Annotated in this window: 53 protein-coding genes, 1 tRNA gene and 2 pseudogenes (1 of these 56 cut by a window edge); 27 read left to right on the forward strand and 29 right to left on the reverse strand. The window is 56.7% G+C overall.

The features are described 5' to 3' along the window. Window positions 1-237: 237 nt before the first annotated feature. A complete protein-coding gene (gene dkgB / locus K5R89_RS21730; RefSeq protein ID WP_217220741.1) occupies window positions 238-1,041 on the forward strand; it encodes a 2,5-didehydrogluconate reductase DkgB in 804 nt (267 codons plus the stop codon). A gap of 32 nt (window positions 1,042-1,073) precedes the next feature. Here the strand turns inward: dkgB and yafC are convergent, their stop codons facing one another. Then, window positions 1,074-1,979, reverse strand: coding sequence for a DNA-binding transcriptional regulator YafC (gene yafC / locus K5R89_RS21735; RefSeq protein WP_023288494.1), 906 nt, complete (start codon window positions 1,977-1,979; stop codon window positions 1,074-1,076). A 104-nt stretch (window positions 1,980-2,083) separates the two neighbouring features. Between yafC and K5R89_RS21740 the strand changes: the two genes are divergently transcribed. From K5R89_RS21740 to K5R89_RS21750, 3 genes are all read left to right on the forward strand, one after another. Further along, window positions 2,084-3,274 carry an MFS transporter gene (locus K5R89_RS21740; RefSeq protein ID WP_217220738.1) on the forward strand — a complete coding sequence of 397 codons (1,191 nt, stop codon included), beginning with the start codon at window positions 2,084-2,086 and terminating at the stop codon, window positions 3,272-3,274. 102 nt (window positions 3,275-3,376) lie between these two features. After that, the gene (locus K5R89_RS21745) at window positions 3,377-4,174 is read left to right on the forward strand and encodes an endonuclease/exonuclease/phosphatase family protein (RefSeq protein ID WP_072096514.1); all 798 of its coding nucleotides are present in this window, start codon (window positions 3,377-3,379) and stop codon (window positions 4,172-4,174) included. Window positions 4,175-4,263: 89 nt separating this feature from the next. Further along, entirely contained in the window at window positions 4,264-5,034 is a 771-nt protein-coding gene (locus K5R89_RS21750; RefSeq protein WP_023288497.1) for a class I SAM-dependent methyltransferase, read from the forward strand. A gap of 59 nt (window positions 5,035-5,093) precedes the next feature. On the opposite strand, the gene mltD is transcribed toward K5R89_RS21750, so the two are convergent. Continuing rightward, window positions 5,094-6,461, reverse strand: a complete 1,368-nt coding sequence (mltD, locus tag K5R89_RS21755) for a murein transglycosylase D (RefSeq protein ID WP_032453033.1) — start codon at window positions 6,459-6,461, stop codon at window positions 5,094-5,096. A 71-nt stretch (window positions 6,462-6,532) separates the two neighbouring features. Continuing rightward, entirely contained in the window at window positions 6,533-7,288 is a 756-nt protein-coding gene (gloB, locus tag K5R89_RS21760) for a hydroxyacylglutathione hydrolase (RefSeq protein ID WP_086076313.1), read from the reverse strand. Between the two features lie 32 nt (window positions 7,289-7,320). Here gloB and K5R89_RS21765 point away from each other — a divergent pair, with 32 nt between their 5' ends. Beyond that, window positions 7,321-8,043: a class I SAM-dependent methyltransferase gene (locus K5R89_RS21765; RefSeq protein ID WP_004204619.1), complete on the forward strand. Its 723-nt coding sequence runs from the start codon at window positions 7,321-7,323 to the stop codon at window positions 8,041-8,043. Here the strand turns inward: K5R89_RS21765 and rnhA are convergent. Continuing rightward, on the reverse strand, window positions 8,040-8,507 hold the full coding sequence (gene rnhA, locus K5R89_RS21770) for a ribonuclease HI (RefSeq protein WP_048334094.1): 468 nt from the start codon (window positions 8,505-8,507) through the stop codon (window positions 8,040-8,042). The two genes, K5R89_RS21765 and rnhA, sit on opposite strands and share 4 nt — an antisense overlap. Before the next feature lie 64 nt (window positions 8,508-8,571). Between rnhA and dnaQ the strand changes: the two genes are divergently transcribed. Both dnaQ and K5R89_RS21780 read left to right on the forward strand, forming a co-directional pair. Beyond that, window positions 8,572-9,303, forward strand: a complete 732-nt coding sequence (dnaQ, locus tag K5R89_RS21775) for a DNA polymerase III subunit epsilon (protein ID WP_004204621.1) — start codon at window positions 8,572-8,574, stop codon at window positions 9,301-9,303. 133 nt (window positions 9,304-9,436) lie between these two features. Further along, window positions 9,437-9,513 (forward strand) — tRNA-Asp (locus tag K5R89_RS21780). Between the two features lie 59 nt (window positions 9,514-9,572). Here K5R89_RS21780 and K5R89_RS21785 read toward each other — a convergent pair. Beyond that, window positions 9,573-10,454: a LysR family transcriptional regulator gene (locus K5R89_RS21785; protein ID WP_012968890.1), complete on the reverse strand. Its 882-nt coding sequence runs from the start codon at window positions 10,452-10,454 to the stop codon at window positions 9,573-9,575. Between the two features lie 103 nt (window positions 10,455-10,557). Between K5R89_RS21785 and eamB the strand changes: the two genes are divergently transcribed. Next, window positions 10,558-11,148: a cysteine/O-acetylserine transporter gene (eamB, locus tag K5R89_RS21790; protein WP_012968889.1), complete on the forward strand. Its 591-nt coding sequence runs from the start codon at window positions 10,558-10,560 to the stop codon at window positions 11,146-11,148. Window positions 11,149-11,176: 28 nt separating this feature from the next. On the opposite strand, the gene K5R89_RS21795 is transcribed toward eamB, so the two are convergent. The 3 genes from K5R89_RS21795 to fadE form a co-directional block, all read right to left on the reverse strand. After that, window positions 11,177-12,277 carry an AI-2E family transporter gene (locus K5R89_RS21795; protein WP_217220736.1) on the reverse strand — a complete coding sequence of 367 codons (1,101 nt, stop codon included), beginning with the start codon at window positions 12,275-12,277 and terminating at the stop codon, window positions 11,177-11,179. A 248-nt stretch (window positions 12,278-12,525) separates the two neighbouring features. Then, a complete protein-coding gene (locus K5R89_RS21800) occupies window positions 12,526-13,296 on the reverse strand; it encodes an amidohydrolase (RefSeq protein WP_023288501.1) in 771 nt (256 codons plus the stop codon). 178 nt (window positions 13,297-13,474) lie between these two features. Then, on the reverse strand, window positions 13,475-15,919 hold the full coding sequence (fadE, locus tag K5R89_RS21805) for an acyl-CoA dehydrogenase FadE (RefSeq protein WP_048296759.1): 2,445 nt from the start codon (window positions 15,917-15,919) through the stop codon (window positions 13,475-13,477). Between the two features lie 239 nt (window positions 15,920-16,158). Between fadE and lpcA the strand changes: the two genes are divergently transcribed. Next, window positions 16,159-16,740: a D-sedoheptulose 7-phosphate isomerase gene (lpcA, locus tag K5R89_RS21810; RefSeq protein WP_004145825.1), complete on the forward strand. Its 582-nt coding sequence runs from the start codon at window positions 16,159-16,161 to the stop codon at window positions 16,738-16,740. Between the two features lie 74 nt (window positions 16,741-16,814). Further along, entirely contained in the window at window positions 16,815-17,582 is a 768-nt protein-coding gene (locus K5R89_RS21815; protein WP_004204630.1) for a class II glutamine amidotransferase, read from the forward strand. Here K5R89_RS21815 and dpaA read toward each other — a convergent pair. Further along, on the reverse strand, window positions 17,553-18,293 hold the full coding sequence (gene dpaA, locus K5R89_RS21820; RefSeq protein ID WP_023288503.1) for a peptidoglycan meso-diaminopimelic acid protein amidase: 741 nt from the start codon (window positions 18,291-18,293) through the stop codon (window positions 17,553-17,555). The two genes, K5R89_RS21815 and dpaA, sit on opposite strands and share 30 nt — an antisense overlap. Window positions 18,294-18,704: 411 nt before the next feature. On the opposite strand from dpaA, the gene K5R89_RS21825 reads away from it, so the two are divergent. The 7 genes from K5R89_RS21825 to nqrM are packed head-to-tail and all read left to right on the forward strand — an operon-like array spanning window position 18,705 to window position 24,765. Beyond that, complete coding sequence (locus K5R89_RS21825; protein WP_049013284.1) at window positions 18,705-20,048, forward strand: Na(+)-translocating NADH-quinone reductase subunit A; 1,344 nt, start codon at window positions 18,705-18,707, stop codon at window positions 20,046-20,048. A 3-nt stretch (window positions 20,049-20,051) separates the two neighbouring features. Next, window positions 20,052-21,290 (forward strand): NADH:ubiquinone reductase (Na(+)-transporting) subunit B, encoded by a 1,239-nt coding sequence (locus K5R89_RS21830; RefSeq protein ID WP_087827268.1) that lies wholly within the window; start codon window positions 20,052-20,054, stop codon window positions 21,288-21,290. Beyond that, entirely contained in the window at window positions 21,283-22,077 is a 795-nt protein-coding gene (locus K5R89_RS21835; protein ID WP_032453038.1) for a Na(+)-translocating NADH-quinone reductase subunit C, read from the forward strand. The genes K5R89_RS21830 and K5R89_RS21835 overlap by 8 nt, the downstream gene beginning before the upstream one ends. Next, window positions 22,070-22,708 (forward strand): NADH:ubiquinone reductase (Na(+)-transporting) subunit D, encoded by a 639-nt coding sequence (locus K5R89_RS21840; RefSeq protein ID WP_023288507.1) that lies wholly within the window; start codon window positions 22,070-22,072, stop codon window positions 22,706-22,708. Before K5R89_RS21835 ends, K5R89_RS21840 begins: the two co-directional genes overlap by 8 nt. A 6-nt stretch (window positions 22,709-22,714) precedes the next feature. Then, window positions 22,715-23,311: an NADH:ubiquinone reductase (Na(+)-transporting) subunit E gene (nqrE, locus tag K5R89_RS21845; protein WP_004177335.1), complete on the forward strand. Its 597-nt coding sequence runs from the start codon at window positions 22,715-22,717 to the stop codon at window positions 23,309-23,311. Window positions 23,312-23,323: 12 nt separating this feature from the next. Beyond that, window positions 23,324-24,547, forward strand: coding sequence for an NADH:ubiquinone reductase (Na(+)-transporting) subunit F (gene nqrF, locus K5R89_RS21850; RefSeq protein WP_004204637.1), 1,224 nt, complete (start codon window positions 23,324-23,326; stop codon window positions 24,545-24,547). Window positions 24,548-24,549: 2 nt separating this feature from the next. Beyond that, on the forward strand, window positions 24,550-24,765 hold the full coding sequence (gene nqrM / locus K5R89_RS21855; RefSeq protein WP_004204638.1) for a (Na+)-NQR maturation NqrM: 216 nt from the start codon (window positions 24,550-24,552) through the stop codon (window positions 24,763-24,765). Window positions 24,766-25,279: 514 nt separating this feature from the next. Here nqrM and K5R89_RS21860 read toward each other — a convergent pair. Further along, on the reverse strand, window positions 25,280-26,140 hold the full coding sequence (locus tag K5R89_RS21860) for a glycerophosphodiester phosphodiesterase family protein (protein ID WP_032453039.1): 861 nt from the start codon (window positions 26,138-26,140) through the stop codon (window positions 25,280-25,282). A gap of 159 nt (window positions 26,141-26,299) precedes the next feature. On the opposite strand from K5R89_RS21860, the gene dinB reads away from it, so the two are divergent. Together dinB and K5R89_RS21870 are read left to right on the forward strand one after the other, a co-directional pair. After that, window positions 26,300-27,355 (forward strand): DNA polymerase IV, encoded by a 1,056-nt coding sequence (dinB, locus tag K5R89_RS21865; protein WP_048296767.1) that lies wholly within the window; start codon window positions 26,300-26,302, stop codon window positions 27,353-27,355. 2 nt (window positions 27,356-27,357) lie between these two features. Continuing rightward, the gene (locus K5R89_RS21870; RefSeq protein WP_060591685.1) at window positions 27,358-27,804 is read left to right on the forward strand and encodes a GNAT family N-acetyltransferase; all 447 of its coding nucleotides are present in this window, start codon (window positions 27,358-27,360) and stop codon (window positions 27,802-27,804) included. A gap of 45 nt (window positions 27,805-27,849) precedes the next feature. Here K5R89_RS21870 and pepD read toward each other — a convergent pair whose 3' ends face one another. After that, window positions 27,850-29,307 carry a cytosol nonspecific dipeptidase gene (pepD, locus tag K5R89_RS21875; protein WP_023288511.1) on the reverse strand — a complete coding sequence of 486 codons (1,458 nt, stop codon included), beginning with the start codon at window positions 29,305-29,307 and terminating at the stop codon, window positions 27,850-27,852. 257 nt (window positions 29,308-29,564) lie between these two features. On the opposite strand from pepD, the gene gpt reads away from it, so the two are divergent. The 3 genes from gpt (at window position 29,565) to crl (ending at window position 31,829) form a co-directional block, all read left to right on the forward strand. Continuing rightward, complete coding sequence (gene gpt / locus K5R89_RS21880) at window positions 29,565-30,023, forward strand: xanthine phosphoribosyltransferase (RefSeq protein ID WP_002889733.1); 459 nt, start codon at window positions 29,565-29,567, stop codon at window positions 30,021-30,023. A 105-nt stretch (window positions 30,024-30,128) separates the two neighbouring features. Next, complete coding sequence (gene frsA / locus K5R89_RS21885) at window positions 30,129-31,373, forward strand: esterase FrsA (protein WP_023288512.1); 1,245 nt, start codon at window positions 30,129-30,131, stop codon at window positions 31,371-31,373. Between the two features lie 57 nt (window positions 31,374-31,430). Beyond that, on the forward strand, window positions 31,431-31,829 hold the full coding sequence (gene crl / locus K5R89_RS21890; RefSeq protein ID WP_002889793.1) for a sigma factor-binding protein Crl: 399 nt from the start codon (window positions 31,431-31,433) through the stop codon (window positions 31,827-31,829). Window positions 31,830-31,925: 96 nt separating this feature from the next. Here crl and csiR read toward each other — a convergent pair whose 3' ends face one another. The 6 genes from csiR to glaH form a co-directional block, all read right to left on the reverse strand. Then, the gene (gene csiR / locus K5R89_RS21895; RefSeq protein WP_087827266.1) at window positions 31,926-32,618 is read right to left on the reverse strand and encodes a DNA-binding transcriptional regulator CsiR; all 693 of its coding nucleotides are present in this window, start codon (window positions 32,616-32,618) and stop codon (window positions 31,926-31,928) included. Between the two features lie 45 nt (window positions 32,619-32,663). Then, entirely contained in the window at window positions 32,664-34,064 is a 1,401-nt protein-coding gene (gene gabP, locus K5R89_RS21900; RefSeq protein ID WP_050533149.1) for a GABA permease, read from the reverse strand. A gap of 135 nt (window positions 34,065-34,199) precedes the next feature. Continuing rightward, the gene (gabT, locus tag K5R89_RS21905) at window positions 34,200-35,483 is read right to left on the reverse strand and encodes a 4-aminobutyrate--2-oxoglutarate transaminase (protein WP_032453043.1); all 1,284 of its coding nucleotides are present in this window, start codon (window positions 35,481-35,483) and stop codon (window positions 34,200-34,202) included. Between the two features lie 12 nt (window positions 35,484-35,495). Further along, entirely contained in the window at window positions 35,496-36,944 is a 1,449-nt protein-coding gene (gabD, locus tag K5R89_RS21910; protein WP_023288516.1) for an NADP-dependent succinate-semialdehyde dehydrogenase, read from the reverse strand. Between the two features lie 23 nt (window positions 36,945-36,967). Beyond that, on the reverse strand, window positions 36,968-38,236 hold the full coding sequence (gene lhgO, locus K5R89_RS21915; protein WP_087827265.1) for an L-2-hydroxyglutarate oxidase: 1,269 nt from the start codon (window positions 38,234-38,236) through the stop codon (window positions 36,968-36,970). 27 nt (window positions 38,237-38,263) lie between these two features. Then, window positions 38,264-39,241 (reverse strand): glutarate dioxygenase GlaH, encoded by a 978-nt coding sequence (gene glaH / locus K5R89_RS21920; protein WP_044521136.1) that lies wholly within the window; start codon window positions 39,239-39,241, stop codon window positions 38,264-38,266. Between the two features lie 466 nt (window positions 39,242-39,707). On the opposite strand from glaH, the gene K5R89_RS21925 reads away from it, so the two are divergent. Continuing rightward, window positions 39,708-39,965, forward strand: a complete 258-nt coding sequence (locus K5R89_RS21925; RefSeq protein ID WP_032453046.1) for a YjhX family toxin — start codon at window positions 39,708-39,710, stop codon at window positions 39,963-39,965. Between the two features lie 57 nt (window positions 39,966-40,022). Further along, window positions 40,023-40,772, forward strand: coding sequence for a cyclopropane-fatty-acyl-phospholipid synthase family protein (locus K5R89_RS21930; RefSeq protein WP_050533125.1), 750 nt, complete (start codon window positions 40,023-40,025; stop codon window positions 40,770-40,772). A gap of 40 nt (window positions 40,773-40,812) precedes the next feature. Here K5R89_RS21930 and K5R89_RS21935 read toward each other — a convergent pair whose 3' ends face one another. Further along, window positions 40,813-41,451, reverse strand: coding sequence for a glutathione S-transferase family protein (locus tag K5R89_RS21935; RefSeq protein ID WP_087827264.1), 639 nt, complete (start codon window positions 41,449-41,451; stop codon window positions 40,813-40,815). Between the two features lie 242 nt (window positions 41,452-41,693). Between K5R89_RS21935 and K5R89_RS21940 the strand changes: the two genes are divergently transcribed. The 3 genes and pseudogenes from K5R89_RS21940 to K5R89_RS27560 all read left to right on the forward strand — a co-directional run. Beyond that, window positions 41,694-44,105 (forward strand): type VI secretion system Vgr family protein, encoded by a 2,412-nt coding sequence (locus K5R89_RS21940; RefSeq protein ID WP_217259562.1) that lies wholly within the window; start codon window positions 41,694-41,696, stop codon window positions 44,103-44,105. Further along, complete coding sequence (locus K5R89_RS21945) at window positions 44,102-44,911, forward strand: hypothetical protein (protein WP_087827262.1); 810 nt, start codon at window positions 44,102-44,104, stop codon at window positions 44,909-44,911. The genes K5R89_RS21940 and K5R89_RS21945 overlap by 4 nt, the downstream gene beginning before the upstream one ends. 484 nt (window positions 44,912-45,395) lie before the next feature. Beyond that, window positions 45,396-45,536 (forward strand): annotated as a pseudogene (locus tag K5R89_RS27560) (type VI secretion system Vgr family protein); the annotation flags it as partial. Between the two features lie 41 nt (window positions 45,537-45,577). Here K5R89_RS27560 and K5R89_RS27565 read toward each other — a convergent pair. From K5R89_RS27565 to K5R89_RS22000, 11 genes and pseudogenes are all read right to left on the reverse strand, one after another. Further along, window positions 45,578-45,646: pseudogene (locus tag K5R89_RS27565) on the reverse strand (glutathione S-transferase); the annotation flags it as partial. A gap of 217 nt (window positions 45,647-45,863) precedes the next feature. Further along, window positions 45,864-47,126, reverse strand: coding sequence for a PTS galactitol transporter subunit IIC (locus K5R89_RS21955; protein ID WP_023288522.1), 1,263 nt, complete (start codon window positions 47,124-47,126; stop codon window positions 45,864-45,866). An 88-nt stretch (window positions 47,127-47,214) separates the two neighbouring features. Beyond that, window positions 47,215-48,210 carry a 2-hydroxyacid dehydrogenase gene (locus K5R89_RS21960; RefSeq protein ID WP_087827260.1) on the reverse strand — a complete coding sequence of 332 codons (996 nt, stop codon included), beginning with the start codon at window positions 48,208-48,210 and terminating at the stop codon, window positions 47,215-47,217. A gap of 16 nt (window positions 48,211-48,226) precedes the next feature. Further along, a complete protein-coding gene (locus K5R89_RS21965; protein WP_023288524.1) occupies window positions 48,227-48,988 on the reverse strand; it encodes an SDR family NAD(P)-dependent oxidoreductase in 762 nt (253 codons plus the stop codon). 11 nt (window positions 48,989-48,999) lie between these two features. Next, window positions 49,000-50,538, reverse strand: coding sequence for an FGGY-family carbohydrate kinase (locus K5R89_RS21970; protein ID WP_087827259.1), 1,539 nt, complete (start codon window positions 50,536-50,538; stop codon window positions 49,000-49,002). 20 nt (window positions 50,539-50,558) lie between these two features. Continuing rightward, window positions 50,559-51,110 carry a glycerol-3-phosphate responsive antiterminator gene (locus tag K5R89_RS21975; protein ID WP_023288526.1) on the reverse strand — a complete coding sequence of 184 codons (552 nt, stop codon included), beginning with the start codon at window positions 51,108-51,110 and terminating at the stop codon, window positions 50,559-50,561. 14 nt (window positions 51,111-51,124) lie between these two features. Further along, window positions 51,125-51,916 carry a class I fructose-bisphosphate aldolase gene (locus K5R89_RS21980; RefSeq protein WP_002889868.1) on the reverse strand — a complete coding sequence of 264 codons (792 nt, stop codon included), beginning with the start codon at window positions 51,914-51,916 and terminating at the stop codon, window positions 51,125-51,127. A 517-nt stretch (window positions 51,917-52,433) separates the two neighbouring features. Then, the gene (locus K5R89_RS21985) at window positions 52,434-52,685 is read right to left on the reverse strand and encodes a zinc ribbon domain-containing protein (RefSeq protein ID WP_023288528.1); all 252 of its coding nucleotides are present in this window, start codon (window positions 52,683-52,685) and stop codon (window positions 52,434-52,436) included. Window positions 52,686-52,862: 177 nt separating this feature from the next. Beyond that, window positions 52,863-54,260: a dihydrolipoyl dehydrogenase gene (lpdA, locus tag K5R89_RS21990; protein WP_087827258.1), complete on the reverse strand. Its 1,398-nt coding sequence runs from the start codon at window positions 54,258-54,260 to the stop codon at window positions 52,863-52,865. After that, window positions 54,250-55,785 (reverse strand): 2-oxo acid dehydrogenase subunit E2, encoded by a 1,536-nt coding sequence (locus tag K5R89_RS21995; protein ID WP_087827257.1) that lies wholly within the window; start codon window positions 55,783-55,785, stop codon window positions 54,250-54,252. The genes lpdA and K5R89_RS21995 overlap by 11 nt, the downstream gene beginning before the upstream one ends. Before the next feature lie 3 nt (window positions 55,786-55,788). Beyond that, window positions 55,789-56,665, reverse strand: the 3' portion of a protein-coding gene (locus tag K5R89_RS22000) for an alpha-ketoacid dehydrogenase subunit beta (RefSeq protein ID WP_023288531.1). The gene runs 143 nt beyond the window's last position; the window shows 877 of its 1,020 coding nt (coding positions 144-1,020); its start codon lies beyond the right edge, outside the window; it ends in the stop codon at window positions 55,789-55,791.

A 56,665-nucleotide genomic window follows, 5' to 3' on the forward strand; every position in this document is an offset into this window, starting at 1 on the left:
CGGTAGTTCAGTCGGTTAGAATACCTGCCTGTCACGCAGGGGGTCGCGGGTTCGAGTCCCGTCCGTTCCGCCACTTAATAAGAGCCCTGAGCATCTGCTCAGGGCTTTTTTGTTTTATCTGTTTCCGATTATTGCTAAATCAGCAAAAATCCTCTGCATTAATCGCTCTTTTTCCCCACCACACCATCAGCCATAATTTCATTCGTTAACCGAAATGAACAAATAACGAGGAAAAACATGGCAATCCCTGCATTTGGTCTTGGCACCTTCCGTCTGAAAGATGATGTTGTTATCGCATCTGTAAAAACCGCGCTGGAGCTGGGCTATCGTACTATCGACACCGCGCAAATCTACGACAACGAAGCCGCGGTGGGTCAGGCTCTCGTTGAGAGCGGCGTGCCGCGTGATGAGCTGTTCATCACAACCAAAATCTGGATCGAAAACCTGAGCAAAGACAAGCTGATCGCCAGCCTGCAAGAGAGCCTGCAGAAGCTACGCACTGACTATGTTGATCTGACGCTGATCCACTGGCCGTCACCGAATGATGCGGTAGCTGTTGAAGAGTTTATGGCTGCTCTGATGGAAGCGAAGGCGCTCGGCCTGACCCGTCAGATCGGTATCTCCAACTTCACTATTCCACTGATGGAGCGCGCGATTGCCGCCGTTGGCGCTGAAAACATTGCTACCAATCAGATTGAGCTTTCGCCGTATCTGCAAAACCGTAAAGTCGTCGATTGGGCGCGTGAGCACGGTATCCATATCACCTCCTACATGACCCTGGCCTACGGTAAGGCGCTGAAAGATGAGGTGATTGCCCGTATCGCGGCGAAACATAATGCGACTCCGGCGCAGGTTATCCTGGCATGGGCGATGGGCGAGGGGTACGCGGTGATCCCGTCCTCGACGAAGCGTGAGAACCTGGCCAGCAACCTGAATGCGCTGGATCTGAAGCTGGATGATGAAGATCGCCAGGCGATCGCCGCGCTGGATTGCAACGATCGGCTGGTGAGCCCGGAAGGTCTGGCGCCGCAGTGGGATTAATCTCCTGCTTCCGGTATGCCCATCAGAGGGTACTACGACAGCTCCTTCGGGAGCTGTTTTACGTGTTCGCTCAGAAAATCAATAAACGCCCTGATACGTGTGCTGACGGCTCTATCGCTGTAGTACACCGCGCTGAAGGGCATCTCCACCGGCAAACGTTTGTCGGCCAGTAGTTCAACAAACTCCCCACTGGCTATCTCTTTATCCACCATATAATCCGACAGGCAGGCAATACCGTTCCCGGTCAGACACAGTTGCTTGAGCGTTTCCCCACTGTTCGATGATACCGCCGCCTCAATCTCTAACAACTGACCATCGCAACAGGATACCGGCCAGGTGTTCAGAGAGACGGGTTCAGTGAAGCCCAGACATTGATGTTGTTTCAGATCTGACGGATGCTGCGGCACGCCGTAGCGCGAAACATACTCTGGCGAGGCGACGATCTTCCGATAGCTGGTGAACAGCGGTCGGGCGCGCAGGCTGGAATCGGTTAAGGTTCCGGCCCGAATAGCCACATCCACTTTTCGTTCAATCAGATTAATAAATGTTTCTGACGACACGAGCGACAGCGTCATTTCCGGGTAACGCTCGCGAAATGGCTTCACCAGCGGCATGAGAAAATGCAGCATCACCGGCGTCGCGGCATCCACCCGCAGCAGGCCTCGCGGCGTCGTGCGCGTTTCCAGCAGGTCGTTTTCTGCCGCCGCCATCTCCTGTAATACCACCTGCATCCGGCGAAAATAGCGCTCGCCTTCCTCTGTCAGACTGAGCTGACGGGTGGTCCGATTGAGCAGGCTAACACCAAGCTTTGACTCGAGCTTTTTGACTGCCCGGCTGACGGCAGAGTTGGCCTGACCCAGCTGTTCGGCCGCCCGGCTGAAACTCCCGCTTTCCACTACCGCCACAAAGATGGCGATCTCCTCGGATGTGGCTCTCATTATTGCACCTGTAGCAAAATTCTATTGATACTTTGATAGTTTTTGTTATTTATACAACCCTTCATACTACGTGTCATCTTAATCCTGATGCTACGGAGTAAATTATGCCACTGGCGCTATTTGCCTTAACCATCGGTGCCTTCGCAATTGGCACCACTGAATTCGTGATTGTCGGCCTGGTCCCGACGATTGCCCAACAACTCTCTATTTCGCTGCCGTCGGCAGGCCTGCTGGTTTCTATCTACGCGCTGGGCGTGGCGATCGGCGCCCCGGTGCTGACGGCGTTAACGGGGCGTATGCCGCGTAAACAGCTGCTGCTGGCGTTGATGGTCCTGTTTACGGCGGGTAATGTGCTGGCCTGGCAGGCCCCGGGATATGAAACGCTGATCCTGGCGCGCCTGCTGACCGGTCTGGCACACGGCGTGTTCTTTTCTATTGGCTCGACAATCGCCACCAGCCTGGTGGCAAAAGAGAAAGCAGCCTCGGCTATCGCCATTATGTTCGGCGGCCTGACGGTCGCGCTGGTAACCGGGGTGCCATTCGGGACTTTCATCGGTCAGCATTTTGGCTGGCGGGAAACGTTCCTCGCGGTATCGATTCTGGGGGTGATTGCGCTTATCAGCAGTCTGATTCTGGTGCCGAATAATATCCCGGGCCGCGCCAGCGCCAGCCTGCGCGATCAGCTGAAAGTCTTAACCCATCCGCGCCTGCTGATGATCTATGCCATTACCGCGCTGGGCTATGGCGGCGTGTTTACCGCCTTTACCTTCCTTGCGCCGATGATGCAGGAGCTGGCCGGCTTCAGCCCGTCAGCCGTGAGCTGGATCCTGCTGGGCTATGGCGTCTCGGTGGCTATTGGCAACGTATGGGGCGGCAAACTGGCCGATAGGCATGGCGCCGTCTCCGCGCTGAAGTTTATCTTCGCCGCGCTGGTTGTGCTGCTGCTGGTGTTCCAGCTGACCGCCAGCATTCACTATGCCGCGCTGGCAACGGTGCTGGTGATGGGCGTTTTCGCCTTCGGCAACGTGCCGGGCCTGCAGGTGTACGTGGTGCAAAAAGCAGAGCAGTACACCCCCGGGGCTGTCGACATCGCATCCGGCCTGAATATTGCCGCCTTCAACGTCGGCATCGCGCTGGGGTCGATCGTCGGCGGACAGACGGTCGCGCGGTACGGTCTGGCGCAGACGCCGTGGATTGGCGCGGTGATTGTGCTGGTCGCTTTGCTGTTGGTGGTCCTGAGCGGACGTTTAGATAAATTGCCACGCCGTTCGGCAGCGCTTTCTCCCGAAGGCTAAGGGTTTCTCGCAATTTGCATTGAAAGTGTATGGGAAAATCCCTATAACAGAATAACCAGTCGTCGTCGGGCTGGTTTCTGTTATCGAGGATTAATGCCCAAATTGCGAAAGAACACCTACGCCATGCGCTATGTCGCCGGACAACCTGCGGAGAGAATATTGCCTCCGGGGGCGTTTGCGGGCGTGAGTCCGGTTTATCCCGCCGGCACGCCGTTAAGCAGCGATGAGAAAATCCGCGTGCTGGTGTGGAATATCTTCAAACAGCAGCGCGCAGAGTGGCAGTCGGTCCTTAAGAATTTTGGCAAAGACGCGCACTTAGTCCTGTTGCAGGAGGCGCAGACGACGCCGGAGCTGGTCAGGTTCGCGACCACCAACTATCTGGCCGCCGATCAGGTGCCTGCGCTGGTGCTGCCGCAGCATCCTTCCGGCGTGATGACGCTGGCTTCCGCCCATCCTATCTATTGCTGCCCATTGCGCGAACGTGAACCTATTTTGCGTCTGCCTAAATCAGCATTAGTGACTGTCTATCCGCTGCCCGATGCGCGGCTGTTAATGGTGGTCAATATCCATGCCGTTAACTTCAGCCTTGGCGTCGACGTCTACAGCAAACAGCTGCTGCCGATTGGCGATCAGATCGCCCATCACAGCGGGCCGGTGATCATGGCCGGCGACTTCAATGCCTGGAGCCGCCCGCGGATGAACGCCCTGTACCGCTTTGCACGCGAGATGTCGCTGCGTGAAGTTCGTTTCCCGGACGATCAGCGCCGCCGCGCGTTTGGTCGCCCGCTCGATTTTGTGTTCTACCGTGGGTTAAGCGTGCACGATGCTTCCGTGCTGGTAACCCGCGCCTCCGACCACAACCCGCTACTAGTCGAATTCAGTCCCGGCAAGCCTGATTAATTTAAGGTTGGTCAGGCCTGCCATGGGGCAGGCCTGCGCATGCATGGTGCTGCCTTTTATTACTCAAAAAACCGTAAGGACAAGACAACATGACAACACGCTCTCACCATGACAACGTCGAAAAGCAGTTCGGCTCCCAGGCCAGCGCCTATCTGACCAGCGCCGTGCACGCCTCTGGTCGCGATCTGCAGCGGCTGGCGGAACGACTGGCTGATTTTCCTCAGGCGAAAGTGCTGGATATGGGCTGCGGGGCAGGGCACGCCAGCTTTACCGCGGCGGGACAGGTTGCCGAGGTGACCGCCTATGATTTATCGAGCCAGATGCTGGAGGTCGTTGCCGCTGCGGCAAAGGAGAAAGGTTTTAGCAATATCGTGACCCAGCAGGGGTATGCCGAAACGCTGCCGTTCGCTGATGCCAGCTTTGATATCGTTATCAGCCGCTATTCTGCTCATCACTGGCATGACGTTGGCCAGGCGCTGCGCGAGGTGAAACGTGTCCTCAAGCCGGGTGGGGTGATGATCGTGATGGACGTGATGTCGCCGGGCCATGTGGTGCGTGATGTCTGGCTGCAGACGGTGGAAGCCTTGCGCGATACCTCGCACGTGCGTAATTATTCCAGCGGCGAGTGGCTGACGCTGGCGACGGAGGCGGGGCTGGTGATTAATCAGCTGTTGACCGATCGCCTGCCGCTGGAGTTCAGTTCGTGGGTGGCGCGGATGCGTACCCCTGAGCCGCTGGTGGAGGCGATTCGTTTATACCAGCAGAGCGCCTCGGCGGAGGTGAAAGCCTACTTTGAGTTACAACAGGATGGTTCCTTTACCAGCGATACCATCATGTTTGAAGCGCATAAAGCGGTTTAATACGGACAACAAAAAAGGCACCGGGGGAAGTCGGTGCCTTTTTATCGAACCCTGACGTATCAGGACTCTGGTCGATCGCTGTTTTTCACAAACAGCGTTAGCTGATCGCCAGGCCGCAGATTGTCGGTATCGCTGTTCCAGCGCATGACGTCGCGAATATTAACGCCATGACGTTTGGCGATGCTCGACAGCGAATCACCTTTGCGAACGCGATAGGTGATGCTATCGCTGTTATTCGCCAGACGCTGCGCGCTGCTGCCGGCGCCGATAACCAGGTTCTGTCCAACCTTCAATCCAGAGCCGCGCAGGTTATTCCACTGCTGCAGATCGCGGGTCGTGACGCCGAGACGGGAAGCAATCCCGGAAATGGTATCGCCGGAACGCACCTTATAGCTTCGGCTGGTCAGCGGCGTATTATCCGCGAGCTGCGTCGGCTGTACGGCGGCAATGTCGCCAGAGGCCAGCGATTCACGCAGCTGGGCTGCGTGTTTCTGCGGCACCATGACGTACTTTGGCCCGCTAGCGCCCAGCGTTGACCCCTTTACGCCGGCGTTGAAGGTCTTCAGCTTGCTGACCGGCATACCGGCCATATCCGCGAGCTGAGAAATATCAACCGGACTGTCGAGGCGAACGCGCGCCAGCGCACGGCTTTCATCAGCCGTAGGCAACTTCACGCCGTAACGTTTGCTGTTTTTGAGGATGTCGCTCAATGCCAGCATTTTCGGTACGTAGACTTTCGTTTCATGCGGCAGAGACAGCGACCAGAAATCGGTGGGTTTGCCACGCGAACGGTTCGCTTTCACTGCCTTCATGACCCGACCTTCGCCGCTGTTATATGCCGCAACCGTTAACAACCAGTCGCCGTCGAACATTTTGTTCAGACGTTGCATCATGTCCAGCGCCGCGGTAGTCGATGCGACAACGTCACGACGCGCATCGTAACTGCGGGTCTGTTTTAAACCATAATTGCGCCCTGTGCTCGGAATGATCTGCCAGATGCCTGCGGCATTGGCGCCAGACGTCGCGTGTGGGTCAAAAGCGCTCTCCACTATGGGTAGTAATACCAGTTCCATTGGCATGTTACGTTTCTTAACCTGCCCGGCTATCCAGTACATATACGGCTCTGCCCGTAAAGTTACATCGTGGAGATAGCTCTTATTTCTTAAGTACTTCTGTTTTTGCTCGCGAATCCGGGGGTTATCCGGTATTCCCATCTTTAGCTCGTCGCCTATGGAAGTCCACAGATCCTGGTCTTGCGCGTAGAAGGTTCCATCATCTAACCAGCGCGCTTGACTTGTGAACTTGCCTGCTTCCCCTTGACCAGCCGCAGAAAGGCTCTGTGCTCGCTGTTCGACGGTGCCATCGTGCTTAGACGCCTGGCACCCCACCAGCAGGACAGAGGCGAATAATATCGCTCGTGCCTTCATGTGTGTGTCAATAGTTGCTTAAAAGACGACCAAGGATAACGGCGAAGTTAGCCGATGACAAGAATTAAATATCAGAATTCGTCTTTCTTTGACCTTAACCACGCAAATCGCGCCACAGAGTGTTGCAATTTTGTTTCTTTGTTAATTTTGTCAATTAAATCAATATCATTTACCCGTAAAAATAAATTTATACGCCGCTCGTTTTTCAGAATTACGGGTAGTGTCTTTTGTTTTTTTGCACGTAACTCATTAACTTTATGATAGTAATCGTTTATGTCCCTATCATCAGGCAGGATACTCAACGCAAACTTCATATTCGCTAACGTATATTCATGTGCGCAACATATAAGGGTTTCTTCAGGAAGGGCGTTAATCTTCATAAATGATTGATACATCTGCTCTGCAGTGCCTTCGAACAGCCTTCCGCAGCCGCCGGAGAACATCGTGTCGCCGCAAAACAGATAAGGTTCGCTGTAGTAACAGATATGTCCTAATGTGTGACCTGGCGTGGAGAAAATGGAAAAATCGACCCCGAGAATTGACAGCCGATCGCCATCGTCTACTACCTGAGTAACCCCCTTATCCTGGGTTTCTGCCGGCCCGTAAACCACCAGAGAGGGGAATTTTTCACGTAATTGTTTTACGCCGCCGACGTGATCCTGATGGTGATGGGTCAGTAAAATGGCCTCGGGCTGCCACTGGTTTTCCTCGATTGCCGCCAGAACCGGCGCGGCCTCGCCCGGGTCAACGATGATGCAGCGGCCGTGATTCTCAGTGAGAACCCAGATGTAGTTGTCCTGAAACGCGGGAATACTGATAAGATTCATAAATTACCTCTAAAGCGTAGCGGAAGGTGGCAATGAAGCCGGCAAGGATACCTCATACAGTGACAGCGCCTGAGCATTGGTCCAGTATGCCGTGGGGCGAATACTATCGCGAAACGCTGGAGCAGCAGATGAAGCCATGGCTGGCTAAATTATATGGCTTTCATCTGCTTAAGATTGGCAATCTGAGCGCGGAAATCAATACCGAAGCTTGCGCCATCTCGCACCAGGTGAATGTCTCGCTGGCGGGAAACCCAATGCAGGTCCGGGCCGACCCGCTGCATTTACCCTTTGCCGAAAAGTCCGTCGACGCCTGCCTGCTGGCGCATACCCTGCCGTGGTGTAGCGATCCGCATCGCCTGCTGCGGGAGGCCGATCGCGTCCTGATCGATGATGGCTGGATGATCCTGACCGGGTTTAATCCTGTCAGCCTGATGGGATTGCGTAAACTGGTGCCGGTGCTGCGCAAAGGCACGCCGTACAACAGCCGTATGTTTACGTTGATGCGCCAGCTGGACTGGCTGTCGCTGCTCAACTTTGAAGTGCTGCATTATGGGCGTTATCAGGTTTTACCCTGGTCGCGGCATGGCGGCAAACTGCTGAGCACCCATCTGCCAGCGCTGGGCTGTTTGCAATTGATTGTCGCCCGCAAACGGACTATTCCGCTCACCCTTAATCCGATGAAGTCAGGGAAAGCGAAAACCCAGCTGCGGCCGGCAGTAGGCGCCACCCGGCAGTGGCGCAAGGGGCAGAATTAGCTCTCCGGCTGGTAGCCGAGGTCGTCCTGAGTGGGATGGGAGGCCGCAGCGCGGGCCAGCTCGTCGCAGCGTTCGTTTTCTGGATGGCCGGCGTGGCCCTTCACCCACTCCCATTTGATCTTATGCTGGCCAAGCGCGGCGTCCAGCCTCTGCCAGAGGTCGACATTCTTTACCGGTTTTTTCTCTGCCGTTTTCCAGCCGCGCTTTTTCCAGTTGTGGATCCACTGGGTGATCCCCTGGCGGACATACTGGCTGTCGGTGCTGAGCACCACCTCGCAATGCTCTTTTAACGCTTCGAGGGCGACGATCGCCGCCATCAGTTCCATGCGGTTATTGGTGGTCAGACGGTAGCCGGCGCTAAAGGTTTTTTCGTGCTGGCGGTAGCGCATAATGGCGCCGTAACCGCCGGGTCCTGGATTTCCCAGGCAAGAGCCGTCGGTGAAAATTTCTACCTGTTTGAGCATCTCTGGTAGACTTCCTGTAATTGAAATCGATTTGTAAACGATAAGTCTGACATAAATGACCGCGATGAGCACTGCAATTACGCGCCAGATTGTTCTCGATACCGAAACCACCGGTATGAACCAGATCGGGGCGCACTACGAAGGACATAAGATCATTGAGATCGGCGCCGTGGAGGTGATTAACCGCCGCCTGACCGGTAACAATTTCCACGTCTATCTCAAGCCCGATCGGCTGGTGGATCCGGAGGCGTTCGGCGTGCACGGGATCGCCGACGAATTCCTGCTGGATAAACCCACCTTTGCCGACGTGGCCGATGAATTTATGGATTACATCCGCGGCGCGGAGCTGGTGATCCATAACGCCTCGTTCGATATCGGTTTTATGGATTATGAGTTCGGTAAGCTGAACCGCGGGATCGGGAAAACCGAGACCTTCTGTAAAATCACCGACAGTCTGGCGCTGGCGCGGAAAATGTTTCCCGGCAAGCGCAACAGTCTGGATGCGCTATGTTCGCGCTACGAAATAGACAACAGCAAGCGTACGCTGCACGGGGCACTGCTCGATGCCCAGATCCTTGCCGATGTCTATCTGATGATGACCGGCGGCCAGACGTCGATGGCGTTCTCTATGGAAGGCGAAAGCCAGCAGCAGGCAGGCGAGATGGGGATTCAGCGCGTCGTTCGCGCCGCCAGCCAGTTACGGGTGGTTTATGCCTCTGATGAAGAGCTGGTGAACCATGAATCCCGCCTCGATCTGGTACAAAAGAAAGGCGGAAGCTGCCTGTGGCGTGCCTGATAACCACTAAAATGGATTAAAAGTAGGCGGTTGGGCGATTTTTGCAGCAAACGATTCAAAACGGTAGAAAAAGCGTTGACGGGGTAGAGGGGAATCCGTAATATTCGCCTCGTTCCCAACGGAACAACAACGCGGAGCGGTAGTTCAGTCGGTTAGAATACCTGCCTGTCACGCAGGGGGTCGCGGGTTCGAGTCCCGTCCGTTCCGCCACTATTCAGAAAGCCTGAATCAGCAATGATTCAGGCTTTCGTCGTTTTCGTCGCCGAATTTCAGCGCGCCTCTTGTTCCTCCTGCATACACTGCATGAATACCCGCATCGCCGGACTGATTGCTTTCCCGGCGTGATGGGCGCAGAGCGCATGGATCGTCAGCGGCGTCTCGCTGAACGGCAGCTCGACCAGCGTCCCGCGTTTGAGTTCCTCCTCTACCGCAAAGCGCGGCAGAAAACTCACCCCCAGATTGCCCGCCACGCACTGCTTGATGCTTTCAATACTCCACAGTTCGATGGTGTTCTCCATGGTAATGCCGCGCTGGCGCAGGGTACTTTCAAAAATCTGCCGGAACACGCACTGGGGTTCGTTGATGATAAAGCTCAATGGGATATGCTGCCGCGGGCGCAGGAAGTCGACCGGCGCCTGATCGACTGACGCGACCAGCGCCAGCGGCTGCGGGCCAAGTTCCATCATGGTGAGCGCATCATCGTTGCCAACCCGGTAAAACACCCCCAGGTCGACTTCGTCAGCGAGCAGCGCATCACGGATGCTGTAGCAATTGAGCGACTGCAGTGACAGGCGGACCTTCGGGGCGCGTTGCTTAAAACGCTGCAGCACCGGCGGCATTTTGTACGCCAGCAGGGTTTCACCAGTGGCGACGCGAAGTTCGCCGCCGGGTTCATCGTCCTGGCGCGCCGCCTGGCGAATCGACGCCATCACTTTGGTCAGATCGTAGACATGCGGCAGGACATTTTTACCCGCGGCGGTGAGACACATTCGTCGGCCAATTTTCTCAAACAGCGGGATGGCAAGCTCCTGCTCAAGCTGCTGGATATGAAAGGTTACGGTGGACTGGGTGCAGCACAGTTTCTGCGAGGCGCGCAGAAAGGATCCTTCTTCGACAACCGTTTTGAAGGTGATAAAGCGTCGCAGATCCATATTTCCTCTTTATATCGAAATTCTCGAATTAAGAATGAAAAAACATTCATTTTTTTAAATTATCAGCTTCGGGTACTGTCTGCCAGTCAAGAGGAGAAAACACGTGACACCTACCCTGATTAGCGCCTTTTTAACTTACACCCTGATCACCGCTCTGACGCCCGGGCCGAATAATATTCTGGCGCTGAGCAGCGTCACCGCGCACGGCTTTCGACGGAGCATGCGGGTTCTGGCCGGCATGAGCCTGGGGTTTGTGATCATCATGCTGATTTGTGCCGGGCTGACGTTCACTCTCGTTACCCTGGATGAGGGGATAACCTCCCTGCTACGCTGGGTCGGCGCGGGGTATATCCTGTGGCTGGCCTGGCATATTGCCCGCAGCGACCCGGCCAGCGGTGGGCAGGAGGAGCGGCCTGTCAGCTTCTGGGCCAGCCTGGGGCTGCAGTTTGTGAATGTAAAAATTATCCTGTACGGCATCACGGCCCTGTCGACCTTTGTTCTGCCGGTGACTCGCGAGCCATTCTGGCTGGTGATGATAAGCCTGTTGCTATCAGTAATAGGCGTTGCCGGCAATCTTTGCTGGGCGCTGGCCGGTCAGCTGTTTCAGCCGGTGTTCGAACGCCATGGAAGAGGGTTAAATCTGCTGCTGGCGCTGCTGTTGGTCTGGTGCGCGGTACGAATGTTTATGGAATGAATTAAGGGAGCGTAAAGCTCCCTTGAGGTTATTTATCCTGCGCCAGGGCGGGTTGCCCTTCATTTACCCAGGTCATAAAGATCCGGTAACCGATGGCCAGCAGGGTGGCGCCGAGGAACATACCGAGAATGCCGTTAGAGGCCATTCCGCCAAGGGCGCCCAGCAGCACCACGGGCATTGGCGCATCGACTCCGCGCCCCAGCAGCAGTGGTTTGAGGACGTTATCGGCCATACCGGCGACGATCAGCAGGACAGTATAGAAGATATCCATTCCGGTACTGTGGGTGCCGAGACTCCACATCAGCGCGATGGCCGGGGCCGTCACCAGGATCACCGGCACCTGTGCAATGCCGAGGATCAGGGCAAGTATAAAGAAGATCCCGACGGCGGGGATGCTGGCCATCAGCATGATCACCCCGACCAGCAGCGCCTGGATCAGTGCCACCCCGATGACGCCCTGGGCGACCGCGCGGATGGTGCTGGTGCACAGGCGGGTGAGGGTCACGCCTTTATTCTCATCGGTAATACGGATGGCAATACGCTGCGCGCTGATGGCGCCCGCCGCGCCCCAGGCCATCATAATGCCCGAGACGATAAACGAAATAATAAAGCCAATCAGCCCGCCGCCCATGCTGGCTAATATGCTGAGTAACTGTTTGGCAATATCGCCAATTTGCGAACGGTAATTGCTGAGCAATCCTGGCAGATCCGCGGACGCCCGCATCCACAGAGCGCTAAGCCGTTCGCCAACGATCGGTAAAGAGGCAATTCGTGAAGAGGGTGGGGGAATGGTAAAGCTCTGGCTGCCCATCCGGTCGATCATCGCGCTGGCGCTTTCCGCCAGCGAGGTGATCATCAGCACCGTGGGGATAATAATCAGTAAAATACCTAACAGCACCAGCACCACCGACGCCAGCCCCTGTTTACCGGCGAAAAGCCCGGCAAAATATTGATGTAAAGGATAGAGCGCCACGGCCAGAATCAACGCCCAGAGCATCATATTGACGAAGGGAGAAAAGACGGTAAAACAGAATGAGGCCAGCGCCAGAATAAGACTGAACCGAATAAACATATCGAGAAAGCGGGTGACCAGCCGTTTTTCTATTAACTGAAGATTATTATTATCCATTTACCATTACGCTCATAAAATATGTATACGCCAACGCTCAGCCAGGTTCAACAAAACAAGCTGGCAACAGAAAAGTCATGCGTTTACAACGCAGAAGTGAATTGAAAATGATCTCCGCCCGTTTGGTTGTGGGCCGTTTAATGAGTGTAGAACAGAAATGAAGGGCGCCCTGTAAATATTCTGCTGGGCGCGGCAAGAGGAAATTCCGCTTTCTTTTCCCGCAGAAGGGGGAAGAAAGCGGAGGGGGATTAATCCAGAGTAAAAGGATCGGCATCGCGCCAGGCGGGGAATTTTTCACGATATTCCTGGAGGGCGCTCAGCGACAGTTCGGCGTCAAGACGAGTGGCCTGGTGCGGATCGGCGGTGGCGACAATCTCCCCCTGGGGACTGATAATCCGGCTATCACCGCGGTAATGATGACCGTTGCCGTCGGTGCCGACCCGGTTACAGCCGGCGACGTAGGCCTGGTTCTCAATCGCGCGGGCGACCAGCAGCGACTGCCAGTGCAGCGAGCGCGGCGCCGGCCAGTTCGCCACATACAGCGCCAAATCATAGTCGTTAAGGTTACGCGACCATACCGGAAAGCGCAGGTCGTAACAGACCAGCGGCAGGATCCGCCATCCGCGCCATTCAAAGACCACGCGCTTGTCTCCGGCCTCATAGTGATGGTGTTCATCCGCCATACGAAACAGGTGGCGTTTATCATAATGATGGACCGTGCCGTCAGGCTCGACCAGCAGGAAGCGGTTAACGGCCCCGCGCTCAGTTTGCAGCGCCGCGCTGCCGGCGATCAGCGCCTGGGTTTGCGCCGCCCTGGCATGCATCCACGCCACCACCTCGGCCTCGGGTAAAGACTGTTTTGCCGCTTCCATCGCAAAGCCGGTGGTAAACATCTCAGGTAAAACAATGATATCGCGCCCGACAATCCCTTCCAGTTGGCGATCAAAATGGCGCAGGTTAGCAGGGCCGTCCATCCAGACCAGCGGTTGTTGCAACAGCGTAATTTTCAGGCCAGGCACAATGGTCAACTCCATTCTCATGAGGGGGTTAGGTTAACTGTAACACCTTATCAGCCTCGCGGCGGTCCGCGGAATATTTTGTTAAAAAAATGCTACTAACAGGAACGACGGGGGAAGGAGAGACGAAAAAAAGGCGGGGAAAATTCCCCGCCCGGCGTGTGATGTGGTTGTTGTTTTATTATGCGGCTTCAACGTTGCGAACTTTTTCCGGCAACTTTACCGGCTGGGTTGCCAGCTCCTCTGGCGCAAAGTCGTCAACATTAATGCTGCGCAAGCGACTGTGCTCTGCTCGGGTCAAAATGGCGGCTTCATCCTGACTGATTAAGCCTTTCGCCAGGGCATGGGCGGCCAGTTCGTCGAGACGGGTGAACGGCAGATTTTTACCCAACTCTTTGCAGATACGCTGGTGGATAGGATCGGCCGCCATCACTTCCAGCAGCGCCTCTTCCAGCAGGCCGACCGGGTTATGCTCGCTCGGCGTCAGGTACTGACCGCGACCGATGCGGGAGCGGGTGGCGCTGGGCACCTGCAGAATTTTAGCGACTTTATGGTCCAGCTTATCCGACGGCGCATGATGATGACGACCGGTCGGGAAGATGACCAGGCGCATTGCGCCAGCCACCAGACGATTGGGGAAGTTTTTCAGCAGATCGTCGATGGCCTGCTCGGCCTGATGCAGCGCATCCTGCACCCCCCAGTGAACCAGCGGCAGATCGGCTTCATTGCGTCCTTCATCGTCATAGCGTTTCAGCACCGCCGAGGCCAGGTACAGCTGGCTTAACACATCCCCCAGACGCGCGGAGATACGTTCGCGACGCTTGAGACTGCCCCCCAGCACCGCCATCGAGACGTCTGACAGCAGCGCCAGGTTAGCGCTCAGACGGTTCATTTGCTGATAGTAGCGGCGGGTGACGTCGCGAGTCGGCGCGCTGCTGGTGCGTCCGCCGGTCAGGCCCAACCAGAAACTCCGTACTTTGTTACTGCCGACATGGCCGATATGTTTGAACAGCAGCTTATCATAGGCGTTCAGGTCGTTGTTCTGCGCGGCAGCCATCTCCTCCAGCACGTACGGATGGCAGCGAATCGCACCCTGACCGAAGATCATCATGCTACGGGTCAGAATGTTCGCACCTTCCACGGTGATGGCGATAGGCGCGCCCTGATATGCCCGGGCGAGGAAGTTGCCTTCGCCCAGCATAATGCCTTTCCCGCCGGTAATATCCATTGCGTCGATAATGGCGCGCTGGCCGCGGTGGGTGCAGTGATATTTCACGATCGCGGAGAGCACCGCCGGTTTCTCGCCGAGCATAATGCCGTAGGTAATCAGCGAGGCCGCAGCATCCATCACATAAGCATTACCGGCAATGCGCGCCAGCGCCTCTTCAATGCCTTCCATTTTACCGATCGAGATTTTGAACTGGCGGCGAATATGGGCGTAAGCCCCGGTCGCCATAGCCACCGATTTCAGGCCGCCGGTGGAGTTGGACGGCAGCGTAATACCGCGGCCCACCGACAGACATTCAACCAGCATGCGCCAGCCCTGACCGGCCATCCCCGGCCCACCGATGATGTAATCGATCGGCACGAAGATATCTTTGCCGCGGGTTGGGCCGTTCTGGAACGGGACGTTAAGCGGGAAGTGGCGACGGCCAATTTCCACGCCCGGGGTGGAGGTCGGGATCAGCGCGCAGGTGATGCCCAGCTCTTCTTCCCCGCCCAGCAGACGATCCGGGTCAGAAAGTTTAAAGGCCAGTCCCAGCACGGTGGCGATAGGCGCCAGCGTAATGTAGCGTTTGTTCCATGTCAGGCGCATACCTAGCACCTGCTGGCCCTGCCAGTCGCCCATGCAGACCACGCCGGTATCCGGGATGGCGCCGGCGTCGGAGCCCGCTTCCGGGCTGGTGAGTGCGAAGCAGGGGATCTCCAGCCCGCGCGCCAGACGCGGCAGGTAATGGTTTTTCTGCTCTTCAGTACCGTAATGCTGCAGCAGCTCGCCCGGGCCCAGTGAGTTCGGGACGCCGACGGTGATCGCCAGAATGCCGGAGACGCCAGAGAGCTTCTGCAGCACCCGCGACTGGGCATAAGCGGAGAATTCAAGCCCGCCATACTCTTTCTTGATGATCATCGCGAAGAAGCGGTGTTCTTTCAGATACGCCCACAGCTCCGGCGGCAGATCGGCCATTTCGTGGGTGATGGCGAAGTCGTTAGCCATCCGGCAGGCTTCTTCCACCGGGCCGTCGAGGAAGGCTTGCTCTTCGGCGGTCAGACGCGGCTGCGGATAGTTATGCAGCTTATGCCAGTCAGGATTACCGCGAAACAGATCCCCCTCCCACCAGGTGGTCCCGGCGTCGATGGCTTCCTTTTCGGTACGCGACATCGGCGGCATGACTTTGCGGAAGGCGCGAAACGCCGGTGCGGAAATCATGGATTTACGCATAGGCGCAAAGTTAAACGGCAACAGAATGATCGCCAGCGGCAGCAGCAGCCAGATATTCCACAGACCGGCCGCGCCGAGCGCTGCGGTCCAGGCGAGCAAGATCACGCTGCTGAGCAGCAGGCTGACCCGGTGATAGAAGAGCGCACCGAGTAAAACAACGGTTGCAACAATACTCAAAATCATCATAGAGAAATGCTCCCTGTGCTTGTAGGAGGTCTGACCACTTGTGATGTATTGGTTGTAGTGCATGCCTTTTTATTTAGCAATGTGTTTACAAAATAATTACAACCTTGCTCACATTGTTGTATGCAAAAGCGGCACATAAAATCAAAAGGGCGGGGGATAACGCAGCCTGCTGCTTCTCGCTTCGGCGGCTATCCGGTACACTGCCAGGGTTATTCCACTCATACTGAAGGATTATCCTCATGTACCAGGATCTTATTCGTAACGAACTGAACGAAGCCGCGGAAACGCTGGCTAACTTTCTGCAGGACGAAGCCAATATCCATGCTATCCAGCGTGCCGCTGTCCTGCTGGCGGATAGCTTTAAGGCGGGTGGTAAAGTGCTGTCCTGCGGCAACGGCGGTTCCCATTGCGATGCGATGCATTTTGCGGAAGAACTGACCGGACGTTATCGCGAAAACCGCCCGGGATATCCGGCCATTGCGATCTCCGACGTCAGCCATCTCTCCTGCGTGAGCAATGATTTTGGCTATGAGTATGTCTTCTCCCGCTACGTTGAATCCGTTGGCCGCGCGGGCGATGTGCTGCTCGGCATCTCCACCTCCGGCAACTCCGGCAACGTAATCAAGGCCATTGAGGCCGCGCGGGCGCAGGGGATGAAAGTGATCACACTGACCGGTAAGGACGGCGGTAAAATGGCCGGTAGCGCCGATGTGGAAATTCGCGTGCCGCACTTTGGCTACGCCGACCGCATTCAGGAGATCCACATCAAAGTGATCCATATCCTGATTATGCTGATCGAAAAAGAGATGGCGAAAGGCTAACAGGCAGGTGAGTGTGTACTGTTGACGGCGGCCTCGCTTCGGCGCCGTCGTGATTTGTGATGGTGAGGTGATCTATGTGCGAACTGCTCGGGATGAGCGCCAATGTGCCAACAGATATCTGTTTTAGCTTTACCGGGCTGGTACAGCGCGGAGGCGGGACGGGGCCGCATAAAGACGGCTGGGGCATCACCTTCTATGAAGGCAAAGGCTGTCGCACATTCAAAGATCCGCAGCCGAGCTTTCAGTCGCCGATCGCGAAACTGGTCCAGGATTACCCCATTAAGTCCTGTTCCGTCGTCGCGCATATCCGCCAGGCCAATCGCGGGATGGTGGCCCTGGAGAATACGCATCCGTTCACCCGCGAGCTGTGGGGGCGTAACTGGACCTACGCGCACAACGGGCAGCTCAAAGGCTATAAATCGCTGAAAACCGGCAATTTCCACCCGGTAGGTGAAACCGACAGTGAAAAGGCCTTCTGCTGGCTGCTGCACCGCTTAACCGAGCGCTACCCGCGTACGCCGGGCAATATGCTGGGAGTATTTAAGTATATCGCCACCCTTGCGGGGGAACTGCGTGAGAAAGGGGTGTTCAACATGCTGCTGTCGGACGGACGCTATGTGATGGCGTTCTGCTCGACCAACCTGCACTGGATCACCCGGCGGGCGCCGTTCGGCGTGGCAAAACTGCTGGACCAGGATGTGGAGATCGACTTTCAACGCGAGACCACACCCAACGATGTGGTCACGGTTATCGCCACGCAGCCGCTGACGGCCAATGAGACCTGGCATAAGATCATGCCAGGCGAGTGGGCGTTATTTTGTCTCGGGGAGCGTATAGTTTGAGGCCAGCTGCGGCTGGACAACCTCGTGGCTGAGCGGCTTGCTCACCACATAGCGGCCGTCGGTCACTGATACGACCGGCGGTTTGTGGGTTTGCTGGAAATAATCATAGCCAGGCTTCAGCTGTTTCCAGAAATCCGCATAGTAGGAGTATTTGTGGCGTTCCATATTGGCGTTGGTCATGCGGAACGGATAGATACTCACCTGCACGCTTGGCTGACCGAAGACTAAGGCGCCGGTCACGAACTGGAAGATCTCATCGATCCCGCTGTCGGTCATGGCGTAGCAGCCGACAGAGACGCAGTCGCCGTGGATCATCAGGTATTTCCCTTCATAACCATGGGCGCGATCGTAGGCGTTCGGGAAGCCGATATTGATCGCTTTATAGAAGCGGCTGTCGGGTTTGAGCTGGCTGCGGGTGACGTTATAGAACCCTTCCGGACTCTTGAAATCGCCCTGGCGCTGTTTCGGGCCCAGGCCTCCGGAGTAGTTGCAGATCCGATAGCTGTCGAGGAGCTGGTAGGTCTCACCCATTTTGACGTAAAGGTCGAGCATGCGCTCTTCTTTAAAGATCTCAATGTAAACCGGTGAACCCATTAATTGCTGCTTATATTCTTTGCTAACCGGCGTCGTCGGGCTGTTGCTGCTGAGCAGCCCGGCAAATGACATGCACGGCAGCAGAAGCATCGCAATAAATAATGCGATTTTGCGCATACTGCTTGTTCCTTGATAAAACAAAATAGCCACATTGCCAGGACGGCAAGAGAGACCCGAAATCAGAGTTTTCTGGATTTAGAGCGCTCACATTAGCATCACGGCATTTTTTCGCAAGGGCGACGTGGCGGCGTTTACAATTCCGCCTCACTTTATACCCTGCCAGCGACGAAAACACAGTGAGAACTTTGCGCAATAGCTCGCATTTTAGAAGCACTTATTGCCTCTCGCGCTACAGCCGACGCTCACGAAATGTTACACTTGCGCCGGTTCATCACCAGAGTAAGAAAGGATGCTTCTCTTCCGTCCTGAGCGCATCTGGCGCCGTTTCGCCCTTTCTTCTCTGCCATTCTGTCAATAAGCTGGCCCCGGCCTGCGTCGGGGTTGAGGTTACGGATACCTGCTAACGATATGATTAAAATCACAAAAGGGCTGGATTTGCCCATAGCTGGCATGCCATTACAGCAGATTTCTCCCGCGCCAGCGGTGAAGCGCGTCGCGCTACTCGGCGAAGAGTACGTCGGCATGCGTCCCGCCATGGCGGTCAAAGAAGGCGATCGGGTCAAAAAAGGTCAGATCCTGTTCGAAGATAAAAAGAACCCCGGCGTCTGCTTTACCGCCCCGGCGAGCGGGGTCGTCAGCGCGATCCACCGCGGTGAACGGCGCGTGTTGCAGTCGGTGGTGATTGATATCGAGGGCAATGACGCGGTGGCGTTTACGCGTTACGCCGCGGACGCGCTGGCTGAACTGCCGCGCGACACCGTGCAGCAGCAGCTGCTGGCGTCGGGCCAGTGGACCGCGCTGCGCACACGACCATTCAGTAAAACGCCGCTCCCGGGCAGCGTGCCGGCCGCCATCTTTGTCAACGCCATGGATACCAATCCGCTGGCGGCGGAGCCGCAGCCGATTATTCTGGCCGAACGGGCCGCTTTCGACGCTGGCCTTACCGTGCTTACGCGTCTGACCGACGGGAAAGTCCACGTCTGCCAGCCCAGCGGCGGCAAGCTCGGCGGTCATCCTGTCGGCCAGGTCAGTTTTAACCAGTTCAGCGGGCCGCACCCGGCGGGGCTGCCGGGAACGCATATTCATTTCCTCGAGCCGGTGAGCCTGAATAAGCAGGTCTGGCACCTCAATTATCAGGACGCGATCGCCATTGGTAAGCTTTTCCTCGACGGGGAGCTCTACTGCGAACGGGTGATCGCGCTCGGCGGCCCGCAGGTGATATCGCCGCGACTGGTCAAGACGACGCTGGGCGCCAGCCTGGACGATCTGCTGGCAGGCGAGTTGCAGGAGGGGGAAAACCGGGTCATTTCCGGCTCGGTGCTCAGCGGCACCCGCGCCCATGGCCCCCACGCCTTCCTCGGGCGCTTCCATCTGCAGGTGAGCGTGGTTAAAGAAGGGCGGGAAAAAGAGCTCTTCGGCTGGGTGATGCCGGGCAAAGAGAAATTCTCGATTACCCGCACCACGCTGGGCCATTTCTTCAGGCGCAAGCGCTTTCATTTCTCTACCGATACCCACGGCGGCGAGCGGGCGATGGTGCCGATCGGCAACTACGAGCGGGTGATGCCGCTGGATATCCTGCCGACCGTACTGCTGCGCGATCTGCTGGCCGGGGATACCGACAGCGCTCAGGCGCTGGGCTGTCTGGAGCTGGATGAAGAAGATCTGGCGCTGTGCACCTACGTCTGCCCCGGTAAGTATGAATATGGCCCTGCGCTGCGCAGCGTATTAACCCGGATTGAGCAGGAAGGATAAGAGATGGGCTTAAAGCATCTGATTGAAAAAATTGAGCCGCATTTCACGCACGGCGGCAAGCTGGAAAAATATTACCCGCTGTATGAAGCGGCGGCGACCATCTTCTACACACCAGGCCAGGTCACCCGCGGCGCGGCGCATGTGCGCGACGCCATCGACCTCAAGCGGTTGATGATCCTCGTGTGGTTTGCCGTCTTTCCGGCGATGTTCTGGGGGATGTATAACGTCGGGCTGCAGACCATACCGGCGCTGCATAAGCTTTACGGCGCCGAACAACTGCAGCAGGTGATCGCCAACAACTGGCACTATAGCGTCGCCCAGTGGTTAGGGGTGAGCTTCAGCGCCGACGCCGGCTGGCTGAGCATGATGACCCTGGGGGCGGTCTTTTTCCTGCCGATCTATATCACCGTCTTTATCGTCGGCGGCTTCTGGGAAGTGCTGTTCGCTATCGTGCGCAAGCATGAAATCAACGAAGGCTTCTTTGTCACCTCGATTCTGTTCGCGCTGATCGTCCCGCCCACGCTGCCGCTGTGGCAGGCGGCGCTGGGGATCTCCTTCGGGGTGGTGATCGCTAAAGAGATTTTCGGCGGTACCGGGCGCAACTTCCTCAACCCGGCGCTGGCGGGGCGCGCGTTTCTGTTCTTCGCCTATCCGGCGCAAATCTCCGGCGACCTGGTGTGGACGGCGGCGGACGGTTTTTCCGGCGCTACGCCGCTCTCCCAGTGGGCCAGCGGCGGCGGTGAAGCGCTGGTTAACGTCGCTACCGGCATCCCGGTGAGCTGGATGGACGCCTTCCTCGGCAATATTCCGGGCTCGATTGGCGAAGTCTCCACGCTAATGATCCTGATCGGCGGCGCGATCATCCTCTTTGGCCGCGTCGCGTCCTGGCGCATCGTCGCCGGGGTGATGATCGGCATGGTCGCCACCGCTACCCTGTTTAACGTTATCGGCTCCGACACCAACCCGATGTTCGCTATGCCATGGTACTGGCATCTGGTACTCGGCGGCTTCGCCTTCGGCATGATGTTTATGGCGACGGACCCGGTATCCGCCTCGTTTACCGATAAAGGAAAATGGAGTTACGGCGTGCTGATCGGCGTGATGTGCGTACTGATCCGCGTGGTGAACCCGGCTTATCCGGAAGGGATGATGCTGGCGATCCTCTTCGCCAACCTCTTCGCACCGCTGTTCGATTACCTGGTGGTGCAGGCCAATATTAAGCGGAGGAAGTCGCGTGGCTGAGAAGAAAAGTAACGATAGCATCGGCAAAACGCTGCTGGTGGTGCTGGTGCTTTGTCTGGTCTGCTCCATCGTGGTAGCGGGCTCGGCCGTGGGGCTGAAATCCCGCCAGCAGGCGCAGCGGGCGCTGGATAAGCAGCGTAATATCCTGGCGGTGTCCGGCCTGATGCAGCCCGGCATGGATGCTGATGCGGTCGCCGACACCTTCGCGGCGCGCATTTCGCCGCGACTGGTGAATCTGGCGACCGGCGAGCTGCTGGAGAAAGACCCGGCAAAATTCAATCAGGCCCAGGCGCTGAAGGATCCGCAGCAGAGTATGGCGCTGGATGCCAGCCAGGATCCGGCGGGGATTAAACGCCGCAGCAATCTGGCGGAAATCTACCTGGTGCGCGACGCTCAGCAGAAGATTGAGCAGGTAGTGTTGCCCATTTATGGCAATGGCCTGTGGTCGATGATGTACGCCTTCGTGGCGCTGGACGTCGATGGCCGCACGGTGAAAGGCATTACCTACTATGACCAGGGGGAAACTCCGGGGCTGGGCGGCGAAGTGGAGAACCCGAACTGGCGCCAGCAGTTTGTCGGCAAGCAGGTGCTGGATGACAACGGCATGCCGGCGCTGAGAGTGGTCAAAGGCGGCGCGCGCGCTGGTGACCTGCATGCGGTTGATGGCTTATCGGGCGCCACGCTGACGTCAAATGGCGTACAGCACAGCTTTGATTTCTGGATGGGTGAACTGGGCTTTGGTCCGTTCCTGAAAAAGGTGCGTGAAGGAGGGCTGAACAATGGCTGAACAGAGCGAGATGAAAGAGGTGAAGCGCGTGCTGGTGGGGCCGCTCATCGCCAATAACCCCATCGCCCTGCAGGTGCTGGGCGTCTGCTCCGCGCTGGCGGTCACCACTAAGCTGGAAACCGCCTTCGTGATGACCATTGCGGTGACCCTGGTGACGGCGTTCTCCAGCATGTTTATCTCGATGATCCGCCACCACATTCCCAACAGCGTGCGCATCATCGTGCAGATGGCGATCATCGCCTCGCTGGTTATCGTGGTGGATCAGCTACTGCGGGCTTTCGCCTATGAGACTTCCAAGCAGCTGTCGGTATTCGTCGGGCTTATCATCACCAACTGCATCGTGATGGGGCGCGCTGAAGCTTACGCCATGAAGTCGCCGCCGCTGGCCAGCTTTATGGACGGTATAGGCAACGGTCTCGGCTACGGCGCGATCCTGATTATCGTCGGCTTCCTGCGCGAGCTTATCGGCAGCGGCAAGCTGTTCGGTATCACGGTGCTGGAGACGGTGCAGAACGGCGGCTGGTATCAGCCGAACGGCCTGTTCCTGCTGGCGCCGAGCGCGTTCTTCATTATCGGTTTACTGATTTGGGCCCTGCGTAGCTGGAAGCCTGAACAGCAGGAAAAGGAGTAATCGATGATGGCTCATTACATTAGCCTGTTTGTCCGCGCGGTGTTTGTTGAGAACATGGCGCTGGCCTTTTTCCTCGGGATGTGTACCTTCCTCGCGGTGTCGAAAAAGGTCTCCACCGCCTTCGGCCTCGGCGTTGCGGTGACGGTGGTGCTGGGTCTTGCCGTACCGATCAACAACCTGGTGTATAACCTGGTGCTGCGCGACGGCGCGCTGGTGGAAGGGGTAGACCTCAGCTTCCTGAACTTCATCACCTTTATCGGGGTGATCGCCGCGCTGGTGCAGATCCTCGAGATGATCCTCGATAAGTACTTCCCGGCGCTATACAACGCGCTGGGGATCTTCCTGCCGCTGATTGCGGTTAACTGCGCGATTTTCGGCGGTGTGTCGTTCATGGTGCAGCGTGATTACAACTTCCCGGAATCCATCGTTTACGGCTTCGGCTCCGGCATCGGCTGGATGCTGGCGATCGTGGCGATGGCGGGGATCCGCGAAAAGATGAAGTACGCCAACGTGCCTGCCGGTTTGCGCGGGTTAGGGATCACCTTTATCACTACCGGGTTGATGGCGCTGGGCTTTATGTCCTTCTCCGGCGTGCAGCTATAAGGGCGAATAAGTATGGAAATTATTCTTGGCGTCGTGATGTTCACGCTGATTGTGCTGGTGCTGTCGGGGCTTATCCTGGCAGCGCGCTCAAAGCTGGTGAACGCGGGCGACGTGGTTATTGAGATCAATAACGAAGCGGATAAGCAGATCCGTACCCCGGCGGGGGATAAGCTGCTGAACACGCTGTCCAGCAACGGGATTTTTGTCTCCTCCGCCTGCGGCGGCGGCGGCTCCTGCGGCCAGTGTCGGGTGACTATCAAAGAGGGTGGCGGCGATATCCTGCCGACCGAGCTTTCGCATATTACCAAACGCGAAGCCAAAGCCGGCTGCCGTCTGGCCTGCCAGGTCGCGGTGAAGCAAAACATGAAGATTGAGCTACCGGAAGAAATCTTCGGCGTCAAAAAATGGGAATGCGAAGTTATCTCCAATGATAACAAAGCTACTTTCATTAAAGAGCTCAAGCTGCGGATCCCCGAGGGGGAGGTGGTGCCGTTCCGCGCCGGGGGCTATATTCAGATCGAATGCCCACCGCATAAAGTGGCCTATGCTGACTTCGATGTCCCGGATGAATATCGCTCGGACTGGGACAAGTTCAACCTGTTCCGCTACGTCTCTGAGGTGAAAGAGCCGACCCTGCGCGCCTACTCGATGGCTAACTATCCGGAAGAGAAGGGCATCATTATGCTCAACGTGCGCATTGCGACGCCGCCGCCGAAGGTGCCGGATGCCCCGCCGGGGATCATGTCGTCCTATATCTGGTCGCTGAAGCCGGGCGATAAGGTGACGATTTCGGGGCCGTTCGGCGAGTTCTTTGCCAAAGAGACCGACGCGGAGATGGTGTTTATCGGCGGCGGCGCCGGGATGGCGCCGATGCGTTCGCATATTTTCGACCAGCTCAAGCGCCTGCACAGCACACGCAAAATCAGCTTCTGGTACGGAGCGCGCTCGCTGCGCGAGATGTTCTACGATGATGAGTTTGAACAGCTGGCGCGGGATAACCCGAACTTTACCTTCCACGTTGCGCTCTCCGATCCGCTGCCGGAAGATAACTGGACGGGGCATACCGGCTTTATCCATAACGTTCTGTACGAGAACTATCTGCGCGATCATCCGGCGCCGGAAGACTGCGAGTTCTACATGTGCGGGCCGCCGGTAATGAATGCCGCGGTGATTAAGATGCTGAAGGATCTGGGCGTCGAGGACGAGAATATTCTGCTCGACGACTTTGGAGGCTGACGATGCTGACGGTGTTTGTCGCAACCTTTGTGATTTTTGCGCTGGTGATCCTCGGGATGTCGCTGGGCTACCTGGTGAAGCGCAAGAGCATTCAGGGCAGCTGCGGCGGGATCTCCTCGCTGGGACTGGAGAAAGTCTGCGACTGTCCTGAGCCTTGCGACGCGCGTAAGAAACGTCTCGCCCGCGAGGCGCAGCGCCAGCAGCGGCGCATTTTGTAATCTTTGGCCATTTAGGCCTGATGGCGCTGCGCTTGCCGGACCTGCTGCTTCAGTTTTGTAGGCCGGGTAAGGCGCAGCCGCCACCCGGCATAAAGCGGCTCCGTGCCCGGTGGCGCTGCGCTTGCCGGGTCTGCTGCTTCGGTTTTGTAGGCCGGGTAAGGCGTAGCCGCCATCCGGCGAAATAATAGCGCAACCGGAGATGTCCCTGCTCGCGCTGCGCTTAGCAGGGCTACCACTTCTGTGTTATTTCCGGGCAGATTGCGCTCCCAATATTGCTTGTGCGTTATGTCACTCATGGCGCAGGGAGCACACAGGGGGCGGCGGTGATTTGGGACCGTAGGCCGGGTAAGGCGCAGCCGCCACCCGGCATAAAGCGGCTCCGTGCCCGGTGGCGCTGAGCTTGCCGGGTCTGCTGCTTCGGTTTTGTAGGCCAGGTAAGGCGTAGCCGCCACCCGGCAACAACATGCCAGCAACGTGAGGCCGCTTTCGCGGCCTTTTTTAGCCATTGACTCCCTTACTGCCAGCTTTTCGCCTGCGCTGGGGAATCGACCATCACGCCGTCAGCGCCCAGCTCTTTCGCCGTGCGGTAATCTTCCGCACTGTTGATGCCGAAGAAGATAATGTGCGCTTTACCCTGCGAGCGGAAGCAATCCATCGCCTCTTTATCCCAGGTGAGCGTCGCCGGGGAGACCCCTTCCCCAAGGGTGAATTTCTCCACCACCTCTACCTTGCGCTTCAGCTCCAGCCCATACCACTGCTCGCCTTCGCGCTGGCTGGCAGGCTGGCACTGATGGCTGAGCGAAATGCTGGCAAGTCTGGTGCGGGTTTCGCTGCGGGTGACGAAGCGGGGAATAGCCGGCGGCAGCGCGGCGATATAGCGGTCTTCGGTGGAATAGACCCGCACGCGATCGAGGCTGTGCGTAGCTTTTAACACCGCAAGCAGGCGCTCGCCCATCACGGTCGGGTCGGCATCCGGAGATTTAATGTCGATGTAGAAGAACGTGTGCGGCCATTGCTGCAAAACGGCTTGCAGCGTGGGAATGGTGGCCTGCCTGCCGCGCCAGGGGTGGCTATCATCACCCCATTTCCAGCCGGCATCGACTTTCGCCAGCTCGGCGGCGGTCAAACTGGAAACGTTGCCCTCGCTATTGGTCAATGCGGAAAGATCGCTTGACCGGTAGAGCACCGGCACGCCGTCGTGGCTTAACTGCACCGTGACCCAGATGGCCTCGGCGTTATTCTCCAGCGCCAGCTTAATGGCCGGCAGGGTATTTTCTGGCGCATCGCCGGTGCCGCCGCGATGGGCAATCAGCTGCGGGGCGGCCCAGGCGCCGGCGGAGGCCAGCAGGCAAAGTGCGGTAAGTATTTTCTTCATGATTATATCTTCCAGATTTATCGGTTAACCTTATGAAAATAAACATAATTTATTGCAGTTTTATGTTTTAACCGCTTTTCTGGGCGATGAAATAAAAAAAGCATAAAATTCGCAGCGAGTTTTGCTATGCTGTATGGGTATACAGTGTTGAGTCTGACGATGCGTAAAATTATCCATGTCGATATGGACTGTTTCTTTGCGGCGGTGGAGATGCGCGACAACCCGGCGTTGCGCGATATACCTCTCGCGATAGGCGGCAGTCGGGTACAGCGTGGCGTGATTAGTACCGCGAACTATCCTGCGCGTAAGTTTGGCGTGCGTAGCGCCATGCCGACGGCGACGGCGCTCAAGCTGTGCCCGCATCTCACGCTGCTTCCCGGCCGCTTTGATGCCTACAAAGAAGCCTCGAACCATATCCGCGAAATTTTCTCCCGCTATACCTCGCGCATTGAGCCGCTGTCGCTGGATGAAGCCTATCTTGACGTCAGCGACAGCGTGCATTGTCACGGGTCGGCCACCCTGATCGCCCAGGAGATCCGCGAAACCATCGAACGGGAGCTGCGCCTCACCGCCTCGGCGGGGGTAGCGCCGGTAAAGTTTCTTGCCAAAATCGCCTCCGACATGAATAAACCCAACGGCCAGTTCGTTATCGCTCCCCATCAGGTGGCTGAGTTTGTACGGGCGCTGCCGCTGGCGAAAATACCCGGCGTCGGGAAGGTATCGGCGGCGAAGCTGGAAAATATGGGCCTGCGTACCTGTGGCGATGTACAGAACAGCGATCTGGCCATGCTGCTTAAGCGCTTCGGTAAATTCGGCCGTATTTTGTGGGAGCGCAGCCACGGGATTGATGAGCGGGAAATCCATAACGACCGGCAGCGCAAGTCAGTGGGGGTAGAGCGGACGTTAGCGGAAGATATCCATGAATGGTCAGAGTGCGAAGCGATTATCGAAAATCTCTATCCCGAACTGGAGCGCCGGCTGGCGAAGGTCAAACCGGACCTGCTGATCGCCCGTCAGGGTATTAAACTGAAATTCAATGACTTCCAGCTGACCACCCAGGAGCACGTCTGGCCGCAGCTGAACAAAGCGGATCTGATTGCCACCGCGCACAAGGCCTGGGATGAGCGCCGCGGCGGACGTGGCGTGCGCCTGGTTGGGCTCCACGTGACGCTCCTCGATCCGCAGCTGGAAAGGCAGCTTTTATTAGGGATTTAACCATGCACATTCGTCCTTACCGCGACAACGATTTACCACTGCTCTGTCGGATATTCCTGCGCGCGGTGCGGGAAACGGCCAGCCGGGACTATACTCCGGCACAGATTGCGGCCTGGGCGCAGGTGGATGAGACGCGCTGGCGGCAAAAGCTGGCTGATGCAAACGGGCTGGTGGCGGAGATAGAGAGTCAACCGGTTGGCTTTATCACCGCCATCGGGACGCATATCGATTTGCTCTTTGTCTCGCCGGATCACGGCCGGCAGGGTATCGGCGGCGCGCTTATCGAGGCGCTCTGCGCTCAGTATCCTGCGCAAATCCTGACGGTGGACGCCAGCATTACCGCGAGACCCTGTTTTACGGCCCATGGCTTTAAGGTGGTGGCTGAGCAGCGGGTGGCGGCGCGCGGGGAGTGGTTTATTAACTACCGGATGGAAAGCGCGGGACGCTAAGGTGAGGGGGAGAAACCGGCGGCGGGCTGCCGCCGGTGGTGGGGCTTATTTAGCCGGAATGGCTTTCAGCAGCTCGGTCAGCAGCGTCCAGTACTGGCCGACGCTCTCGATATGGACCTGCTCATCCGGGGAGTGCGGACCGGTAATGGTTGGCCCGATGGAGACCATGTCCATCTCCGGATACGGTTTTTTGAACAGGCCGCATTCCAGACCGGCGTGGATGATCTGGATGTTCGGCGTCTTGTTGAACAGACGCTGGTAAGTCTCGCGCACCAGGTGCATCACCGGCGAGTTGGCGTCCGGCTGCCAGCCAGGGTAAGCGCCTTTGGCTTCGGTTTTCGCCCCCGCCAGTTTACCCAGAGATTCCAGCATGCTGACCACATAGTCTTTGCCGCTGTCGATCAGCGAGCGGATCAGGCAGTGGATCTGCACGTTGTCATCGGTCATGGTGACGACGCCGACGTTCAGCGAAGTTTCCACTACGCCTTTCGCCACGTCAGAGTTGCGGATAACCCCGTTCGGCGTGGCGTTCAGCAGGCGGATGAAACCGTCGCGGGAGGCCTGAGTCAGCGCCGCTTTGTCGTTCTCTACCGCTTCCAGGAGCACCGCCAGGTTCTTCTCTTTGGCCGCCAGCTCGTTTTGCAGCAGCGCTTGGTAAGTATTCACCAGCGCTTTCAGCGCATCGGCTTTATCCGCGGCGACGGCGACAGTAGCGTATGCTTCCCGCGGGATGGCGTTGCGCAACGTACCGCCGTTGAAATCAACCAGACGCAGATCCAGCTCATCGGCATGACCGGCAAGGAAGCGCGACAGCAGCTTGTTGGCGTTACCCAGACCGAGATGGATGTCACCGCCGGAGTGGCCGCCCTTCAGCCCTTTTAAGGTCACTTTAAAGCTCTGGAAACCGGCCGGAATCGCTTCGCGGGTCAGCGCCAGGTTTGAGGTGAAATCGATCCCGCCGGCGCAACCCATATAGATTTCGCCTTCTTCTTCGGAGTCGGTGTTGATCAGGATATCGGCCTGCAGCCAGTTGGCCTGCAGACCGAAGGCGCCGTCCATACCGGCTTCTTCGGTCATGGTCAGCAGCACTTCAAGCGGGCCGTGAGCGACGCTGTCGTCGGCCAGTACCGCCAGTGCGGACGCCATCCCGATACCGTTGTCCGCGCCCAGCGTGGTGCCGCGCGCTTTCACCCATTCGCCGTCAATGTACGGCTGGATCGGATCTTTGGCGAAGTCGTGGACGGTGTCGTTATTTTTCTGCGGCACCATATCGAGGTGCGCCTGCAGCGCTACCGGCTTACGGTTTTCCATACCGGCAGTCGCGCCTTTACGAATCAGAATGTTGCCAACCTGGTCGCGTTCCGCGTGTAAGCCTTTTTCTTTTGCCCAACCCATAATGTGCTCGGCGAGCTGTTCTTCGTGATAGGACGGGTGCGGGATGGAGCAAATCTTGGCGAAAATATCCCAAAGCGGCTGCGGGGATAGTTGAGACAGTTCAGACACGGTAAGTCTCCTTACAGACTCCTGCATACAGCGGTTGCAGGACGAGGGTTAGCGTTAAAATACACAACAAGCCCGGGCTTGCGCGATGGGGGTGAGAATACCACTTTCCACCGCCGCAGGTAGTGTAAACAACGCAAAAAGCGTTGCGCAAACCGCTTAACACTGGTTTTTAGTGCGTCAGATCTCTATAATCTCGCGCAACCATTTTCCCCCTCGAACATTATTTAAGCCGTATTACACAGGCTGGGACACTTCACATGAGCGAAAAATACGTCGTCACCTGGGACATGTTGCAGATTCACGCCCGCAAACTGGCCAGCCGTCTGCTGCCGGTTGAGCAATGGAAAGGCATTATTGCCGTTAGCCGCGGTGGACTGGTACCGGGAGCCTTACTGGCGCGTGAACTGGGCATTCGTCATGTTGATACCGTATGCATCTCCAGCTACGACCATGATAACCAGCGCGAGCTGAAAGTGCTGAAACGTGCGGAAGGCGATGGCGAAGGCTTTATCGTTATCGACGATCTGGTGGATACCGGCGGGACCGCCGTGGCGATCCGCGAAATGTATCCCAAAGCGCACTTCGTCACCATTTTCGCCAAGCCGGCAGGCCGTCCGCTGGTGGATGATTACGTGGTTGATATTCCGCAGGATACCTGGATTGAACAGCCGTGGGATATGGGCGTGGTGTTTGTACCGCCTATCGCAGGTCGTTAATTCTTCAGGACAGTGCTATTTACCACGCCCGGCTTGCCGGGCGTGGTTTTTTTTATCCTCTAGCAGGTTACAATATCCGGAGTGGCACTACGACGGAGACTGCACATGTCACAGGCTAACCTCAGCGAAACGCTGTTTAAACCTCGCTTCAAACATCCCGAAACCTCTACGCTGGTGCGCCGGTTTTCTGCCGGAAAACCCCAGGCGATGCAGTCAGCGCTGAGCGGCAATCACGTCGAACACTGGTACCGTCTGATCAATCGCTTAATGTGGATCTGGCGCGGCGTAACCCCGCAGGAGATCCTTGATGTGCAAGCGCGCATTGTGATGAGCGAGGCCGAACGAACGGATCCCGAGCTGTTCGATACCGTCATCGGCTATCGCGGCGGCAACTGGATCTTTGAGTGGGCGAAAGAGGCGATGCAGTGGCAGCAAAAGGCCGGCCAGGAAGCCGATCCTTTGCTGAGCGGCCGCCACTGGCTGCATGCTTCGAACCTGTACAGCATTGCCGCTTATCCGCATATTAAAGGCGATGAGCTGGCGGAACAGGCGCAGGCTTTAGCCAACCGGGCGTATGAAGAGGCCGCCCAGCGGCTGCCTGGCGCCCTGCGCGAGCTGGAGTTCACCATCCCTGGCGGTTCGCCGATCACCGGCTTTTTGCATATGCCGAAAGGCGAGGGGCCGTTTCCGACGGTGCTGATGTGTGGGGGGCTGGACTCGCTGCAGACGGATTATTACAACCTGTATGAGAACTACTTCTCACCGCTCGGCATTGCCATGCTGACCATTGATATGCCCTCCATCGGCTTCTCGTCAAAATGGACGCTGAATCAGGACACCAGCCTGCTGCATCAGCACGCGCTGCGCCATCTGGAAAATGTGCCATGGATCGACCATACCCGGGTCGCCGCCTTCGGCTTCCGTTTTGGCGCCAATATCGCGGTGCGTCTCGGTTACCTGGAGCCTCAGCGGCTGAAGGCCGTAGCCTGTCTGGGGCCGGTGGTCCACGGTCTGCTGGTGGATCCTCTGCATCAGGGGCGCGTGCCGGAGATGTACCTCGACGTGCTGGCCTCGCGGCTGGGCATGCATGACGCGTCCGATGAAGCGCTGCGCGTGGAGCTCAACCGCTACTCGTTAAAAACCCAGGGACTGCTGGGGCGCCGTTGCCCGACGCCGATGCTCTCCGGCTTCTGGAAGGACGATCCGTTCAGCCCCGAAGAGGAGTCGCGGTTAATCACCTCGTCATCTGCCGATGGCAAACTGCTGGAGATCCCGTTTAACCCGGTGTATCGCAATTTTGATCACGCATTGCGACAGATCGCCCGCTGGATCAACCATAGATTTGGTTAATTTATTGCTAAATTCTATTGGTTTGGTAAAACAGTTGCATCACTAAAGGAGATCGCAATGACGTTACCGAGTGGACACCTGAAAAGTAAGTTGATCAAGAAATTCACGGCGCTAGGGCCTTACATTCGCGAAGAGCAGTGCCATGACAACCGTTTCTTTTTCGATTGCCTGGCAGTTTGCGTCAACGTTAAGCCCGCACCGGAGAAGCGTGAATTCTGGGGCTGGTGGATGGAAATGGAAGCACAAGAGTCACGTTTCACCTATAGCTACCAGTTTGGCCTGTTCAATAAAGAAGGGTCATGGCAGGCGGTCGACATTGACGACCCGGAAGTGAGCGACAGACTGGAAAAAACGCTGCGCGAGTTTCACGAGCGCGCCGCAGCGCTGCTGACCACCTTTAATCTGAAGCTGGAACCGGCCGACGATTTCAGCGAGCCGGTTCGCCTGCGCGCCTGATTGATCTACAGATACGATTTCTCCACGCCCGTGCGGCGTGGAGGAGCGTGACGAAGACTTTGCCGCCCCACCCGCACTCTCCACCCGCCACCTGGCTCACACTGCCTGCGGCTGCAGCTTGCCGGCCATCGCCTGCTGAATAATCGGGATCGGCGTCAGTAAGTGCTCGCGCATCAGCGCGCTGGCCTGCTCGGCGTCGCGCGCCAGAATAGCGTCCACCAGGGTCTGATGCTGGACATGCTTATCTTCCAGCATCTCCACCGACAGGACGGTGGTGCGCAGCCAGATAAAACGGTAGCGGGCTGCCAGATCGAAGAGCCGCTCGCGCATTTGCAGCAGATACTGCGAACCGCAGCCGGCGACGATGGCGGTGTGAAACGCCTGGTGGCGCTGGTCCCACTCATCGAGTAAGCGCTCACTTGCCTCGCACGACTCCAGCTTGTTGAGCAGATGGGCGCGGGCCAGCAGCTCCGCCTCCCACTCATCGCCGCCGCGCTCGATGGCGAGGCGCACCAGCATGGCTTCCATGTTGGCGCGCGCGTCGAAGATATCGAGAAGCTCCTGTTCCGACATGGGCGCCACCCGATAGCCTTTCTGATTGACCACCGTCACCAGCCGCTCGGCCACCAGCTGCGAAAGCGCCTCGCGCAGCGGACCGACCCCCAGGGCATAGCGCGAGGTCAACAGGCTCATCCGCAGCTTCTCATCGGGTTGGTAGATCCCGCGGATGATGTCGTTTTTTAACCAACGGTACCCGTCAATGGCCGTCGCCTGGGAAATGGCGGTCATGATCTTACTCCTGAATACTCTTCCCGGCGGGGGCCGGGAACAGGGTTAACGCGTATTTTGCAGCGGCAGTTTTTGCCACAATACCAGCTTTTTCCAGCGCGACATAATCGGTACCGTACAAATAATTCCCAATGCTAACAGGCCGGTAGAGATCACCTCCAGCTGCTGCGCCGGACGGAACAGCATCACCACCAGCACGAAGGTGATAAAGGCGATCACCAGCCAGGTCAGGTACGGATAGAGCCACATTCTGAGACGGATCTCGCCGCCTTGCGCCTGAAGGATTTTACGCATCCGCAGTTGCGAAACGGCGATCACCAGATAGACCAGCAGGGCGATGGCGCCGGAGCTGTCGATGAGGAATTTAAACACCTTGGCAGGCGCGTAGTAGTTCACCACCACGGTGAGGAACGCCGCGCCGGTGGAGAGGAGCACCGCCACGTACGGCGTTTTGCTGCGGTTGGTCCGCCCCATGAAGGCCGGCGCATCGCCGCGGCGGCTCAGGGAGTAGAGCATCCGCGAGGCGGTATACAGCGCCGAGTTCAGACAGCTGGTGACCGACAGGAGGATCACGCCGTCCATAATCAGCTTGGCATAGGGAATATGCAGCAGCTCGAGCACCGAGCGGTAGGAGCCGATGCTCTTCAGCCCCGGCATATTCCACGGGATGAGGGCGACGACGATAAAGATCGAGCACAGATAAAAAATAGAGATACGCCAGATCACCGAGTTGGTGGCGCGCACGATATGTTTATCCGGAGTATCTGATTCGGCGGCGGCAATGGTGACAATCTCCGCGCCCATAAACGAGAACATGGTGATCAGCATCGCGCTGAGCACCGCGCCGAAGCCGTTGGGCATAAAGCCGCCGTGATCCCACAGACGCGAAATGCCGCTCACCTCGGCATAGGGATAAAAACCGGTAATGGCGACCGCGCCCAGTACGATAAACGCCAGAATAGCGACCACTTTGCACAGCGCCAGCCAGAACTCGAATTCGCCGTAGTTTTTGACGCTCAGCAGGTTACTGCCGGTGAGGGCGAGGGTGATGACCAGAGAGAACAACCACACCGGGACGCCCGGCACCCATGAATGCAAAATAATCGCCGCGATATTGGCTTCCAGCGGAATAACCAATACCCAAAACCACCAGTACAGCCAGCCGATGGTATACCCCGCCCAGCGGCCGATGGCTTTATCGGCGTAGGTGGAAAAGGAGCCGGTATCCGGCGTGGCGACCGCCATTTCGGCCAGCATACGCATAATCATCACCACCAGTAGCCCGGCAAACAGATAGGCCAGCAGCACCGCCGGGCCTGCCTCGGCAATGGCGACGCTGGATCCGACAAATAAACTCGCGCCGATCACCCCGGCGATAGATAACATCGTGACGTGGCGCGACTTCAGCCCCGCCCCTAAATCCTGTGATTGCGACAGTTGCCCCATCATTTACCCTCTCGAAGTGTGTCACCTGGGAGAGCGCCCCGACATTCCCGCGCCGGGGCACGCGTATTATTGTTGTTTTGCAGGTCTCGTCTTTATTCCCTTACTAACGTACTTCGTGTCCGCATGTCTGGTGTGCTATGCCTGTTTCGCCTCGGTAAAGCAGTCGGCGATGATCTTCAGCCCCTGCTCGATCTGCGCCTCTTCGATGGTCAGCGGCACCAGGATGCGCAGCACGTTGTAGTACGGTCCGCAGGAGAGCAGGATCAGACCTTTGTCGCGCGCCCGGGCGACAATATCCGCCGTCAGCCTGGCGTTCGGCCTGCTGTGGTCGCCCTCTTCAAATAGCTCAATGGCGATCATCGCTCCCAGACCGCGCACGTCGCCGATCTCCGGATGATCTTCAGCGATCGCCAGCAGGCCCTGGCGCAGGGTATCGCCGAGCTGGTTGGCTTTTTCCAGCAGATTCTCCTGCTCGAAAATCTGCAATACCGCCAGGGCGGCGGCGCAGGCGATGGGGTTGCCGGCGTAGGTGCCGCCCAGTCCGCCCGGGGCGATGGCGTCCATCACCTCCGCGCGGCCGGTGACGCCCGCCAGCGGGAAACCGCCGGCGATGGATTTGGCGAAGGTGGTGATATCCGCCGCGACGCCCATCTGCTCCATGGCGAACAGGGTACCGGTGCGACCCGCGCCGCTCTGTACTTCATCGGCGATGAGCATAATGCCGTGCTCGTCGCACAGGGCGCGCAGGCGCTGCATAAAGGCCGGGGAGGCGGCATAGAATCCGCCTTCACCCTGCACCGGCTCGATAATGATGGCGGCGATATCTTCCGGCGCGGCATCGTTTTTGAAGATACGATGGATGCTGGCGATCGCCTCGTCATCGCTGACGCCGTGCAGCGCGCACGGATAGAGGGCGCGATAGACGTGACCCGGCATTAATCCCATACCGGCGGAGTATGGATTCACTTTACCGGTCAGCGACAGGGTGTAGTGAGTGCGGCCGTGATAGGCGCCGGTGAAGGCGATCGCGCCGCTGCGCCCGGTTGCCGCGCGGGCGATCTTCACTGCGTTCTCCACCGCTTCCGACCCGGTGGTCACTAGCAGGGTTTTCTTGGCGAAATCACCAGGCACCTTCTGGTTCATCTTTTCGCACAGTGCCAGGTAGGGCTCGTAGGCCAGCACCTGGAAGCAGGTATGGGACAGCTTTTTCAGCTGGTCCTCCACGGCGGCGACAATCTGCGGATGCAGGTGGCCGGTATTGAGCACCGCGATACCGCCGGCAAAATCGAGATATTCCCGCCCTTCGACGTCCCACACCCGGCAGTTCTCCGCGCGCTCGGCGAAGACAGGATGGATCTGGCCGACGCCGCGCGGGACCGCGTCGTTGCGACGCGCCATCATTGCTTTATTGCTGTTCATCCGTCACTCCTGTTAAAGGCCAATACACATGTATTTGATTTCTAAGTAGTCTTCGATGCCGTACTTCGACCCTTCGCGGCCGAGGCCGGAGGCCTTAACGCCGCCGAACGGAGCGACTTCGGTGGAGATAATTCCGGTATTGATGCCGATGATGCCGTACTCCAGCGCTTCGCCGACGCGGAACACACGGCTCAGATCGCGGGCGTAGAAATAGGCGGCGAGACCGAACTCGGTATCGTTGGCCTGGGCAATGACGTCGGCTTCATCTTTAAAGCGGAACAGCGGGGCCAGCGGGCCGAAGGTCTCCTCTTTCGCCACTTTGGCGCTGTCGGGCACGTTGACCAGGATGGTGGGCTGGAAGAAGTTGCCGCCCAGGGCGTGCGGTTTGCCGCCGGTAACCACCTTTGCGCCTTTGGCGATGGCGTCGGCAATGTGTTCTTCAACTTTGGCGACGGCTTTCTCGTCGATCAGCGGGCCGGTCGTGACGCCCTCCTGCAGGCCGTCGCCGATGCGCAGTTTTTCCACCGCCTGCTGCAGCTTCTCGGCGAAACGGTCATACACCCCGTCCTGGACGTACAGGCGGTTGGCGCAGACGCAGGTTTGCCCGGCGTTGCGGAACTTCGACGCCAGCGCCCCCTCGACGGCTTTATCGAGATCGGCATCGTCGAAGACGATAAACGGCGCGTTGCCGCCCAGCTCCAGGGAGACTTTTTTGATGTCTTTCGCGCACTGCTCCATCAGCTGGCGGCCAATCTCGGTCGAGCCGGTAAAGGAGAGCTTGCGTACCAGCGGGTTGCTGGTCAGTTCGCCGCCAACCGCGCCGGCTGAGCCGGTGACGACGTTGAACACCCCGGCGGGGATCCCGGCGCGATTCGCCAGTTCGGCCAGCGCCAGCGCGGAAAACGGCGTCTGGCTGGCCGGTTTCAGGACCATGGTGCAGCCCGCGGCCAGCGCCGGGCCCGCTTTGCGGGTGATCATCGCCGCCGGGAAGTTCCACGGGGTGATGGCGGCGGTGACGCCGATGGGCTGCTTAATCACCAGCAGGCGCTTGTCGGCCTGGTGGCCCGGAATGGTGTCGCCGTAAATGCGTTTACCTTCTTCGGCGAACCATTCAATAAAGGAGGCGGCGTAACTGATTTCGCCTTTGGCTTCCGCCAGCGGTTTCCCCTGCTCGAGGGTCATCAGACGGGCGAGATCGTCCTGGTTCTCCAGCATGAGATCGAACCAGCGGCGCAGAATATTCGCCCGCTCTTTGGCGGTGAGGGCGCGCCAGGCGGGAAGGGCGCGGTTAGCGGCTTCGATCGCTTGTCGGGTTTCGTCAGCGCCCATTTTCGGCACGCTGCCGAGCTGCTCGCCGTTGGCGGGGTTGGTCACCGCAATCACGTCGCCGTTGGGCGCATCGCGCCACTGACCATCAATCAGCGCCTGCTGGCGAAACAGAGTCATATCGTTGAGTTGCATAATCGCTTCCTGTCTTCAGGGGGTTAACGGGTAAAAGCGGCGTGTAGTGTCTCCACGCTACGTGCCGCACGCAGCGTGCGTCCGGGATTGCTCTGGCTGGCCAGCAGGGTCTGCACCTTGCTGACGATATGCGCGCCGATCGGGATAGCCGACGTCGCCGCGGGTGACGGCGCGTTACAGGTGTGAATGGAACGCGCGGTGGTGACGAAGAGAAAATCGTCGATCAATTTGCCCTGCGGCGATACCGCCTGCGCCCGCACGCCGGCCGGCCACGGGCGCAAATCGCTTAATGTCAGGCTCGGGCAGTATTTCTGCACCAGCCGCAGATAGCCGCTTCGGCACAGCGAATTTTTCATTTCGCCCAGCCCGGAGCGCAGGTTGTTTTGCAGTACCCGGCGAATGCCGGGCGAGGTAAGGATCTCCAGGGTATCGGCCAGCGAAATATCGCGTTTGCGATAGCCTTCGCGCTTCAGGGCCAGCACGGCGTTGGGGCCGACGGTGACGCTGCCGTCGATCATGCGGGTCAGGTGGACGCCGAGGAACGGCATCGCCGGATCGGGGATCGGATAGATCAGATGGTTGACGATCTGATTGTGCTGCGCAGCGAGCTGGAAATACTCCCCGCGGAACGGGCAGATGATAAACCCGGGATCGACGCCGAGCATTTTCACCAGTCGATCGGCCATCAGCCCGGAACAGGTAATCAGCGTCGAGGCCTCATACTCGCCGCCCTGGCGGGTGTGGACGACCACGCCGCTGGCATGTTCTTTCAGGGCGCTGACTTCGGCGTTGTAGACGATGGCGCCGCCTTTCGATTCGAAGTTCTTCGCCATCGCCGCCGCCACGTCGCGGTAGCTGACGATGCCGCTGGAAGGGACGAAGATCCCGCCGAGTCCGCTGATGTTCGGTTCGCGCTCGCGCAGCTCCCCGGCGCTCAGCCATTCCCGCTGCAGGCCGTTGGCGGCGGTGCGATCCCACAGGGCGCGCATCCGCTCCATCTCCAGCGGCGAGGTGGCGACCAGCATCTTGCCGCAGACGTCGTAGCGGATGCCGTTCTGCTCGCAAAAGGCTTTGGTGGCGCGGTTGCCGGCGAGGCAAAACTGCGCCTTGAGGCTGCCGGGCGTGTAGTACACCCCGGCGTGGATCACGCCGCTGTTATGGCCGGTCTGATGGCAGGCCGGGCCGGCCTCTTTTTCCAGCAGCGCAATGCGGGCGTCCGGGTAAATGTCAATTAACTGCATGGCGGTCGACATGCCGATGATGCCGCCGCCGATAATCACGAAATCATACATCCGCTCAATTCCTTCGCCTGAAAACCCTTATTGATGAGTCTGGTAATGATTCGTGGAATACGCAAAGTAGCCGCGCTGGCGCATCAGCTCGCGGCGCAGGTCCGGGTGCGGCGTAAAGCGGTCGCGGCCGTGCAGCCAGAACAGGTTGTTTATCAACAGAAATTTGCCTACCGGAACCGGTACAGAAAGAATGTTTTTGCTGGTCTCCAGCGCGTCGGAGAGGCGGCTCAGCCAGGTGCCTTCTTCGAAATCTTTCGGCTGGACGAACTGGTCGATATAGCGCATCACCGGGCGACCCAACTGGTCGACGTCGAATACCGGGTGGAAGACATCTTTGCTGACGTTTTTGCTCGGCGGCGCGGCCCAGCGCATCGGGCGGCGGGCGAGCGGGTCGCGGAAGAATTCGTCGAGGTGCTCCCAGTCGTCGAGATGCAGCAGCAGGGAATTGCCGCCCTGCATGTTCTGCTCGTCGATCTTCATCATCAGCACATAGTCGGTTTGCTCTTCGACGTAGGTGCCGTCGTTGTGCAGCTCCATCACCCGGTGCGGCTGGCGCAGATAGCTGTCGGAGTTATCGACGTTTTTCACCACGAAACGGGCGTAATACTGGCCGCTCATGGCGTCGAAATTGGAACGGCCAATCAGGTGCGCCACGGCGGTGGCCAGCTTGACCATCTCCTCGGCCTGGCTGACGTTATCGATCCCTTCGCCGTTGATCAGCAGCGCGCCTTCCGCGCGGTCGAGCAGCGTTTTGATCAGCAGCGGCTGCAGCTGGTTGCCGCACAGATCGTCGAGGATCTTGCCCACCTGGAAGCGTAAGAAAGATTTGTACTCCAGCGCCTGCACCGGCCACTGCGCGACCTGCTGCAGAAACTGGGCGGTGGTGTCGGCGGAAAAGGTGAGCTCCAGCAGGCGCGGCGACTGGGCGGAAGGGGCGACGGTAAAGCCAGGGAAGTGTTGAGCTAACGGCGCGGATGTCGGTTTTACTGCGGTCAGGGCGTTCATCAGGATCGTTCCTCGCAATGGAATGGAAGGTCAGGGTGATGTTCATTTCGTAGCCATAAATTAAAAATATCTACATTTTTATAAAATGCGTACGAAATGGCCTTTTTGTTTCTATTTTGTGATCTGACAACAATTATTTAACAATGCGAGAGAGATAAGGCGGTGGTTAACGTTGAGGAACAAAGCGGGGGGCGGAAAAGGCAAAATGCCGGGAAGGCTGAGGGTAAATCATAACGCCGATCACAGTTTTTAATCTGTGCAATACCCTTACCAGATGAAGGTGTTAACATTCAGCCGGTAAATACCTTTCAATGCTCACCGAGGCTTCGATGCTGGAGAATGTCATTATCAGATAATCAGCTTCCCGACCTGCCCAGGCCGGACTGATTATCGCTGCGCTTAAACCTTACGCACACACCTGCGGGTGTAGGCATGTTTTCGCACATGATAATGAACAGGTTTCAGTATGAATTTATCCCGTCAGGAACAACGGACCTTACACGTACTCGCCAAAGGTGGCCGTATTGCGCACGTCCGCGATACCTCCGGCCGCATTACCGCCGTCGAATGCTACACCCGGGAAGGGCTGTTGCTGAGCGACTGCACCCTCGCGGTCTTCAAAAAGCTCAAAACCAAGAAGCTGATTAAGTCGGTGAATGGCCAGCCGTACCGGATCAACACCACCGGTTTGACCAACGTTCGCGCGCAGGCGGACAACCGCTGATATAGCGACCCGGGCAGGGTCGCTGCCCGGGCGTATGGCTCTCAAGGAGAAAAAACCATGATCGATATCCCTCGCATTTTTACTATCAGTGAAAGCGAACACCGTATTCATAACCCTTTTACCCCGGAAAAGTACGCCACGCTGGGGCGAGCGCTGCGAATGGCGCCGGGCGCCTCCATTCTTGATCTCGGCAGCGGCTCCGGAGAGATGCTCTGTAGCTGGGCGCGCGATCATCAGATCGTCGGCACCGGGGTGGACATGAGCCTGCTGTTCAGCCAGCAGGCGGCCGCCCGGGCAGAGGCGCTCGGGGTGAGCGACCGGGTGACCTTTGTGCACCAGGATGCCAGCGGGTATGTCGCCAGTCAGCCGTGCGATATTGCCGCCTGCGTGGGGGCAACGTGGATCGGCGGCGGCGTGGCAGGCACGATTGCGCTGCTGAAGCAGAGCCTTAACCCAGGCGGCATGCTGCTGATCGGCGAGCCATGGTGGCGCAAACGCCCCGCCACGGCGGAAGAGGCGGTTGCCTGCGGCGCGCACTCTCCCGACGACTTCCTGACGCTGCCGGCGCTGGTCGCCCACTTCGGCGAACTGGGCTATGACGTAGTGGAGATGGTGCTGGCGGACCAGGAGGGCTGGGATCGTTATGAAGCGGCGAAATGGCTGACGATGCGCCGCTGGCTGGAGGCCAATCCGCACGATGACTTCGCGCCGGAGGTTCGCCAGCAGTTGACCACCGCGCCGCTGCACCACGTCACCTGGACCCGGGAATATCTCGGCTGGGGCGTGTTTGTCCTGATGGCGCGTTAACCAGCGTGTCGGTAGCGTCGGGAGGCGCTACCGACCATCTTCAGACCTTCAGCTCGTCGTAGCTGACCATGACGTGTTGGCGAAAGGCGGGCCGTGCGGTTAGCCGTGCATAATAGGCCGCAAGATGGGGGAGGGGACGACGGGGGATATCGATTGCAAAGTAGCGGTACAGCACATGACCAAACTGGATGTCGGCCAGGGTGAGCGTATCGCCCACCAGATAGCGACTGCCGGCGAGACGTGCCTCGGCAATCGCCAGCTTTTGCTCCAGGGACGTCACCGCCGCGGCGATGGCCCGCGGATCCCGCTCGGCGGCGGGCGTGCGCACCACGCGCCAGAACACCGGCGCCGTAAAGCCGAGGGCAATATTCTGCTTTGACCACTCGGCCCAGCGATCGACCTCAGTACGAGCCAGCAGGTCGCCCGGCCAGAAGGCGTCGTCGGCGTAGCGACTGGCTAAATAGCGAAGGATCGCGCCGGTTTCCCACAGCGGCAGATTATCGCCATCCTGCAGCACTGGCACCGTACGATTGGGATTGAGCTGATAAAACGCCTCGCTGTCGGTACCGCCATAGCGATGGCCCACGTCGAAGCGGAGATAGTCCAGACCAAGCTCGCCAACACACCACATCAGCGCCTGCACGTTAGAGGAAGTTTTTCGGCCCCAGATAGTCAGCATCGGGATCTCCTGTGAACAGGGAAAGAAGGAGCATAGCAGGTAGGGTTGAAAACGGGAGGGGGTGGGGGAAGGGGATAGTTTTGGTCAAACGTTACGCGAACGCCCTACACCCCGACGAAAGCTCCCCTCACCTTTAAACAATTTCTTATTCTGCACTTTTGACCGCGTCGGGTATTTACAGGCTATCACTCTGGTGAAACTATAATCAGCCTAACTATCACTGGTGTAACAGAGGCCTTGTTATGGATAACTGGCTGGCGCTGTTTGACGGGCAGCCGCGCTATTTTCTGGAGATTAACGACAGCGCGGTGAAACCAGATGTACTGAACTTCACCGGCCGGGAAGCGCTCAGCGAACCGTTTAGCTGGGATATTGAATTCACCACCCCGCAGGCCCGTATCGCCCCGGAACAGGCGCTGTTAAAATACGCCACCCTGCGCATGCGCAGCGGCAAAGCGGTGCACGGCAACATCACACACCTGAAATGGCTCTCCACCACTGCCGACCAGTCTCACTATCTGGTGGTGCTGAGTGCACGCCTGACGCTGCTGCAGCGCACCCGCCAGTGCCGCGTGTATCAGAACCTGTCGGTTCCGGAGGTAGTTGAGCAGGTGCTGCGCGGCCACGGGCTGGAAGGTCCCGATTTTGATTTCCGCCTGGAGCGCACCTATCCGCCGCGTGAGCTGATGACCCAATGGCGGGAAACCGACTTGCAGTTCATTCAGCGTATTCTCTCCGAAGTGGGGATTTACTGGCGCACGGAGATGGACGACGAGCGCGGTCTGGATGTGTATATTTTTGCCGACAGCCAGCTGAACTACCGGTTTGACGTGCGCCTGCCGTACTGCGAACCCTCGGGACTGTATGATGGTGCAGAGGAGTCGGTGTGGGGCGTGCGCACCCGTTATCAGGTGGTGCCGGGCAGAGCCAGTACCCGGGACTACAACTACCGTACCGCCACGACGCCGATGGATGCCTCCGTCTCCGTGCGTAGTGAGGCGGCAACCGTCGGGGAGCACTACCGCTATGCGGAGCCGTACCGGGAGGCCGGTGATGATGCCGACCCGGAGCCGGAAACCGAATCCGGCGCGTTTTATGCGCGTATCCATCATGAGCGCGAGCTAAACGCATGGGCCAGCGTCAGTCTTGAGAGTAACGCAGCGTGCCTGACGCCGGGCCAGGTGCTGGAGCCGCAGGGGAATGTCATCCGGGCGCTTCAGGAAGGCGTTATTATTACAACGGTGAACTATCATGCCGCCCGCGACACCCGCCTGCACGTCACTGTCGAAGGCATGCCCTACAGCGAACGTTACTGTTACCGTCCTGTTGAAGCTCTGCGCCCGGAAATCCATGGCACGCTGCCTGCCCGCATCGAGAACCGCGAGAAGGATAATATCTACGCGCACATGGATGACCAGGGCCGCTACCGGGTGAAGCTGTACTTTGACCGGGAAACGACAGAGCCGGGATTTGCGTACCTGTGGCTGCGGATGGCGAAGCCGTATGCGGGCGAAACATATGGCTGGCATACCCCACTCACTGACGGCACCGAAGTGGCCATTGCCTGCAGCAACGGGGATATCGACCTGCCGTACATCGCTTATGCCCTGCATGACTCTGAACACCCTGACCCCGTCACCCGCGACAACCACACCCGCAATGTGCTGCGCACTCCGGCGAACAACAAGCTGCGGATGGAGGACCGGCGCGGCGAAGAGCACATCAAACTCGCCACAGAGTACGGCAGAACCCAGCTGAACACCGGACATCTGGTGGACAACCAGGAGACGCCCCGCGGTACCGGTACCGAACTGCGCACTGATGAATATGGCGTCATCCGTGCCGGGAAAGGACTGTTTGTCAGCGCCGACGCACAACCAAAAGCAGAAGGTGACGTGCTGGATATGCACGCCGTGCTGAAGGAAATCAACCTGCTTAACCAGCAGCTGCAACAGCTGGAGATGGCGGCGGAGCAGGCGCAGGCACTGAAGGCGGATATCGACAGCCAGATACGGATGTTTGAGCAGCGGCTGAAGCCGCTGAACGAAGCCCTCCTGTTCTCCGCGCCGGGGGGGATGGCCTTCAGCAGCGGGGAGCATCTGCAGCTGGCGGCCACGAAGAATGTCGCCATCAATGCCGGAGGCGATATCAGCATCGGCGTCATGGGCAATATGACGGCGCTGGCCGGAGAGAAACTGGGGCTGTCCGCCCGGACCGGCCAACTGAGCGTGAAAAACAGCGAAGGCCCAGTGGAGATGCAGGCGCAGAACGGAAATATGCGGTTGTTTGCAGAGAAAAAGCTGACCCTGAACTCGGAGAGCGACATCACGTTTGCCGGAAAGAAACGCATTACATTAATCGGCGGCGGGAGTTACCTGCGGCTGGAGGCCGGGAAAATCGAGTACGGCACGACGGCGACGTATCTGCGCCGGGTGAAAAGGACGATGGCGGCGGGGGCAAGCACTCAGCCACTTGACTCATTGAAGCAGATGAAAATGATAACCCAATACTTCGATAGAAAACTTCATTTTTCCTCTGATATCAACTTTAGGGTTGAAACAGTTGAAGGAGCAGTATTACTTTCCGGTTCAGGTACGAGTGCTTATATCACCAGGAGTGATAGTGAATCTGAGTACTGGATCTTTATAAGTTGAGTGATTTTTTAATGAAAAAAATAAATATTGAAATCGATGGTAAACCCTATTTAGTCGTTACAAGAGATGGAAAGACAGAATTAGGTGTTAAAGGTAACACTACTCCTGAAAAAGACGAAGAAGCCCATGAGGTCGACGTACCAAAAATTTTAATAATCACAAGAAAAAATGCAGAGGTTTTGTTCGTTTTGAGAGGGGGTGAAAAAGATTCTTTTAGAATTATGACGGCTCAAAAATTGTATGATGAATTTAGATATCAATGGTTTGAACCATTAGCTGACAACTACCGTGAGTTGCTTTATGTAAACGAGGCGGACTATGCTAAACAGGCCTACAAAATATTCTCCTGGGCTGACATAGCAAAATTTTCACTGGTGGATAGACCATCTTATAGCTTTTACAAAAATATGGAAGGTGACTGGAAACAAAATCCAAAAGGTGGAGCAGGTTATCTTTTAGTCTTGATCTCTGGCATACCTTACTGGACCGATGCCGTAGGTCAGATTCCCTTTGCTGTCGATACATACCGTAGTAAACAGAGCATAACTAAGACAGTACAGACCGGAATTGAATGGGGTACTGGGACGCTAACTGGGAATGTGGATTACTCTAATGAATACGATAATTATTTTGTATTGAGAGGGGCTTTGTTTGCAAGCAAAAGCTTTACATATAAATCCAAATCTTCTGGGCAAACATATCCTGCCATCGTTGTAGAAGAGACTCATCATCCAGTAAATCCACTGGTTCTTGGAAAACCAATTAATAATAATGAGTTGATGCAATATGGTATCTGGAAAAAATAAAAACATTATCATAAATACAGCAATAGCATTTCTAGGTTGCTTTTTCGTCATTTTGATACATAAATTTGGATACGAATGGTATATGGCTCATTTTAAGCCGCGAAGCAGAGGGGTTACACTAGGTTTTATAATGTTATATATGAGGTTTATTGTTATCCCCGTGGTGTTTCTCTCTGCTTTTATAAAGGTAAGGCACTCTTTATTGACTATTTGCGTGGTTATTATCTATATGACCTTTTCATGGTATGGTACAAATCCACTTCGAGTTATTTTGATGCTTTTTTCGTGTTTGATCGGATATGCCGTCGTGATCATTTGCGGTGTTATGAAAAAGAAGTATTTAAAGAAGTAGATAAATATCGACGGCCAGATATAGATGCTTGATCAGCGGTGAGCATATACAAATGACGGACAAGAAAAACGTCGCCATCAACATTGGAGGCGATATCATTACATGTGTCATGGGTAACCGCGCGCTCAGGGCAAGGAACGTCGTACCGACGAACGTTGCGTTATCCATGCGGGCAAAGGGCTATTTGTCAGTACGGATGCGCAGGCCAAAGCACAGGGCAACGTGCTCATTAATGTGGATGACATGCTGAAACAAGAACTGAACCGAATTGGTGAGCAGGTAAAAGCCAGCGGACAGGCTGCTAGTGCTGAAATAAGCTCGCCAACACACCACATCAGCGCCTGCACGTTAGAGGAAGTTTTTCGGCCCCAGATAGTCAGCATCGGGTTCTCCTGAGAATAGAGAAAGAAGGAGCATAGCAGGTAGGGTTGAAAACGGGAGGGGTCATAAAAGAAATGAGCCACCTCGCCGCGCAGGGGCCGGACGCGCTGGTCAGATGTTCAAACCAGGAGCGTCGCTGAGCCAGTTATTCAGTGCACAGAATGAGAGGAAGAAACAGAGGGCAACAGTTTGCCCTCTGTTTACTTAAGTGGTCTTGTACTAAGGTGTGGCGCTAAAAAACTCGCCAAATTTGACGGCCAGCCAGCCGACAGGCGTCGTAGCGCCGCCGACGATATTGGTGATCTCGGCCATCCCTTCCGGTACCGGAATATGTGAGTTCACCGCCGCCTGAGTATATTCTTGCGAAATGTCCGTCCCGACATACAGGATGCAGGTCACGATCAGGGTTCCGGTTATGAACATGCGGAACATATTTCGTTTACAGAACGGCGTGACCATTGCCAGCAGGAACATTAACGAAGCCAGATCGACAAAGGGCAGTACGCGGTTGCCGGGCAGAATGATAGACAGCACCACAGCCATAGGGATTAACAGCAGACCGGTCGCCAGTACCGAAGGTTCACCGATCAATAACGCCGTATCCATCCCGATGTAAAAATCGCGCCCCGGAAATTTAGCCTTCAGTTTTGCTTCAGCTGCATCACGAACAATCAACAATCCCTGCACCAGAATTTCAATCATTTTCGGCAGCAGCAGCATGGCGGCTGAAACCTTAATGGCCAGTGAAACGGCAGCGGAAATGTCATATCCAGCCAGGAAAGCCAACAGCAGTCCCAGCACAAACCCCAGGGTAAGAGGCTCGCCAAAAACGCCGAATTTTTTATTAATACTTTCCGGATCGAAATTGATTTTATTGATGAGCGGGATCTTATCAATGATGTAATTACAGGCAATGCCAAACGGCACGTAAGCTATACAGGTAAGATGTGGGAATGATATCCCTTTAAGATTATAGTTTTTTTGTAAATACGGCGCCGTTAAATCTGCGGCCAATAGCGTCAACACAAAAATAGCGAAAGTAATACCGACAGAAAGCCAGTAATTTCCCGTTCCGGCATAGACCACAGACCCCATGATCAGGAAAATCCAGTAATTAAAAATATCGATATTCACCGTTTTGGTTAATTTCAACAGAAGCATGGCCAGGTTGATGACGATAAAGCCCACCACGACGGGCAGCATCAGCGGCGAACCCCAGCCAATAGTCGATGCGGTAGGCCAACCGGTATCAACGACCGTTAACTGCAGGCCGATACGCTCAACCATCGCCTGCGATGCCGGGCCCAGGTTTGTCAGCAGCAGGCCAATCACCAGCCCCACCCCTTCAAAACCAATGCCGACCAGCATCCCTGCTTTAAATGCCGTACCGATTTTAACGCCAAAGCAAAGCGCGATAATAAAGAATATTACTGGCATCATTACTGATGCCCCCAGACTAATAATGCTGTTGATAATATCCATAATGATTCCTTAAAAGGCGGGCGAATTGGGCACGAGTTAACCCGTGCCCATTGGGCCCTGTTAATACCTTTAATGGTTCTTTTAGTATTTAACTGAGTTTCTTTAAAAGGATCTCAGCGAAGCGTTTGGGCGAATTACTGAATGCGTCAATGGTACTCCCGGCAATATGCGGCGTAATGGTCACGTTATTCAGTGTATAGAATGCACTGTCGTCAGGAAGCGGTTCGTCATCAAAGGTATCAAGCGCGGCGCCCATAATTTGCCCGGATCTGAGCGCATCAATCATCTCTTTTTCATTGATTAACCCGGAGCGTGCCGTGTTAACAATGATGGCACTGCGCTTCATCAGCGCGAAATGGTGTGCGTTAATCAGATTTTCGGTTTCCGGCGTCAGGCGAGCATGTAACGAGATAACCTCGGCGCGTTGTACCAGTTCGTCCAGTGAATCGACTTTCTCATAACGTTCATGGCCTGCAACGTACTTATCGTAAAAGATAATCTCCGTGCCAAAGCCGCTGAGAAATCCCGCGACCAGTTGGGCAATATGGCCGAGGCCAACCAGCCCCACGACTTTTCCGCCAAGCTCCGGGATCGCCTGATGGTTCGGGCTGTCTTTACGCCAGTATTTATCACGCAGGGCATCGTGTGACCGGGCGATATTGCGCATTTCCGCCAGGATCATGCCGACCGTGAATTCAGCGACGCTGCGAGCGTTACGCCCCGGGGTGTTCATCACCTCAACGCCCCGGGCGTTCGCCACCTCAAGATTCACGTTTTCCACGCCACCGCGGAGTACGCCTACATATTTCAGTGTGGGTAGTTTATCGAACACCGCAGTATTGACGGGGGCAAACTGAGTGATCAGGATGTCAATATCACCCGCTCCCTGAAGCAGATCTTCCGGTAAGGCCACGGCTTCCGCGCCTTCCTGTTCAACCCGCAGATTATCTTCCTGAAGTTTCTCAATGGAGTCATGTGACCACTCGCGTACTTCGACTTCAATCCCGTTATCCCTGAGCGCTTTCAGTCCTGATTCCATCATTGCTGCATTGATAAACAGATCGGCAATTGCCAGACATTTCATAATGATTCTCCCTCGATTAACGCATCAACATACCGCCGGTAACGTCCAGAGTTGCTCCCGTCATATAGCTGGTTTTAGGAGAAACCATGAAGACACCGATGTCGGCAATTTCCTGAGGCTGGGCCACGCGGCCCACCGGAATACGACTGACGTAATAGTCAGGGTTTTGCTCAATGTTCTTACGGATCATCGCAGTATCCATGATCCCGACGGCGATATTGTTCACATTGATTTTTTGTTTGGCGACTTCCCGCGCCAGAGAGATAGCAAAGGCGACCAGACCGGCCTTACTTGCCGCGTAGTGCGCATGTCCCGTCGTGGAGCCGTGGAACGCGGCCTGCGAGGTAATATTCAGAATGCTGCCCATCCGGTCATGCTGCAGGCAGTGATTTACAAATAGCTGGCTGAGATGGAAGATGGCTTTCAGATTGACATTCATCACCAGATCCCAGTCCTGCGGGCTGATCTCGGTGACGTAGCCGCTCAGCCAGATCCCGGCGTTATTCACCAGAATGTCGGCTTTGCCCAGTCTGTCGATACAGGTGGCAAACAGATTTTCCCGGCTCTGTTCGTCAGAGAGATCGGTTTTAACCGCGATGATCTCTACGTTCGCGCTGGCCTTCACCGTTTCGATCAGCCGTTCGGGATGCTCTTCTTCCCGCATATAGGTAAAGCAGATATTGACGCCTTCTTTGGCGAGAGAAAGAACAAACTCTTTCCCCAGGCCGGTTGCGCCGCCTGTCACGATGGCCGTACGATTCGTTAAATTCAGATCCATTTTTTCCTCACTTAGTGCGCGATGTAGTTGCTGCAGCTTTTCCACGGCGACTGCATTTCTGATAACAGGTTTTTATAAAGCTGGTATTTGGTCTGGTAGACCCGGTGATTTTCCGGATTAGGGGAGACGGTGCGTGAGACATGGACCATTTCGTTTGAGGCAGCAAATACCTCTGCAAACCAGCCCACCATGACGGCTGCGGTCATCGCGGTACCCAGGGTCCCGTGCTCTTTGACGTCAACGATTTCCAGCGTGGCCTGGAAGATATCGGCGAATATCTGTAGCCAGACCGGGGAGTTCGTGACACCGCCAGCAATACGAATTGTGCGGCTTAACTTCGGGTTAATATTGCGCAAGCGCTCGGTGTGGTAGAGATGGCTAAAGGCCACTCCCTCATAAATCGCCCGCAGAAAATGGGCTTTTTTATGAAAGCTGTTTACACCGATAAAGCCGGCCGAGGCGTCGGGAATGGTGTTAGAGCCAAACACGAACGGAAAGAACAGCAGGTGGCTTTCATCCGGCGTCGTTGACGAAACCAGCTTATTGCACAGGTCATAGACCGACGATCCTTGTTCGGCGGAGGTTTTCCGATCGCTCTCCATAAAGTTGTTAATAAACCACTCCAGGTTGCTCGCGGAGGTGGGGCTGGCCTCGGTGATGAGCCATTTACCCTCAATGGGATAAATGGAGGTCATAAACAGGTCTTTATCAATAACCGGGTGGTCGGTAACGTATTCGTTTATGCTCCAGGTGCCGGTGACGATCGCCATCTTATCGAGACTGTTGATCCCCGAGGCAATGGAAGAGGCCGAGATATCAAACACCCCGCCAGAAACCGGCGTACCTGCGCATAAACCGGTCAGACGGGCCACGTCGTCAGTGATTTTTCCGCAGCATTCCGTTGAGCGTTTGATGGGGGGCAATTTGTCCCGCAGTTCATCAAGTCCCCACCATGCCAGTAGTTCATCGTCATACTTGCAGTCACGTACGTTGATCAGGTTGGTGCCTGAGATATCGGTCAGCTCAAGAAAAGCCTCTCCGGTCAGGTAAAAACGGATCAGGTCCTTGACCATAAAAATATAACGCGCTTTTTGCAGCATCTCGGGCTCGAAGTCCTTCAGCCATGCCAGCAAGGCGACAGGTTGTCCGGCCCAGATGGACTGCATTGTTTTTGGCAAAATGTCGGTAAGGAATTCTGGCGAGCGTTGCCATCTCTCAACGTACTCTTTTGCCCGGCTGTCGGTGGATATAATGCCGTTACGCACCGGGTGACCTTCTTCGTCAACCAGATACAGACCGTTACCATGACCGGTGACGGCCACTCCTTTTATCTGGCTGGCATCAATACCTGATTGCTCAATCGCTTTTTTAATCACTTCGACATTAGCGGCCCACAGCTCATCGATACTGCGCTCTGTGTGGAATTCCCGGGGTGTCAGCATCTGCGTGGATTTTGAGGCGATCGCGAGCACCTGTCCTTTACGGTCATAGATGGCTGCCTTGGTGACGGTTCCACCATTGTCGATGCCCATGACGTATTCATCTTTCATTCGCGTGGACTCCTTATTGGTTACCATAAGCCGGGCTCGCTGGTGGTTATCCCTTTAAATCCGGCATGGAATATTTTATCTACAAGGTATTTGCGCTTAACAAAGCCTCCGGCGATGAATACCACATCAAAGCCTTTCAAATTTCGGCTAATCAACTCCAGACACTGGCAGGCATATTCAGCAGGTAAGATTTCAATTGCGTCCGGTGGGCTGTGTTTAACAATATCGAGCGACTGATCAAGCGATCGCGAATCGATAAGTAAAACCCGATATACGGTCAGCAATCCCTCTTTTTTGGCGTAGCGTAGCGCGGAGAGATTGGAAGAAATAACACCATCAACCTTGTAATAATTTTTCAGTAGATTGATCCCCGCCTGATCCGGTTTAAAACCACCCAGTAATTCAAGGTGAACGAGGACCTTCTTACCGCTTTGATGGCATTTGCCAATCAGCGACTGCAGATTGCCGATATTCGCTTCGGATAGCAGCACATATTCTGACTGGCAGGTTAATGCTTTCTCAAAGTATTTATACTTCCTGATGGAAGGGATGATGGTGTTATTTAAAATCATATTAATTTCCGATGTTATTTAGCCATGTAGAGGCTGTATGCATCTTCCGCTGTTGCGTTTTCATGGATGATGGCATTCAGACCTGCTACCACTTTCGCCGGCTGCGGATCCTGGGTAATGTTTCGTCCTACAGCCACGCCTTTCGCACCCATCTGCATACAGTGCTGAACAAATTTGAAGTAACCATCGATGCCGGTTTTTGGCCCCCCTAAGGCAAGCACCGGCACGCCAGCAGCTTCAACGATCAGTCGGTCCTCTGGTGAACCGGTAAAACGCGTTTTGATGACGTCCGCGCCCAGCTCCACCGCTGCGCGGGCCGATGCAGCGATGATCGCCGGATTGTTAGAGTCATCGCTGGTGACGGGATAACCATACGGGAGCGATTCGACAATCAGCGGTACGTTCCAGCGATCCGCTGCCTGCGCGAGCTGCATCGCCATAATGTGGGTTTTTTCTTCATTGAAGGCGCCGGGGAAGGTCATGCAGACCACTCCCTCGGCAGCGACTTTAAGCGCATCTTCGACGGAAAAAACGGGGGTAGTATCGGGAACGGTATTGTCAAAGATACTGACCGTGCTGTCGACGCGTAACACAACGGGAACGCTGTTCAGCGCTTCACGATAATTCTTCAACATGCCGTACGTGACGAGCGCGCAATCCAGGCCGTGTTCCACCAGAGCAGGGAGCTGATTTATCGTATTATCAATACCATTTGTTTTCGTGGAAAAATAGTAGCCATCCAGCGCTAAGGTCACGGATTTACCATCTTTTGCGAATATTCTTGAGAGACGACGTTCTTTAGACATTTATTTACTCCTGAGATAAAAAACAAAAAAAAAGCCCTCAGAGACTCGCGTCTCTGAGGGCTTTCTGTTCACATACCCTTTTGATAATGGTTCAGGAATCCAAAGCATTATCAATGCAATTTTTTAGCAAAGTGAGAAAGGTTTAACTTTTGTTTAAATTAAATCTGTTCTCTTGCGTGATTAAATAACTAACACACGCGATAACTTACTGTCCAGTTGGTGTCGTTGAAATGAGAGATTCATCACATCAATATGTTGTATAACGTGAAAAGTGCCGGGTTAAATACAGAAACCGAACCCTTAAAAAACCAGGCAATAACGCATCCTGACAAGGGGGAGAACGCCAGGCGTTTATTTCATCCGCATGAAGAACGCATCCATACATGCTCCTGCTTGCAGGTCGTCATCCACAAACGCGCATTTATTCCCGTCCGGATGGCGTACAAAAACGTTATAGCATCGTTGTCGGCATGGCGGTCTGTCCCCCGGAATGATTTCTTCCCGCCGCCCGGGCAAATTACTCGTCCGCTTTGTGCGCCCAGGCAGGCATCGCCGTCAGGTAACGTTTTGCCCGTTTCCGTGATTCCGCTACGCCCACCTTTTGCCAGGAGTCGAGAAAAGCCGCCAGACCGGATACGGCCTCTTCCCAGGATTTCAGATTACCGTCGCTGTCGCTGCAATACGCGCAATATTTATCGCTGGCCCCTTGCGCATCGGGTGCGGACATCGGCATTCCGCAGGCCTGGCAAAACCGTTCGTGCTGTGTCATAGAGCGCTCCTCCTGTCGTTGAGTTGTCTACTAAACATACAGAATTTGCGCCTGGCGTTTAGCGTTTCAGATCAATAGATCCTGCCGTAACCGTTCTGGTGGATCTTCTGCCGGGGCGTGCGGGAGGGATAACGGACAACTTACTCCGTATCGCGCAGCTATCGCCTCCCTTATTTCTTATTGATGCAATGGTTGATCGCAGGCCGCGAGGATGGATTCATGCATCGCTTCGGAAAGTGTTGGATGCGCAAAGATCATCGACAGGAGACTTTCATCTGTGGCCTCCAGGTGACGGGCGATGCCAAACCCCTGGATCAGTTCCGTGACCTGTGCGCCAACCATATGCGCGCCCAGCAACTCGCCGGTTTCAGCATCGAAAATCGTCTTCACAAAACCCTCTGTCTCGCCGCTGGCCAGCGCCTTACCATTATTCTGCCAGGAGAACTTACCGATCCTGACGGGCCGTCCCCTGGCCAGGGCCGTCGATTCCGTCAGGCCCAGACTGGCAACCTGGGGCCGGGCATACGTGCAACCGGGCACATAGTCGCGATCAAGCGGGCGGGCGCCTTCGACACCAGCCAGTGTCTCAACGCAGATCACGCCTTCGTGGCTGGCCTTGTGCGCCAGGCACGGCGGGCCGGCTACATCGCCGATGGCATACAGCCCGAATACGTTAGTGCGACAAGCCGCGTCCGTCTTGATAAAACCGCGGTCTAACTCGACGCCCAGCGTTTCCAGCCCCAGATCTTCAATATTCGGCTGTACGCCGACCGCCAGCAGCACACGTTCGACGTCCTGAGAATATTCGGCGCCGGTGTTTTTCATGGTGCAGCGCACCCCGGTCCCGGTGAGCTGTACTTGCGTCACCAGGGTCTGGGTATGGACCTGAATACCGCGTTTTTCGAATGACTTACGCACTGCTGCAGACACCTCGGCATCTTCCACTGGCAAAATCTGCGACGCCAGCTCGACCAGCGTCACTTTACAGCCCAGATCGTTATAAAGGCTGGCGAACTCGACGCCAATCGCCCCTGAACCGATGATTAATAGCGACCTGGGCAATAGCTTCGGCCGCAGCGCCTCGAAATAGGTCCAGATATATTCGCCATCTGGCGCGATGCCTGGTAATGCGCGTGGTCGGGCGCCCGTGGCCAGGATCACGTGATCGGCCCGGTAATCGCGCATCTCCCCCCGGGCATCCTCGACCGTTATTTGCCCCTTGCCGCGCAGCCGCGCGGTGCCATCAATCACCTGCACGCCATTTTTCTTCAACAGGTACGCCACCCCGCCGGTGAGCTGTTGCGATACGGTACGGCTAAACTGCACCAGTTTCTGCAGATCGATGTTCACCTCACCCACGCTGATGCCCAGCTGACTGGCATGGGTGATACTGTGCGCGACCTCAGCGCCATGCAACAGCGCCTTGGTTGGAATGCATCCCCAGTTCAGGCAGATGCCGCCCAGATGTTGTTTCTCCACTAATGCGGTACGAAGCCCTAGCTGGCCGGCACGGATGGCGGCCACATATCCCCCAGGACCACCGCCGATGATCAGCACATCGTATTTATCGTGCATAGCTCGTCTCCTGGATAAACATCAAGGTTGGGGTTTCCGTCAGTCGCCTGAGTTCCCGGAGAAAAGCCGCACCTGCCGCGCCATCGATAACCCGGTGATCGCAGGATAGCGATACCGTCATTTGCTGGCGCGCGACGATTTGCCCGTCGCGTACTACCGCCCGCATTTCGCCGGCGCCAATGGCGAGGATTGCGCTTTGCGGTGGATTGATGATGGCGTCAAACTGCCGGACGCCAAGCATCCCCAGATTTGACACGCTAAAGGTCCCCCCCTGGAACTCTTCCGGCTTCAGCGTGCCCGCTTTGGCCCTGGTCACCAGCGAGTGAATTTCGTTCGATATGTCGCTAATTGATTTCCGGTTCGCCGAGCGAACAATAGGGGTAATTAGCCCGGCAGGCAGCGCAACGGCCACTGAAATGTCGGCATCCGCAAAGCGGCGGATACTTTGTGTCGCTTCATCAAACTGAATGTTGACGTCAGGCACGGCCACCAGCGCCAGGGCGCAGGCCTTCACCAGCAGGTCATTAACCGAAATCTTGACGCCGGGTACTTCGCGGTTAATTTCCTGACGTAGCGCTAACAGTCGTTCCAGATCGAGATCGACGCTCAAACGGAAATGGGGAGACTGTTGCTTGGACGTTTGCAGGCGAGAGGCGATAGCCCGGCGCATACCGGACATGGGGATGCTTTCATAGGGTACCGGGGTACTCTCCTGTACCGGGCTGGTCTGCGGGTGCTCGTCGAGTAACAACGCCGCGGCCAGCACATCATCGCGACTCACCCGGCCGCGTGAACCGCTGCTTCGGCAGTCATGCAAGTTGATACCCAGTTTACCGGCCAGACGGCGCGCCAGCGGGGTGGCCGATACCTGGCTGTCATCGGCATGCGAGCGGGGCGCTTTGCTGCGACGAACGGGAGGCGTCGGGGAGGCCAGGCGACCGCCGGCGGCAAGGATCGCGCTTTCCAGATCTGAAACAGAGATACGATCCCCGCGCCCGCTGCCGCGGACTTTTTTCAGGTCGACACCCCAGCGGGCAGAGAGTCGTAACGCATGGGGCGTGGCATTAACCTGAGTCACATCGGTCACGCCTTGCAGACTGACGGGGATGTCGGTTTGCCCAACGGGGGGCTCGGGGCTGTTGGATGGCGGCGAAACAACGGAAGGTGGCTTAGCGCCTGCCTGTGCCGCTACGTCCGGCGCGGCAGCCTCCGTGCCAGGGGCTGCGGATTTCGCCGTAGCCAGAGTGGCAGCGAATTCGTCCAGTTCAGCATCGCTGACCGAAGCGTCAGCCGCCAGGGCCAGCACGGCGCCTACCTGAAGCGTCTCACCCTCTCGGGCGAGTATCCGACGTAACGTACCGGCAAAGGGGGCCTCCAGCACATTGACGATTTTACTGGTTTCAATCTCACAGATTTCCTGCCCTGGGGTGAAGCTGTCACCCTCCTGGATTGCCCACCGAGCGAGCAAGCCTTCTTCCATGGAAAGCCCCCACTTTGGCATTTCAAGCGTCTTGATTTCGCTCATAGGTTAATCCTCCAGCACTTGACGGACGGCGGCTTCGATACGTTCTACGCCAGGGATCCAGAGTTTTTCGAGAGCAGGGGAGAACGGGACCGGCGTGTGTGGCGGCGTCACCAGCAGAACGGGCGCTTTGAGGAAATGGAATGCCTGGGACGCGATCAGCGCCGCGACATCATGAGCAAAACCGAAGCGTGCCGCGGATTCGTCGACAATCACTACCCGCCCCGTGGACGCCACCGATTCCAGAATCCCCTCCTCATCCAGCGGCGAAATGGTCCGCGGGTCGACCACCTCGACCGAGATCCCCTCTCTGGCCAGTTTGTCCGCCACCTGATTGGCTTTATGCACCATTGCCGACAACGCAATGATGGTGACGTCTTCTCCTTCGCGGGTATAGTTGGCTACACCTAGCGGGAGGGTATAGCTCTCGTCCGGTACCTCGCCTTTGAGGTCGTACAGCATTTTATGCTCGCAGAAAACCACCGGGTCGTCGTCGCGAATTGACTGGATTAACAGACCTTTGACGTCATAAGGCGTCGAGGGCACCACCACCTTCAGCCCTGGCGTGGTGGCAAAGATATTATAGGGTGACTGTGAATGCTGGGCCGCGGCGGAAAACCCCGCGCCGATCATCCCTCGCATCACCAGCGGGGCTCTGGCTTTGCCACCAAACATGTAGCGGAACTTAGCCGCCTGGTTGTACAGCGCATCGTGACTCACGCCAAAAAAATCCATGAACATCAATTCCGCGACCGGCCGCAGACCCGTCGCTGCGGCGCCGGCCGCCATTCCGATGATGGCCGACTCGGTAATGGGCGTGTCGATCACCCGATCGGAGCCGAACTGCGTCCACAGCCCTTTAGTGACGCCGAGCACACCGCCA

Origin of the sequence: Klebsiella sp. TF21-TM (genome assembly GCF_019753495.1) — a bacterium.
Classification (GTDB): Bacteria; Pseudomonadota; Gammaproteobacteria; order Enterobacterales; family Enterobacteriaceae; genus Klebsiella; species Klebsiella quasipneumoniae.

What these genes read in the sequence shown, in the direction of transcription:
- dkgB (WP_217220741.1), top strand. Translation starts at nt 238, where the DNA reads ATGGCAATCCCTGCATTTGGTCTTGGCACCTTCCGTCTGAAAGATGAT.
- yafC (WP_023288494.1), bottom strand. Translation starts at nt 1,979, where the DNA reads ATGAGAGCCACATCCGAGGAGATCGCCATCTTTGTGGCGGTAGTGGAA.
- K5R89_RS21740 (WP_217220738.1), top strand. Translation starts at nt 2,084, where the DNA reads ATGCCACTGGCGCTATTTGCCTTAACCATCGGTGCCTTCGCAATTGGC.
- K5R89_RS21750 (WP_023288497.1), top strand. Translation starts at nt 4,264, where the DNA reads ATGACAACACGCTCTCACCATGACAACGTCGAAAAGCAGTTCGGCTCC.
- mltD (WP_032453033.1), bottom strand. Translation starts at nt 6,461, where the DNA reads ATGAAGGCACGAGCGATATTATTCGCCTCTGTCCTGCTGGTGGGGTGC.
- gloB (WP_086076313.1), bottom strand. Translation starts at nt 7,288, where the DNA reads ATGAATCTTATCAGTATTCCCGCGTTTCAGGACAACTACATCTGGGTT.
- K5R89_RS21765 (WP_004204619.1), top strand. Translation starts at nt 7,321, where the DNA reads ATGAAGCCGGCAAGGATACCTCATACAGTGACAGCGCCTGAGCATTGG.
- rnhA (WP_048334094.1), bottom strand. Translation starts at nt 8,507, where the DNA reads ATGCTCAAACAGGTAGAAATTTTCACCGACGGCTCTTGCCTGGGAAAT.
- dnaQ (WP_004204621.1), top strand. Translation starts at nt 8,572, where the DNA reads ATGAGCACTGCAATTACGCGCCAGATTGTTCTCGATACCGAAACCACC.
- K5R89_RS21785 (WP_012968890.1), bottom strand. Translation starts at nt 10,454, where the DNA reads ATGGATCTGCGACGCTTTATCACCTTCAAAACGGTTGTCGAAGAAGGA.
- K5R89_RS21795 (WP_217220736.1), bottom strand. Translation starts at nt 12,277, where the DNA reads ATGGATAATAATAATCTTCAGTTAATAGAAAAACGGCTGGTCACCCGC.
- fadE (WP_048296759.1), bottom strand. Translation starts at nt 15,919, where the DNA reads ATGATGATTTTGAGTATTGTTGCAACCGTTGTTTTACTCGGTGCGCTC.
- lpcA (WP_004145825.1), top strand. Translation starts at nt 16,159, where the DNA reads ATGTACCAGGATCTTATTCGTAACGAACTGAACGAAGCCGCGGAAACG.
- K5R89_RS21815 (WP_004204630.1), top strand. Translation starts at nt 16,815, where the DNA reads ATGTGCGAACTGCTCGGGATGAGCGCCAATGTGCCAACAGATATCTGT.
- dpaA (WP_023288503.1), bottom strand. Translation starts at nt 18,293, where the DNA reads ATGCGCAAAATCGCATTATTTATTGCGATGCTTCTGCTGCCGTGCATG.
- K5R89_RS21825 (WP_049013284.1), top strand. Translation starts at nt 18,705, where the DNA reads ATGATTAAAATCACAAAAGGGCTGGATTTGCCCATAGCTGGCATGCCA.
- K5R89_RS21830 (WP_087827268.1), top strand. Translation starts at nt 20,052, where the DNA reads ATGGGCTTAAAGCATCTGATTGAAAAAATTGAGCCGCATTTCACGCAC.
- K5R89_RS21840 (WP_023288507.1), top strand. Translation starts at nt 22,070, where the DNA reads ATGGCTGAACAGAGCGAGATGAAAGAGGTGAAGCGCGTGCTGGTGGGG.
- nqrE (WP_004177335.1), top strand. Translation starts at nt 22,715, where the DNA reads ATGGCTCATTACATTAGCCTGTTTGTCCGCGCGGTGTTTGTTGAGAAC.
- nqrF (WP_004204637.1), top strand. Translation starts at nt 23,324, where the DNA reads ATGGAAATTATTCTTGGCGTCGTGATGTTCACGCTGATTGTGCTGGTG.
- nqrM (WP_004204638.1), top strand. Translation starts at nt 24,550, where the DNA reads ATGCTGACGGTGTTTGTCGCAACCTTTGTGATTTTTGCGCTGGTGATC.
- K5R89_RS21860 (WP_032453039.1), bottom strand. Translation starts at nt 26,140, where the DNA reads ATGAAGAAAATACTTACCGCACTTTGCCTGCTGGCCTCCGCCGGCGCC.
- dinB (WP_048296767.1), top strand. Translation starts at nt 26,300, where the DNA reads ATGCGTAAAATTATCCATGTCGATATGGACTGTTTCTTTGCGGCGGTG.
- K5R89_RS21870 (WP_060591685.1), top strand. Translation starts at nt 27,358, where the DNA reads ATGCACATTCGTCCTTACCGCGACAACGATTTACCACTGCTCTGTCGG.
- gpt (WP_002889733.1), top strand. Translation starts at nt 29,565, where the DNA reads ATGAGCGAAAAATACGTCGTCACCTGGGACATGTTGCAGATTCACGCC.
- frsA (WP_023288512.1), top strand. Translation starts at nt 30,129, where the DNA reads ATGTCACAGGCTAACCTCAGCGAAACGCTGTTTAAACCTCGCTTCAAA.
- crl (WP_002889793.1), top strand. Translation starts at nt 31,431, where the DNA reads ATGACGTTACCGAGTGGACACCTGAAAAGTAAGTTGATCAAGAAATTC.
- csiR (WP_087827266.1), bottom strand. Translation starts at nt 32,618, where the DNA reads ATGACCGCCATTTCCCAGGCGACGGCCATTGACGGGTACCGTTGGTTA.
- gabP (WP_050533149.1), bottom strand. Translation starts at nt 34,064, where the DNA reads ATGGGGCAACTGTCGCAATCACAGGATTTAGGGGCGGGGCTGAAGTCG.
- gabT (WP_032453043.1), bottom strand. Translation starts at nt 35,483, where the DNA reads ATGAACAGCAATAAAGCAATGATGGCGCGTCGCAACGACGCGGTCCCG.
- gabD (WP_023288516.1), bottom strand. Translation starts at nt 36,944, where the DNA reads ATGCAACTCAACGATATGACTCTGTTTCGCCAGCAGGCGCTGATTGAT.
- lhgO (WP_087827265.1), bottom strand. Translation starts at nt 38,236, where the DNA reads ATGTATGATTTCGTGATTATCGGCGGCGGCATCATCGGCATGTCGACC.
- glaH (WP_044521136.1), bottom strand. Translation starts at nt 39,241, where the DNA reads ATGAACGCCCTGACCGCAGTAAAACCGACATCCGCGCCGTTAGCTCAA.
- K5R89_RS21925 (WP_032453046.1), top strand. Translation starts at nt 39,708, where the DNA reads ATGAATTTATCCCGTCAGGAACAACGGACCTTACACGTACTCGCCAAA.
- K5R89_RS21930 (WP_050533125.1), top strand. Translation starts at nt 40,023, where the DNA reads ATGATCGATATCCCTCGCATTTTTACTATCAGTGAAAGCGAACACCGT.
- K5R89_RS21935 (WP_087827264.1), bottom strand. Translation starts at nt 41,451, where the DNA reads ATGCTGACTATCTGGGGCCGAAAAACTTCCTCTAACGTGCAGGCGCTG.
- K5R89_RS21940 (WP_217259562.1), top strand. Translation starts at nt 41,694, where the DNA reads ATGGATAACTGGCTGGCGCTGTTTGACGGGCAGCCGCGCTATTTTCTG.
- K5R89_RS21955 (WP_023288522.1), bottom strand. Translation starts at nt 47,126, where the DNA reads ATGGATATTATCAACAGCATTATTAGTCTGGGGGCATCAGTAATGATG.
- K5R89_RS21960 (WP_087827260.1), bottom strand. Translation starts at nt 48,210, where the DNA reads ATGAAATGTCTGGCAATTGCCGATCTGTTTATCAATGCAGCAATGATG.
- K5R89_RS21965 (WP_023288524.1), bottom strand. Translation starts at nt 48,988, where the DNA reads ATGGATCTGAATTTAACGAATCGTACGGCCATCGTGACAGGCGGCGCA.
- K5R89_RS21970 (WP_087827259.1), bottom strand. Translation starts at nt 50,538, where the DNA reads ATGAAAGATGAATACGTCATGGGCATCGACAATGGTGGAACCGTCACC.
- K5R89_RS21975 (WP_023288526.1), bottom strand. Translation starts at nt 51,110, where the DNA reads ATGATTTTAAATAACACCATCATCCCTTCCATCAGGAAGTATAAATAC.
- K5R89_RS21980 (WP_002889868.1), bottom strand. Translation starts at nt 51,916, where the DNA reads ATGTCTAAAGAACGTCGTCTCTCAAGAATATTCGCAAAAGATGGTAAA.
- K5R89_RS21985 (WP_023288528.1), bottom strand. Translation starts at nt 52,685, where the DNA reads ATGACACAGCACGAACGGTTTTGCCAGGCCTGCGGAATGCCGATGTCC.
- lpdA (WP_087827258.1), bottom strand. Translation starts at nt 54,260, where the DNA reads ATGCACGATAAATACGATGTGCTGATCATCGGCGGTGGTCCTGGGGGA.
- K5R89_RS21995 (WP_087827257.1), bottom strand. Translation starts at nt 55,785, where the DNA reads ATGAGCGAAATCAAGACGCTTGAAATGCCAAAGTGGGGGCTTTCCATG.